General features: G+C 31.6%; 47 protein-coding genes, 1 tRNA gene and 1 pseudogene (1 of these 49 running past the window's edge). 26 read left to right on the top strand and 23 right to left on the bottom strand.

Features of this window, described 5'->3' with window-relative positions; translation table 11 throughout:
- A protein-coding gene (locus CQA53_RS03960; RefSeq protein ID WP_115542729.1) for a fibronectin type III domain-containing protein crosses the window boundary here: on the bottom strand, window positions 1-368 show its 5' portion. 979 nt of this gene lie to the left of the window's left edge; 368 of the gene's 1347 nt are visible here — the first part of the coding sequence; it begins with the start codon at window positions 366-368; its stop codon lies off the left edge, out of view.
- Between the two features lie 30 nt (window positions 369-398).
- Window positions 399-1373 carry an RluA family pseudouridine synthase gene (locus tag CQA53_RS03955; RefSeq protein ID WP_115542728.1) on the bottom strand — a complete coding sequence of 325 codons (975 nt, stop codon included), beginning with the start codon at window positions 1371-1373 and terminating at the stop codon, window positions 399-401.
- Between the two features lie 376 nt (window positions 1374-1749).
- Here CQA53_RS03955 and purD point away from each other — a divergent pair, with 376 nt between their 5' ends.
- The 4 genes from purD to CQA53_RS03935 all read left to right on the top strand — a co-directional run bounded on the left by purD (window position 1750) and on the right by CQA53_RS03935 (window position 6900).
- The gene (purD, locus tag CQA53_RS03950) at window positions 1750-3093 is read left to right on the top strand and encodes a phosphoribosylamine--glycine ligase (RefSeq protein ID WP_115542727.1); all 1344 of its coding nucleotides are present in this window, start codon (window positions 1750-1752) and stop codon (window positions 3091-3093) included.
- A gap of 30 nt (window positions 3094-3123) precedes the next feature.
- Window positions 3124-3678, top strand: coding sequence for an RDD family protein (locus CQA53_RS03945; RefSeq protein WP_115542726.1), 555 nt, complete (start codon window positions 3124-3126; stop codon window positions 3676-3678).
- 97 nt (window positions 3679-3775) lie between these two features.
- Window positions 3776-6178: an LPS-assembly protein LptD gene (locus CQA53_RS03940; protein ID WP_245945630.1), complete on the top strand. Its 2403-nt coding sequence runs from the start codon at window positions 3776-3778 to the stop codon at window positions 6176-6178.
- Window positions 6179-6189: 11 nt separating this feature from the next.
- A complete protein-coding gene (locus tag CQA53_RS03935) occupies window positions 6190-6900 on the top strand; it encodes a histidine phosphatase family protein (protein WP_115542725.1) in 711 nt (236 codons plus the stop codon).
- A gap of 33 nt (window positions 6901-6933) precedes the next feature.
- Here CQA53_RS03935 and CQA53_RS03930 read toward each other — a convergent pair whose 3' ends face one another.
- Window positions 6934-8214, bottom strand: a complete 1281-nt coding sequence (locus CQA53_RS03930; protein WP_115542724.1) for an ArsS family sensor histidine kinase — start codon at window positions 8212-8214, stop codon at window positions 6934-6936.
- A 484-nt stretch (window positions 8215-8698) separates the two neighbouring features.
- On the opposite strand from CQA53_RS03930, the gene hemC reads away from it, so the two are divergent.
- The 8 genes from hemC (at window position 8699) to CQA53_RS03890 (ending at window position 18100) form a co-directional block, all read left to right on the top strand.
- Window positions 8699-9682 carry a hydroxymethylbilane synthase gene (hemC, locus tag CQA53_RS03925; RefSeq protein WP_115542723.1) on the top strand — a complete coding sequence of 328 codons (984 nt, stop codon included), beginning with the start codon at window positions 8699-8701 and terminating at the stop codon, window positions 9680-9682.
- A 39-nt stretch (window positions 9683-9721) separates the two neighbouring features.
- The gene (locus CQA53_RS03920; protein WP_115542722.1) at window positions 9722-10321 is read left to right on the top strand and encodes a CvpA family protein; all 600 of its coding nucleotides are present in this window, start codon (window positions 9722-9724) and stop codon (window positions 10319-10321) included.
- 19 nt (window positions 10322-10340) lie between these two features.
- Window positions 10341-11855, top strand: coding sequence for a lysine--tRNA ligase (gene lysS / locus CQA53_RS03915; protein ID WP_115542721.1), 1515 nt, complete (start codon window positions 10341-10343; stop codon window positions 11853-11855).
- A gap of 3 nt (window positions 11856-11858) precedes the next feature.
- The gene (locus CQA53_RS03910) at window positions 11859-13109 is read left to right on the top strand and encodes a serine hydroxymethyltransferase (RefSeq protein WP_115542720.1); all 1251 of its coding nucleotides are present in this window, start codon (window positions 11859-11861) and stop codon (window positions 13107-13109) included.
- A gap of 132 nt (window positions 13110-13241) precedes the next feature.
- The gene (locus CQA53_RS03905; protein ID WP_115542755.1) at window positions 13242-13781 is read left to right on the top strand and encodes a DUF1882 domain-containing protein; all 540 of its coding nucleotides are present in this window, start codon (window positions 13242-13244) and stop codon (window positions 13779-13781) included.
- Between the two features lie 38 nt (window positions 13782-13819).
- A complete protein-coding gene (locus CQA53_RS03900; RefSeq protein ID WP_115542719.1) occupies window positions 13820-14854 on the top strand; it encodes an SPOR domain-containing protein in 1035 nt (344 codons plus the stop codon).
- Window positions 14855-14880: 26 nt separating this feature from the next.
- Window positions 14881-16770, top strand: a complete 1890-nt coding sequence (locus CQA53_RS03895) for a DEAD/DEAH box helicase (RefSeq protein ID WP_115542718.1) — start codon at window positions 14881-14883, stop codon at window positions 16768-16770.
- Window positions 16771-17020: 250 nt separating this feature from the next.
- Window positions 17021-18100 (top strand): cytochrome-c peroxidase, encoded by a 1080-nt coding sequence (locus CQA53_RS03890; protein WP_115542717.1) that lies wholly within the window; start codon window positions 17021-17023, stop codon window positions 18098-18100.
- 225 nt (window positions 18101-18325) lie between these two features.
- On the opposite strand, the gene CQA53_RS03885 is transcribed toward CQA53_RS03890, so the two are convergent.
- Window positions 18326-21559: a hypothetical protein gene (locus tag CQA53_RS03885; RefSeq protein WP_245945629.1), complete on the bottom strand. Its 3234-nt coding sequence runs from the start codon at window positions 21557-21559 to the stop codon at window positions 18326-18328.
- Window positions 21560-21735: 176 nt separating this feature from the next.
- Here CQA53_RS03885 and CQA53_RS03880 point away from each other — a divergent pair, with 176 nt between their 5' ends.
- Together CQA53_RS03880 and CQA53_RS03875 are read left to right on the top strand one after the other, a co-directional pair.
- On the top strand, window positions 21736-22572 hold the full coding sequence (locus tag CQA53_RS03880) for an acylneuraminate cytidylyltransferase family protein (RefSeq protein WP_220272069.1): 837 nt from the start codon (window positions 21736-21738) through the stop codon (window positions 22570-22572).
- Entirely contained in the window at window positions 22572-24293 is a 1722-nt protein-coding gene (locus CQA53_RS03875) for a GNAT family N-acetyltransferase (RefSeq protein ID WP_115542716.1), read from the top strand. Before CQA53_RS03880 ends, CQA53_RS03875 begins: the two co-directional genes overlap by 1 nt.
- A gap of 157 nt (window positions 24294-24450) precedes the next feature.
- On the opposite strand, the gene CQA53_RS03870 is transcribed toward CQA53_RS03875, so the two are convergent.
- The 3 genes from CQA53_RS03870 to CQA53_RS03860 all read right to left on the bottom strand — a co-directional run bounded on the left by CQA53_RS03870 (window position 24451) and on the right by CQA53_RS03860 (window position 26819).
- Entirely contained in the window at window positions 24451-25002 is a 552-nt protein-coding gene (locus CQA53_RS03870) for a toxin-antitoxin system YwqK family antitoxin (RefSeq protein ID WP_115542715.1), read from the bottom strand.
- Window positions 25003-25226: 224 nt separating this feature from the next.
- Window positions 25227-25766, bottom strand: coding sequence for a hypothetical protein (locus tag CQA53_RS03865; RefSeq protein ID WP_115542714.1), 540 nt, complete (start codon window positions 25764-25766; stop codon window positions 25227-25229).
- 9 nt (window positions 25767-25775) lie between these two features.
- Complete coding sequence (locus tag CQA53_RS03860) at window positions 25776-26819, bottom strand: hypothetical protein (RefSeq protein WP_245945628.1); 1044 nt, start codon at window positions 26817-26819, stop codon at window positions 25776-25778.
- Window positions 26820-26996: 177 nt separating this feature from the next.
- On the opposite strand from CQA53_RS03860, the gene CQA53_RS03855 reads away from it, so the two are divergent.
- Entirely contained in the window at window positions 26997-29177 is a 2181-nt protein-coding gene (locus tag CQA53_RS03855; protein ID WP_115542712.1) for an ATP-dependent helicase, read from the top strand.
- A 77-nt stretch (window positions 29178-29254) separates the two neighbouring features.
- Here the strand turns inward: CQA53_RS03855 and CQA53_RS03850 are convergent, their stop codons facing one another.
- Both CQA53_RS03850 and mnmA read right to left on the bottom strand, forming a co-directional pair.
- A complete protein-coding gene (locus CQA53_RS03850; RefSeq protein WP_115542711.1) occupies window positions 29255-29464 on the bottom strand; it encodes a hypothetical protein in 210 nt (69 codons plus the stop codon).
- Window positions 29465-29565: 101 nt separating this feature from the next.
- Window positions 29566-30612 carry a tRNA 2-thiouridine(34) synthase MnmA gene (mnmA, locus tag CQA53_RS03845; RefSeq protein ID WP_115542710.1) on the bottom strand — a complete coding sequence of 349 codons (1047 nt, stop codon included), beginning with the start codon at window positions 30610-30612 and terminating at the stop codon, window positions 29566-29568.
- A gap of 227 nt (window positions 30613-30839) precedes the next feature.
- On the opposite strand from mnmA, the gene CQA53_RS03840 reads away from it, so the two are divergent.
- The 3 genes from CQA53_RS03840 (at window position 30840) to CQA53_RS03830 (ending at window position 32068) form a co-directional block, all read left to right on the top strand.
- A tRNA-Met gene (locus CQA53_RS03840) sits at window positions 30840-30917 on the top strand.
- A gap of 174 nt (window positions 30918-31091) precedes the next feature.
- Window positions 31092-31514: a hypothetical protein gene (locus CQA53_RS03835; protein ID WP_115542709.1), complete on the top strand. Its 423-nt coding sequence runs from the start codon at window positions 31092-31094 to the stop codon at window positions 31512-31514.
- Window positions 31515-31528: 14 nt separating this feature from the next.
- A complete protein-coding gene (locus CQA53_RS03830; RefSeq protein ID WP_115542708.1) occupies window positions 31529-32068 on the top strand; it encodes a glycosyltransferase in 540 nt (179 codons plus the stop codon).
- A gap of 77 nt (window positions 32069-32145) precedes the next feature.
- On the opposite strand, the gene CQA53_RS03825 is transcribed toward CQA53_RS03830, so the two are convergent.
- The 6 genes from CQA53_RS03825 to CQA53_RS03800 all read right to left on the bottom strand — a co-directional run bounded on the left by CQA53_RS03825 (window position 32146) and on the right by CQA53_RS03800 (window position 38758).
- A complete protein-coding gene (locus CQA53_RS03825; RefSeq protein ID WP_115542707.1) occupies window positions 32146-33225 on the bottom strand; it encodes an outer membrane beta-barrel protein in 1080 nt (359 codons plus the stop codon).
- A gap of 9 nt (window positions 33226-33234) precedes the next feature.
- Window positions 33235-34137, bottom strand: a complete 903-nt coding sequence (locus tag CQA53_RS03820) for a hypothetical protein (RefSeq protein WP_115542706.1) — start codon at window positions 34135-34137, stop codon at window positions 33235-33237.
- The gene (locus tag CQA53_RS03815) at window positions 34127-35104 is read right to left on the bottom strand and encodes a hypothetical protein (protein WP_115542705.1); all 978 of its coding nucleotides are present in this window, start codon (window positions 35102-35104) and stop codon (window positions 34127-34129) included. Before CQA53_RS03815 ends, CQA53_RS03820 begins: the two co-directional genes overlap by 11 nt.
- Entirely contained in the window at window positions 35094-35822 is a 729-nt protein-coding gene (locus CQA53_RS03810) for a hypothetical protein (protein WP_115542704.1), read from the bottom strand. Before CQA53_RS03810 ends, CQA53_RS03815 begins: the two co-directional genes overlap by 11 nt.
- A gap of 236 nt (window positions 35823-36058) precedes the next feature.
- Window positions 36059-37834, bottom strand: coding sequence for a Na/Pi cotransporter family protein (locus CQA53_RS03805; protein ID WP_181882352.1), 1776 nt, complete (start codon window positions 37832-37834; stop codon window positions 36059-36061).
- A gap of 255 nt (window positions 37835-38089) precedes the next feature.
- Window positions 38090-38758: a tetratricopeptide repeat protein gene (locus tag CQA53_RS03800; RefSeq protein WP_181882351.1), complete on the bottom strand. Its 669-nt coding sequence runs from the start codon at window positions 38756-38758 to the stop codon at window positions 38090-38092.
- A 169-nt stretch (window positions 38759-38927) separates the two neighbouring features.
- On the opposite strand from CQA53_RS03800, the gene CQA53_RS03795 reads away from it, so the two are divergent.
- From CQA53_RS03795 to secA, 3 genes are read left to right on the top strand one after another with little or no spacing between them, the layout of a single operon-like run.
- Window positions 38928-39800 carry a DnaJ C-terminal domain-containing protein gene (locus CQA53_RS03795; protein WP_115542702.1) on the top strand — a complete coding sequence of 291 codons (873 nt, stop codon included), beginning with the start codon at window positions 38928-38930 and terminating at the stop codon, window positions 39798-39800.
- A gap of 23 nt (window positions 39801-39823) precedes the next feature.
- On the top strand, window positions 39824-40207 hold the full coding sequence (locus tag CQA53_RS03790) for a heat shock protein transcriptional repressor HspR (protein WP_115542701.1): 384 nt from the start codon (window positions 39824-39826) through the stop codon (window positions 40205-40207).
- Window positions 40208-40258: 51 nt separating this feature from the next.
- The gene (secA, locus tag CQA53_RS03785; RefSeq protein WP_181882350.1) at window positions 40259-42868 is read left to right on the top strand and encodes a preprotein translocase subunit SecA; all 2610 of its coding nucleotides are present in this window, start codon (window positions 40259-40261) and stop codon (window positions 42866-42868) included.
- 217 nt (window positions 42869-43085) lie between these two features.
- Here secA and CQA53_RS03780 read toward each other — a convergent pair.
- A pseudogene (locus CQA53_RS03780) lies at window positions 43086-44217 on the bottom strand (YbfB/YjiJ family MFS transporter).
- Window positions 44214-44408 (bottom strand): hypothetical protein, encoded by a 195-nt coding sequence (locus tag CQA53_RS03775; protein WP_115542700.1) that lies wholly within the window; start codon window positions 44406-44408, stop codon window positions 44214-44216. Before CQA53_RS03775 ends, CQA53_RS03780 begins: the two are co-directional and overlap by 4 nt.
- 88 nt (window positions 44409-44496) lie before the next feature.
- On the opposite strand from CQA53_RS03775, the gene CQA53_RS03770 reads away from it, so the two are divergent.
- From CQA53_RS03770 to CQA53_RS03750, 5 genes are all read left to right on the top strand, one after another.
- The gene (locus tag CQA53_RS03770) at window positions 44497-44739 is read left to right on the top strand and encodes a 2-hydroxymuconate tautomerase family protein (protein ID WP_115542699.1); all 243 of its coding nucleotides are present in this window, start codon (window positions 44497-44499) and stop codon (window positions 44737-44739) included.
- A 356-nt stretch (window positions 44740-45095) separates the two neighbouring features.
- Entirely contained in the window at window positions 45096-45410 is a 315-nt protein-coding gene (locus tag CQA53_RS03765; RefSeq protein ID WP_115542698.1) for a hypothetical protein, read from the top strand.
- Window positions 45370-47460 (top strand): TIGR00725 family protein, encoded by a 2091-nt coding sequence (locus CQA53_RS03760; protein WP_115542697.1) that lies wholly within the window; start codon window positions 45370-45372, stop codon window positions 47458-47460. Before CQA53_RS03765 ends, CQA53_RS03760 begins: the two co-directional genes overlap by 41 nt.
- 1 nt (window position 47461) lies before the next feature.
- Window positions 47462-49081 (top strand): polysaccharide deacetylase family protein, encoded by a 1620-nt coding sequence (locus tag CQA53_RS03755; RefSeq protein ID WP_115542696.1) that lies wholly within the window; start codon window positions 47462-47464, stop codon window positions 49079-49081.
- The gene (locus CQA53_RS03750) at window positions 49075-51294 is read left to right on the top strand and encodes a glycosyltransferase family A protein (protein ID WP_181882349.1); all 2220 of its coding nucleotides are present in this window, start codon (window positions 49075-49077) and stop codon (window positions 51292-51294) included. Before CQA53_RS03755 ends, CQA53_RS03750 begins: the two co-directional genes overlap by 7 nt.
- 290 nt (window positions 51295-51584) lie before the next feature.
- On the opposite strand, the gene CQA53_RS03745 is transcribed toward CQA53_RS03750, so the two are convergent.
- From CQA53_RS03745 to CQA53_RS03720, 6 genes are read right to left on the bottom strand one after another with little or no spacing between them, the layout of a single operon-like run.
- Entirely contained in the window at window positions 51585-52928 is a 1344-nt protein-coding gene (locus CQA53_RS03745; protein WP_115542694.1) for a TIGR00366 family protein, read from the bottom strand.
- A gap of 28 nt (window positions 52929-52956) precedes the next feature.
- Window positions 52957-54240 (bottom strand): GntP family permease, encoded by a 1284-nt coding sequence (locus CQA53_RS03740; protein WP_115542693.1) that lies wholly within the window; start codon window positions 54238-54240, stop codon window positions 52957-52959.
- An 8-nt stretch (window positions 54241-54248) separates the two neighbouring features.
- Window positions 54249-55013 carry a 3-hydroxybutyrate dehydrogenase gene (locus CQA53_RS03735; RefSeq protein WP_115542692.1) on the bottom strand — a complete coding sequence of 255 codons (765 nt, stop codon included), beginning with the start codon at window positions 55011-55013 and terminating at the stop codon, window positions 54249-54251.
- 10 nt (window positions 55014-55023) lie between these two features.
- Window positions 55024-55644 (bottom strand): 3-oxoacid CoA-transferase subunit B, encoded by a 621-nt coding sequence (locus tag CQA53_RS03730; RefSeq protein WP_281271162.1) that lies wholly within the window; start codon window positions 55642-55644, stop codon window positions 55024-55026.
- Window positions 55645-55661: 17 nt separating this feature from the next.
- Entirely contained in the window at window positions 55662-56315 is a 654-nt protein-coding gene (locus tag CQA53_RS03725) for a CoA transferase subunit A (protein WP_115542690.1), read from the bottom strand.
- 1 nt (window position 56316) lies between these two features.
- Entirely contained in the window at window positions 56317-57498 is a 1182-nt protein-coding gene (locus tag CQA53_RS03720) for an acetyl-CoA C-acetyltransferase (protein ID WP_115542689.1), read from the bottom strand.
- Between the last annotated feature and the right edge of the window lie 173 nt (window positions 57499-57671).

Below are 57671 nucleotides of genomic sequence, written 5' to 3'. Positions count from 1 at the left end.
GAATCTTTACCGACACTCGCAATAGCATATTCATATTCAGTTTGTGGTTGTAACTTGCCATCATAATAATGTGTAGAAAATGCATTTTTAATAAAAGCAACTCTTATAAAATTTCCCGATTTATTTTTACGATAAATAATATAACCATCGATCAAGTGTGGATTATCTGGAGTTTTCCATTCGAAACCTATGGAAGTTACATCTGGGAGTGCACGGAAAGTTTTTACAACAGGTAAATTTGTATCGATTTCATCTTTTCCTCCAATAGAACCAAATGTCGAGGAACAAGAACTAAGGAAATAACTCAAAAACACAGCATAGCATAAGAAAATAAATTTTATAAAAAAGTTGTTTGCCTTATATTTCATTCTGATATTTACTCCTTAATTTTAACTTAATCAATAAGAACGCAATTCATTTTGCCATTTTGTTAAGTGTGATTCCAGCACATTTTGATAATCTAAAAAGTTTTCTTCTAGGAATTTTACCAAATCTTTAGGTATTTTTGCAATAAAAACATTTTCTTCAAAATAAAGAAGTTGTGCATGAAGTAACATTTTTGTTTTATAATCTTTTGCTAATTTTTCTGGACTATAAAGCATATCCCCATAAATATACCGTTGCAACACATTCAAATGTGCGCGAATCTGGTGTGTCCTACCGCTATAAAGTCGCACTCCAATAAGCTCATATTGCCCATTTTTACTTTGCATAATCTTTCTAAACTCACTTTTAGAATCTCGTGCTTGTGGGAATTTTGTTTTATCAAGTTTTGTAATTTTTAAACGATCATTTGGATTGCGTCCCAAAAAACATTCTATAATTACATTCTCTTTTAATGGGGAATTAATGACGCAAATATAGATTCTTCCCATTGTGCGATTTTTTAACATATTTGAGAATTTTAAGTGAGATTCATTATTTTTTGCGACTAAAATAGCCCCGCTTGTATCCTTATCAAGCCTATGGACAATACCAAAACGATTTTCGCCACTTATTGTAGATAGTTCATAATTATGCACTTTGAGATAATCTGTAAGTGTAATACCCTTTACGCTTGGAGCATGATGGACAACTAAATCTCGTGGTTTATTTAGTATGATATAGTCATTTGTTTCATGGATAATCTCTATGGAAATTTCTTTCAGCAGTTCTAAGTTTTGACAATCTTTTCTCTGTTTAACGCCAGAAATAGTAATTACCTCTCCTTTTTTAAGCACTCTACTTTTTTTAGCAACTAATCCATTTACTGCCACAAGATTTTTTTCTATCCATTGACTTACTTGTGAACGAGATATATCTAAAATTTCGCTTAAAGCAAAATCTAAACGAGAAAAATCATGTAAAATACAAAAAGAGTAAAGTATTTGCATCTTTATCCTTATAATTAATCATCTCATTTTATCAAAAAATTTGCTATAATTCTACATATCTGAAAGTTTCGTGTTTCTCTTTTCAAAATTGGTAGTCTATTTAAAATTATTTTTTGGGTTGCATACGCTATGTGTGCCGACATCTCTGTTCTATGAATAATAGTGAAAAATGCTATGCATTTTAGGACCTGTCGCCTAATTAGCAAATAAAGCCCTATCTGTTGTAGCTTTTGTTGGGCTTACACAATATACAAGAGTAACGTTCTTTTGGGTATTTCAGATTTTAATATTTAATAAAGTTAAAAATTAATCTAAATTGCAATATCGAAAATTTTAGTTTTATTAAATCTTAAACTATGAATATAAAAGGAAAATTTTGCAACACACAAGAACTCTACCGCAATCAGTTTTAATTATTGGCAATGGTGGGAGAGAGTATGCAATTGCTCTTGCCCTACAACAGGATAAAGAAGTCGGTGATATTTTTTTTGCCCCGCAAAATCCCGCAGCGACACTTTATTTGAATGCAAAAAGCTTGACTTATAAAAATCATGATGAATTACTGCAAGTAATTCAAGAAAATTATATTGCTCTTGTTGTCATTGGTCCTGAAGCACCGCTTATGGATGGTATTAGCGATTTTTTACGATTGCATGGAATACCCGTTTTTGGTCCAAGTCTTGCAAATGCACAACTTGAAGGTTCAAAGGCATATATGAAAGAATTTATTTCAAATATTCATGTGCCTACTGCACGATATAGGGAGATTATGCTTGAAAATATAATAGAGGGTTTTGCATTTATAGAATCTCTCCCTCTCCCAATAGTTCTTAAGGCAAATGGATTATGTGGTGGAAAAGGTGTTCTGATTTTAGATTCTAAAACAGAGGCAAAAGAAAAACTACAAGAAATGTTGGAGGGCAAACTTTTTGGCGATTCTGGAAAAAAGGTTATCATTGAAGAGTTTCTTGATGGCTATGAGCTTTCTGTCTTTGCATTAAGCAATGGAGATGATTATGTGGTTTTACCTGCATGTCAAGACCATAAAAGATTGTTTGATGGTGATAAAGGACCAAATACAGGAGGTATGGGGGCTTATACAAAACTTCCTAAGAATCTTTATAATGATGATTTGGAAGAAAAAATTAAAAATAAAATTCTTACTCCAACATTTCAAACACTTAAAAATATGGGGCAACCCTATCAAGGTGTGCTTTTTGCTGGTATTATGATAGTAAAAAATGAGCCTTATTTACTGGAATATAATGTTCGTTTTGGTGATCCAGAATGTGAAGTTTTATTGCCAACATTAAAGACTCCTCTTTTTAAAATTCTCTCTTCTTTTGCAAAAGGCGAGAAAATTGATACCATTGAATTTTATGATATATATTGCGTATGTGTTGTTCTATCAAGTAGTGATTATGCACAGAATTTTAAGTCAGAGAATTATCCTGCAAAAATTACATTTCAAGATTCCTGTAAAGATGTAGATTCTACATTACAAAATAAAGATTCTGAAATTGGACATTTTATTTTTGCTAATACAACCCTCAAAGATAGAATCTTATATGCTAATAGCGGAAGGGCTGTTGTCGTGCTGGGAAAAGGAAAAAATATACAAGAAGCACGAGACAATGCTTATAAACTTGCCACATGTATTGATTTTGAAGGCAAACATTATCGCAAAGATATTGGCTATCAAGCATTAAAAAATATATAGTAAAATTCTAAAAATATTTAAGAAGGCACTATGGATACTCGACTAGAAAACGATCTCTATCGTGAAAATATTAGTATTGCACCCATTATCACACGAATTGGTGCATATTTAATTGATATGCTAATTATTTTTCTTTTACTCGCACTCTTAGTTTCAAATGAACAAAAAGACAAAATTGCTATGGCAAATGAAGTCTTGTTGCAATCATATAAATCTCAACATAGGGAAATCAATTTAAATACTACGCCTGATAATGGTGCTGTGCTTGAGGAGATTCGTAAAAATAGTAAGAATGCTTTAGACATATTACTTCTCTATATGGTAATATGTGCCGGGTTAGAGATTATTTATAACTTTTTATTTGTATATCGTTATGGGGCAACACTTGGACAAATTATTTTGAAAATCAAAGTTGTAAATGCACAAAATTTTGATAAACCTTCATTACATATTTGCATGAAGCGATCTATTTTGAAATATTTGTTTGGAACTGCTTTATTAATTGGCTTTATACCTGCATTTATAGATAAATTTGCTCGTACATTTTATGATAAGATGAGTAAAACCATTGTTGTCTCTAATTAGATTTTTTTTTACTTTTGTTATTATTGTATTTATTTCACAGCTTTTTATTTTTGCTCAAAGCATGGATTCTGCAAAAAAAATAGATAATAGAAATTCTATGAACAATTCACCACTTATTTCAGAATCTACTAATCCATATTTTTATGATCATAAAAATAAACAACTAATCACTACACCTTCAACAAATCAAGAATCTTTATTGGAAGATAATCAACCAAAAGAAAAACTTACGGAAAAAGAAAAAAATGACATGAGTAAAAATCTCAAAACAGGTGTAGAGAAAAGAGATACAGATCAAACAAAACTTTTTGAACTCTTGGGTGAAAATATTGAACACTATGATAACTATATGGTAATTCATGGAAATGCGATTTTAAAAAATAAAGATGCATATATTATTGCTGATAAAATTATTTATAATCCCACATTGAGACAGGCTAGATTGCAGGGACATGTGAGAATCTATAAGGGTGATACACTCTCAGTTTATACACAACAAGCTACAATTTATCTTAATATCAATTTTGGCATTATTCGTCCATTTTACATTCAAGATACAAAAACAGGTATCTGGACAAATGCGGAAAGTGCAAATCAGCAAAAAATGACCTATCGATTTGCTCATTCAATAGTATCTGGTTGTTCTTATACTAATCCTGCTTGGAGAATTAATGCATCACGCGGATATTATAGTCAAGAAAATAAAACTCTAGCTCTTTGGCATCCAAAAATTTATATTGGTGATATTCCTGTATTTTACTCACCTTATTTACGATTTTCTTTAGAAAATGAACGCACAAGCGGATTCCTCTACCCAACATTAGGTAGTTCTGGAACTGATGGTTTTGCATATATTCAACCATATTATATTGCAGTGCAAAACTTTTGGGATATGACTCTTAGCCCTCAAATAAGAACATCAAAAGGTGTAGGAATGAATTTTGAATTTAGGGCAGTTGATTCTAGTAATGATAAGTATTTACTAAATTTTAAATACTTTTACAATTTTAATAGCTATATGCAAAGATTTAATGCACTTAATCAGCATGTATATGGTTTTGATTTTAAACATAGCAAGCGAAATGTAATTCAAAAATACTTTGGAGCAAAAACAAAACTTGACAATGGTATGTTTTTTGATTTTGCATTCATGAATGATATTGATTATATGCGTCTGAATGATATTCGCTATTATCTTAACACGACACATTATACTTCAAAAATCAATCTTTTTGCACAAACAACACACCATTATTTCGGAGTGAATATGCGTTATTATCTGAATCTGTATTCTCCAGTTAATGCAACTACCATTCAAGATTTACCCCATATTCAATATCATAAATATATGGGAACATTGTTTATTAAAGAGTTGCTTTACTCATTTAACTATCAAATGAAATATGGTTCAAGGCAACAAGGTTTCTCATATTTATCAAGCGAAATTTCACTACCAGTGGGTATGCAATTCTCATTTTTAAATAAGTATTTCTCCATTGGTGCATGGTTGAATGCCTATGCAGGAAATATTTATGCAGTCAATACAGAGAATACAAAAGTTTATTCTGGAATAAATTCACAAACACCAACACAGCTTAATGGACAAGTTGGAAATTATGCATATCTCAATTATCGGATTTCTCTTAATAGTGATATAGGGAAAAAGTATAATAAATTCTTTCATTCTTTGCAAACTTCAATTATTTTTAATTCTCCTATTGAATCTGCATTTTTTTCAAATGGTATAATTAATAAGAGTATATTGCAAGGTTTTGCAAACCTTAGCACCTCACAATTAGAGAGGATACAAAATGGTGAAGATATATGGGACCCATCTATCTTTAGTGGTTTAAATCAAACACTAAAGCGACTTGATATAAATCTGGCAAACTATATTTATAATAACAAAGGTAATGAGATATTTTATTGGAAACTTACACAATCTTTTAATTTTAACGATCCAATTTCGTATTTAAAGATTCCAATGGAAAATAAAATAGGAACTTCACCAATTTCTGGACTTTATTTGAATGCAAGTGTTTTTTATTCATGGTTTTATAACAGCTTTACAGAAGTTGGTTTGAATGCAAGTTATATCAAAGATTCTTATGCAGCAAGTATTTCGTATTATCTTAAAAGAGATGATACAATGTGGAAAAATGACCCAACAACCTTAACTTTTCAATCTGTTGATGCAACAAATTATTTGAGTGCTTCATTTAGAGGGGATTTGGGATATTTTGGCTTTGTGGCAGATATTGCTTATGATTTTAAGTCCAAAAATATTATTAATATTGGATTTGGTGTGTATAAGGATATTAAGTGCTTTGGTGTTGGGATAAAAGCTGGTAGTAATAGAACCCCAATTCTTTCGCAAGGTAACTCTGTAAGTATCATTGATAATATATATGTGCGAGCAGAGTTTAAATTTGTTCCATTAACAAGCTTTAATTATACATATAGATTGCGACCAAAAGTTGAAGAGAGATCACAACAATAATAGGAGAAAAAATGATAAACACAATTTATGAGGGATTTGCAAAAAGTGCAGCGATATGTCCTCAAAATGCAAAAATGATTCTCAGGCATTCTTTGCGTGATAAAATACCGCCAAATGATATGGGTGAGAATGTATTGCTTACACGCGAAGGCGAGGTAATGGCAGAACACTTTGGAAAATATTGTAAGTTTGATATTAATTGCATTCATACAAGTATTATTGAGCGATGTGTGCAAACTGCAAAAGGTATTGCTTCCGGATATGAAAAAAGCACAAAGAAAAATCTTGCAATTCACTCTACTAATATTCTTACAGATTCTTACATTAGTGATATGTCTCTTGCAAGGGAATTATTTTTAAAATATTCACCTTATTGGATTATGGCTACATTTATAAGAGGTGAAAAACTACAAGGCATGAAGGATATTCATGAAACAATGAAAATACTTTTTTCATATATTTTTCGAGAGCAAAATTTTAAACAAGATAATCAAATATTTCAAGGCATTAACAATTTTACACACAACAATGGTATGGAAATATTTGTTACGCACGACACTTTTTTAATTGCTATTGTCTGTTTTTGCCATGGTATCGTGCCAAAAGATGAAAAAGATTTCTTCTGGCCATACATGTTGGAGGGTGCATTTTTATATCGTAAAGATTCTAAGATATATTGCATTTTTCGTGGAGAAGAAAAATCAATAGATTTTCCTTTTTGAATCTCTTGTATTAAAACTTTTTAAATATTACAATTAATTTTTATTCTTAATAGTGTGGGTATCATTCTTTTGTAGAATACAAAAATTCTCAATAATACAATTATGAATGATAAAAGTATTGTAACCATTTTCATATTTATAGGATAAGTCAAAATTCTGTGCTTCAAGTGTGCTTTTTATAATATACATTCCAAGTCCAAAACCTTGTGAAAGTGGATTTTTTATATCTTTGAAATAAGGTTTAAAATATTCATTAATATTTAGCTTTAGTGGTTCTCCTTTATTTTTAATTGAAATATCATTACGATTTGTTTCTATGATAACTTTTGAATCTTCGCTATATTTTATTGCATTATCTACAAGATTCTTTATACTTAAAGCAAAGAGATCAAAATCTGCTTTAATCAGATCATTGTGGTGATTAAGTGTGATAATATTTTGATTGTTTTGGTCAATTAAAAGCATATTCATCACTTCATTAATCATATCAGTTACTAAAATTTCAGTTTTTTGAACATTATAGTTTTTACTTGCTAATTGCTCTATTTTTGCAAATTCATTAATTAATGTATTTAGACGCTCAAAAACACTACATAATCGCTGTTTCTGTTTATCGTTAGTTACCATTTCAGCAACAATTCTTCCTTTCGTAATGGGAGTTTTAAGTTCATGCATAATAGATCGTAAAAAAAGCATACGCGATTCATCCACAGCATTGATTTTGGCAATAGAGCGATTAAATTCACGCACGACTTCACCAATTTCATCTTGGTTATTTTCACCATGAGTAATTTTACGAAATACATTATCCCTCGTCATATTAATAATCTCTGATTTGATATGATTAAGCGGAATCAGCCGCTTCATAAGCATAATATAAATTACCACAAGGATTGTTGCCCCTAAAATAGTGATTGCAGAATATTTAGACCAACTAAATATTATAGGATCTTGATATATGATAAAGTCTTTTTGTGTACGTAGTGCAATAAAAATATTATCATCTTCTTGAATCACGCTAATATTGAAGCCACCAATTTTTGGGATTTGTGTGTTAGAAATAAATCGTGCCTTTTCTTCTTCTGTTAAATCCAGTTCATGGAAGTTTTCTTCTTCCAAGAACCATCGTATGTCATTTAGACTTGCATTAAATTGTCGCATTTTGCTAATTGCACTAACGATTGTATTATATTGTCTGATGCTTTCCAAGCTTGGTTGAATTTTTCCGTAAAAGAATGCAACAGCCAAAAAGCTGATAAGTGCACATGCAAAAAGTAGGCTAATCTGAAAAAAAATCGAAGTACTTCTCCACATTCCTAATATTCCTTAATAAATCCATTCATTGAAGATTCTAAAGAATCCATAAAAAAAATAAAGTAAAAATTATACAAATTTACAAAATAAGAATAAATCTCTGGTGTTTAAGCCATTAAGAATATTTATAGATTCCATTTTTAATAATCTTAGATTTATTGATAAATATATTGCATAATTTCTACCTAGTTATCATATCTATGTATTTCATAGTCTTTATAAAAATCTTTACTATTTTGATAAAAGTATATTTTTTTATAAATAATAAATAGTTACAATTTTGAATCATAGAATTATAACTTAATATATAAAGAAATTTATATGAATGTTTGAATATACCTATTTAATAAAAATATTTTTAATCACAAAAATTCCGCATTGCAAGAGATATTCTGTATAAAAAAGAAAAACTAGAAAGTGATAATAAAATTTTAAAAATATTATGTTATGATAATTTTAATGAAATTTGAGATGAAGGAATATAATGAATATCGCACAACGATATAAAGATGAATTAGCTAAAACTCCTCTAATACTTGGAACACGAGGTTCAATGTTGGCTCTTTGGCAGGCAAATCATATTAAAGAACGGTTAGAATCTCAAGGTATCGGTGTAGAGTTAAAAAGTATTAAAACAAAAGGGGATAAAATTTTAGATGCGCCCTTAGCAAAAATTGGTGGAAAGGGACTTTTTACGAAAGAATTAGAGAATGAACTTCTTTGTGGAAATATTGATTTTGCTGTGCATTCACTCAAAGATATGCCTGTCATCATTGAACCACAACTTATGTTGGCAAGTATCACAAAAAGAGAAGATCCAAGAGATTGCTTTGTGAGTGAAAAGTATCCAAACATAGAATCTCTACCCAAAAATGCAAAAGTTGGGACAACTTCACTACGAAGAAGTATGCAGTTACACAAAATTCGTTCCGATATTGATACACAAAGTCTTAGAGGAAATGTGCAAACAAGATTGCAAAAACTCAAAAATGGGGAATTTGACGCAATTATCCTCGCTGCTGCGGGACTAAAACGATTGGGAATAGCACATGAAATACCTTTTGTTATTCATCTTGAAACAAACGAGATGATTCCAGCTATGGCACAAGGTTCGTTGGGGTTAGAATGTCGTGATCCAAAATACTCTCCAAATTTTCGCGATCAAGCAATCTACAAAGTATTGGAATCGTTGCATCATAAAGAGAGTGCACTATGTTGTAATATTGAACGAGCATTTATACAACTTTTGGGTGGAGGATGTCAATCACCAATCGGAATCCATGTTACAAATCTTAAAGAAAATCAGCTAAAGATCGAATGCATTGTAGGAAATCTTGAAGCCACAAAAGTGCTTACTCAAGAACAGATTTGTTTAAAGGGTGAAGTAGAATATGTTTTACAAAACATGATAAACTCCCTAAAGAATCGAGGTGTCGATGAAATTTTAAGCGAAATTAACAAAAAATAGGATAAAATAGTAATTTTATTTTAGATAGTTGGGATTTCAATGACTACAGCAAATTATATAGATATAGGCATTCTTATTATCATTTTATTGCTTGGGATACGCGGATTAAAGAATGGCTTAATACATGAAATTATGGGAGTAATTGGAATTGTTCTTGGAATCTTTATCGCTTCAAAATATTGTTTGCAGGTAGGACATTATCTGAAGTTAGCAGGGCTTGATTTTGAGAATGAAACAATTATTTGGACACTCGCTTTTATTCTTATACTTTCGTGTATTTGGATTGCATTTTTAGTGGTCGGGGCATTTATTAGTAGATTTGTGATTATTATGCCAGAGTTAGCAATTGTCAATTATTTTGGTGGGTATGTTTTTGCAGCTTTGAAATATTTTGTGCTTTTATGTATTTTTGTATATGCTCTTTCTCAAATTGGATTTTTAAAAACGCCTATTAATGATTATATGAAGGATACAAAAAGCTATCCAATTATCATGGAAATCTCACAAAAAATAATGAGTCTTGATGCAATAGAAGAATTAAAGAAAGATATTCAACAAAAAGAAAAAGAGGCACAAGAGGCAATTAATAAGAAGATTAAGCAAAAAGCAAGTGATATAAGCAAAGCATTAACAAAATAACTTAGGAGATAATGTCTAAATGTTTAGTAATACTTATATACAACAGCGGATACAAAAAGCAAATATACTTAAAGAAGCAGGATTAAATCCATATCGTAACGATTCTTTGGTTGATATGGACAATGCAACATTTTTAGAAAAATACGCATTTCTTAAGCAGTTAGAAACTGAAGAAAAGAAAGAAGAAGATTCTAAAGTATGGATAAAGGGAAGAGTAAAGTTCTTGCGTTTAATGGGAAAAGCAAGTTTTATTAAAATTGAAGACTCTAATGCCATTTTGCAAGTATATTTTTCGCAAAATGAATTGGGAGATCTTTTTCAAATTTTAAAGAAAAATCTAGAAGTTGGCGATATTGTTAATATATATGGATTCCCATTTGTTACAAAAACAGGAGAATTAAGCCTCCATGCTCTTGATTTTAAATTACTGACAAAATCTATTGTACCCCTACCAGAGAAATTTCATGGATTAAGCGATATTGAATTGCGTTATCGTCAACGTTACCTTGATTTGATAGTAAATCAAGAAGTGAAAGAGACTTTTAAACTTCGTTCAAAAATAATCTCACTCATGAGAAAATTCTTTGAACAAAGAGGTTTCTTGGAGGTAGAAACACCAATGTTGCATCCGATTCCTGGTGGTGCAAATGCACGTCCTTTTATTACGCACCATAATGCTCTTAATGTAGAAAGATATTTGCGAATTGCTCCAGAATTGTATCTTAAAAGACTTGTTGTTGGTGGTTTTGAGGCAGTGTTTGAAATCAATCGTAATTTTCGTAACGAAGGTATTGACCATAGTCATAATCCTGAATTTAGCATGATTGAATTTTATTGGGCGTATCATGATCATTATGATCTTATTGAACTTACGAAAGAACTGTTTTACTATTTGTTGGAATCTTTATCATTAACACAGGTTTTACCCTTTGGTGATATAAATATAGATTTTAGTTCCTTTCAAACGATGACCTATAAAGAATCTCTTAATATTATTGGTGGTATTAGTTCTGATATTGTGGCAGATAAAGAAAAACTCAAAGTATTTTTAAAACAACATAATATTAAGATAGATTCTGATTTAAGTTATGGTAAATTATTGAATGAAGCTTTTGATAATTTTGTAGAATCAAAGTTAATCAATCCTACATTTATTATAGAATACCCAATTGAGATTAGCCCACTTGCACGACGTAATGATAGAGATTCTAATCTTGCGGATAGATTTGAACTTTTTATTGGTGGACGTGAAATTGCAAATGGATTTTCAGAGTTAAATGATCCTCTCGATCAATTAGAAAGATTTAAAGCACAAGTTGCAGAAAAAGAGAGGGGCGATGAAGAAGCACAATATATGGATGAAGATTTTGTATGGGCATTAGGACATGGTATGCCACCAACAGCAGGACAGGGTATTGGAATTGATAGACTTGTTATGCTTTTAACAAATAATAAAAGTATAAAAGATGTGATTTTATTCCCAGCCATGAAACCAACCACAGAAAATTATATTCCAATTCAAGAGAAGGAGTAGCCAATGGCTTATTACATACAGAATGAAGATTTAGAGATTTATGACTTGATACAAAAAGAGTTGCAACGACAAAATACGCATCTAGAAATGATTGCAAGTGAGAATTACACTTTTCCAAGTGTCATGGAAGCAATGGGTAGTGTGCTTACAAATAAATATGCGGAGGGTTATCCAAATAAAAGATATTATAGTGGTTGTGAGTATGTAGATGGTATAGAATCTATTGCAATTGAGCGTGCTAAAAAGCTTTTTGGTTGTAAATTTGCTAATGTGCAACCCCATTCTGGTTCTCAGGCAAATGGTGCGGTATATGGTGCCTTATTAAAACCTTATGATAAGATTCTAGGCATGGATCTTAGTCATGGAGGACATTTGACACACGGTGCAAAAGTGAGTATCACAGGAAAAACTTATCAAAGCTTTTTTTATGGTGTAGAACTTGATGGGAGAATTGATTATGACAAAGTAGCAGACTATGCAAAAGTCATTAAACCAAATATTCTTGTTTGTGGGTTTTCTGCTTATACAAGAGAGCTTGATTTTGCAAAATTCAAAGAAATCGCAGAGAGTGTTGGTGCAGTTTTGATGGCAGACATTGCACATGTTGCGGGACTTGTTGTTGCCAATGAATATCCTAATCCATTTCCATACTGCGATGTTGTTACAACAACGACACATAAAACTTTACGAGGACCTCGTGGGGGTGTGATTCTTACAAATAATGAGGAGATTGCACAAAAAATTGATAAGATGGTTTTCCCTGGTATGCAAGGTGGACCGCTCATGCATGTTATTGCAGCAAAAGCTGTGGGTTTTAGAGAAAATTTAAAGCCTGAATGGAAGACTTATGCAAAACAAGTGAAAAGTAATATTAAAAAATTAGCTGAAGTTCTTGTAAAACAAGAATTTGATTTGGTAAGTGGAGGAACTGATAACCATTTGATTCTTATGAGTTTTCTAAAAAATGATTTTAGTGGAAAAGAGGCTGATATTGCATTAGCAAATGCTGGTATCACTGTAAATAAGAATACAGTGCCAGGAGATATTCGTTCACCATTTGTAACAAGTGGCATCCGAATAGGATCACCCGCACTTACAGCACGTGGTATGAAAGAAAAGGAATTTGAATGGATTGGTGAAAGAATTGCAGAGATTCTTAGCGATATTAAAAATGAATCCTTGCAATCTGATATTAAGAAACAAGTATTTGCTTTAGGGAATAATTTTATAATATATGATAAATCTATTTTTTAAATATTGAGTATATGAGTATATTGGTAATCTTTTAAATCATATTTTAAATAAAAACTACTAAAATTCTTAAAAAAAATGTTACAATATATAATATGTTTTTGAAGTTAATTTTATAATATAGAGACAATGCAGATGACTGAAATGGAATTGAAGTTAATCAAAATGGATACAAGCCATTTTTATAAGAAAATTAATGGTTTAGGGCAGAAGACCGTTCATAATGGTAGAATCTTTTATGATAAATTCGAACATGTTAGTTCACTGCTAACCTCACAGATTATCCAGAGTCATTTACGTCGAGAGATAGTTGTCGCACATTCTCTTATTCTGCGTGGGAATAAAGTTGAAAACATTGTTTTTGATTACAATGGTAGAGATGCACAAAGATTCTATCATCGTGCCCAGCTTATGTTACGTGATGAAGGATTTATTAACTTTACAGCCTATACTACCAAAACCCAGGGTCATTTGCATCTTTATATACATAAGGGGCATACCGATTTGGAAGAGGGCAAGAAACTTGCAAAGAGTCTTTCTATGAAACTTGCTGCAAAATGCCCAATGGAATGGAGAATGTTTCCCAGTAACGACTTTCCACCACAATTTAATATTTTAACTTTACCCTATGAAGTGTTTGCAAAAGAAAGAAGTGCATGGGCTAGGCACATGTGATCAAAGACTAAAGCAATAGATTATTTAGGAGAAAATGAATGAAAAATAATTCAAATGTAAATGATATTTTTCAAAATGATAATAATAGCAAAAATAAAACAAAAACCATTCTATTACTTACTATTGTAATGATTATTTTAATTGCAGTTTTTTTAATTATTGCATGGGTTATGACACGGGATAATCCGATACAAACAATAGCAATAGAGGATACTGGAAAGAATAATCTTATTTTAAATGAATCGCCAAACTCACAAAAACCTATTCCTTATGCACATAATACTGAAAATGCAACACCTAATCCAACACTTGCGGATTCTGCGAACAATCAGTTAGGCTTGGACTTGGATTCTCAAAATCCGCATATTTCTTTAACTCCCCCTGTTGGTGTAGATGCAGATTCTAAAAATGTCCAACCAAATTTTCCTCCGTTATCAATAAATACATCGTCACAAACGCCATTGCCTAATTATGAGGAAGATAAGCAGTATCAAAATACTATCAAAGATTTACAAAAAAAACATGAAGAAAAGGGTAATGGGCACAATCAAGTAGTGGCAAATAATCAGAAGCAACCACCACAAGATGAGATAAAAATACCACAAAAAGTGATTGTGTCGTCTGCACCACAAGTTGTCTCAACTCCAATATCAGATTTACCCAAACAAGTTAAAAAACCAGAGGAAGTAAATAAACCAATAAAAAAACAAGAACAGGTACAGTCTGCATCTGGTAAAAAACCAGAAACAAATGCTGGTAAACCACTTGCACAAACTTCAGCACAAGACAATGTTATACAACGACCAGCGAAGCCAACGGATAGTAAGCAAGGCACAACTGCAACAAAAGGACATTATATTCAAGTTGGTGCTTTTTCTTTAAAACCAGAAGCGATATTCCTTAATAAGATTTCTAAATATTCTTATCGTATAGAATCTTATACTGATAATGAAGGAAAAACAGTCACACGCTATCTGATTGGACCATATAAAGATAAACAGGATGCGACACGCAATCTTCAGAATATTCGGACAGAGATTCTGCCATCAGCGACACACAAAGAAATCAAATAGTTATAGGGTATTAAACCAAAAAATTAATGGATTCCATTCTTTTATATTGCTTAGAGAATCTCCCGAAGTCATACGAATCTACTTATTTATTGCAACAACTTAGTCATGGGGAAAGAGGTGGTATAGAAGTTACTATCTCTTCTATTAGGCATCATAATAACATTTTATTTATAGAATCTTATTCCAAGGCTTTTAATACTTCACTACAAATTATTGTCTTCAATGCTCGTCCATATCATAAACAAGTATTTGTGCCTCATAAAACTTTGTGTGTCTTAGGCACGATAGAGATTCGGTTGAATAGCACCTCAAATGCATGGATACCAGTACTTATTAATCCAAAAGTGATTTCCAAAAAAAATACTATTATAGCAAATTTTAAACAAAGAGGGATAAGACTGGAAAACTTACAAAAAGTAATCACTCTGCAATCTTTGCAAGATTCCCAAATCCCAGAAATTTATGCTCATGCTCTTTATGAGGTATTTTATCCAACACAAGATTTCTTTCATGAATATATGCAAACAAAAAGTTTCCCTAAAAGACATTTAAACGCTATTAAATTCTGTGAAATTTTAGTTTATATGCAAAAACTCCGTAAAAAAAGAAAGCATTTCAATGCTAAATTCTGTTGCAATGGTGATATTTCACCATTGCTTAGTAATCTCCCATTTCAACTTACACAAGGACAATATCGTGCGATTCAATCCATTGCAGCAGACTTAGATTCTAATACAGCATGTAAACGTATTATTATGGGTGATGTTGGTTGTGGTAAAACAATAGTAATTCTTGCAAGTGTTATGATCGCATATCCTTATAAATCTATACTTATGGTGCCTACGACGATACTAGCAAAACAACTTTATACAGAAGCAAAAAAATATTTGCCATCAAATATCCAAGTTTCTTGTATTATTTCAAGCACTTCTAAAAAAGATATTTCACATTTGCAAAGTGATTTTATTATTGGAACACAAGCATTATTGTATCGGGATTCTGATTTTAGTAAGTTTGCTTTAGTTATGACAGATGAACAACATAGATTTGGAACAAATACACGCACAAAACTTGAGAGATTGCTAGAAGAAAATACAGAAAATGATAGAAAAAAACCCCATAATTTGCAATTCTCTGCGACACCAATTCCACGTACAATGTCAATGATTCAAAGTAATCTCATTAATTTTTCATTTATCAAGGAGTTACCTTTTCGAAAAGATATTCAGACTCTTATAATTAATAAATCACAATTTGGGGCACTTTTTGTGCGTATCCAAACAGAATTGCAGAAAAGCAATCAAGTAGCAATTATTTATCCGCGTATTGAGGAAATATCTGAAGATTTTGATAGAATTGATTCCCCAGATGATTATCAGAGTATGATGGGTTTGGGGTATAATCAGTATAAGAAATCACACAAAATCCCATATATGTCACTCAAAGAAGCACAAAAATATTGGCAAAATAGATTTGAAAAAGTCTTTATCACTCATGGTAAAGATAGGGATAAAGAGACAATCTTAGAGGAGTTTGCAAAAACAGATGGTGCAATTTTACTTGCTACAACAATGGTAGAAGTGGGAATTTCATTGCCGCGTCTCAGTGTCATTGTGATTGTAGGGGCGGAAAGATTAGGGTTGGCTAGTTTGCACCAATTGCGTGGACGTGTTAGTAGAAATGGTTTAAAGGGATATTGCTATCTTTATACACACAATAAAGATAATCAAAGATTACAAGAGTTTTCACACACATTAAGTGGATTTGATATTGCTGAACTCGATTTAAAATATCGCAGTAGCGGTGATTTACTTGATGGAAAGTTTCAAAGCGGAAATAATTTTAATTTCTTCAATATGTTAGAAGATTCTTCTATTGCACAAGAAGCACAAGATTTCTTAGATCATCACAAATGAATTCGTGCAATATTGGATTTCGCAAGAGAGTTTAAAAAATGATGCAATTTTTTAAAATATTATATTTCATGTCATATTTTCTTTTCATTAAATATAATTTAAGCAAAATTATGCTATTTTATCTCATTTATATACAATAATAGAAAAATTAATGATATTTTTTATTGGAATATAATTTTTATTTAAGACTTTTTATTATAATTTATGTATCCTCTTGATGAGGGTATATAAATTATAATAAGGACGCATCATGATACATGTTACTCGTATAACAATAGGTATAGCAGTAGTCGGTGCATTTGCATTAGCGGTTGCCACCACAACCACATTACCAAGCCCCAATGATCTCATCACAAAAGCAAAAGATTCTGGATTGGAATCTATCCCTGCAGGTAAAGCACTCACACAATACCAACAACAAAAACTTAAAGAAACAGGGATTGCAAGTGGATATTCTCCCCTCTTGACAAAAGAACAAATTGAGCTTGGTAAGAAACTTTATTTTGACCCAAGACTTTCTAGTTCTAATCTCATTTCTTGCAATACTTGTCACAATTTAGGTTTGGCTGGAACAGATGTGGTTCCTGCAGCTATTGGACATAAATGGGCAGCAAATACACAGAATTTAAATAGTCCCACAGTATTAAATTCTGTGTTTAATGATGTTCAATTTTGGGATGGAAGAGCACATCATTTAGGCGATCAAGCACAAGGCCCAATTGAAAATCCTGTTGAAATGAGTGCTCCATCAAAGCTCGCAGTAGAAAAAATTGTCTCAATACCTGAATATACACAAGAGTTTAAAAAAGCTTATGGTGAAAAAGTAAAAATCGATTTTAAACTTATTGCCGATACAATTGCACTATATGAAATGACTTTGGTTACCCCAAGTCGTTATGATAAATTTTTAAATGGAGATACAAAAGCTCTTACAAAAGCTGAGCAAGATGGATTGGATACATTTATTGAAAAAGGTTGCACATCTTGTCATGCAGGAATTAACCTTGGTGGTTCTATGCAGGCATTTAGTGTTGTTGATACATATAAATTTGAAAAAATTGGTGGTTTTAAGGGAGACAAAGATGGTTTGGTAAAAACACCAACATTACGCAATATCATGCAAACTGCTCCATACTTCCATAATGGGCAATATTGGGAAATTACAGATGCAATCAAAGAAATGGGGAGAATTCAGCTTGGTATTACAATAACCGATAAAGAAGCTCAATCAATAGCAACATTTTTTAAATCCCTTGATGGGCAAATGCCAAGTGTTACCTACCCACTTCTTCCTCCCGTGAGTAGTAAAACACCAAAACCAACTTTTTAATCAGAATCATAAAGATTTGAGTGATAGAAGATTCTATTACTCAAGAGCTGTTTCCCATAATTTAAAAGAATTTTAAGTTACGAGGAACATTTATCTAATACCCCACCAACGATTAATAAATTTTTATTGGTTAAAGTGCTAATCTTATTGGTGGTGTCAGATTATAATTAAAGATAACGAATCATTAAATGATTCAAACAGAATTTGAAAAAATACAAATGAATACTATTCATTAATATAAGTTCGCAAAAAGAAATTTGGTTGAATGTGTATATATTGTGTTGCGAGATAACGTTCTAATTCTAAATTTTTATTAAGAATAGGAAGAGAGTATTCTGCAATAATGTTTAAGTCTTTCAATTTCATATAAGTTACATGATGGCTAAAATCGCTTTCATCTTGTAAAATTCTCACAAGAGTTTTGGGTGTAATACCCGCAATAAAATCAGTTTCATGTTCGAGAACTAGTGTAAATATATTAATATATTTTTCGCTTAATTCAGATTTTAATTTTGAGAAAATATTCTCTCTTGTTTTAAAATATTCCATTTCAAAGCTAATTTTTGTTGGAATCTCCAATAAAAAAGCAACCAACATCACTACACATACATGGAAAAAGTCATCATTATGATATACACGCAAACACATGTTATATGGTTTTTTAACTTCGTAGATATTATCAAAACTAGCCACCCTCTCAAGTTTTTTAAGGAACTGACTATAATTGTGATTAAGATTATAGAGAAATTCAGTTTCATCAACACTTAAAATCATACTAAAACAACCAATAATATCGGAATAAAGGCTATTGTTTCTAATTACACTATTGGGGCTTGTTTGTAAAAGTTTTGCAAGCAAAAGATTTGATCCAAAAGGTGGTAAAAGACCTGGCAAAAATGTATGTTGCGATCCAGAAACAAGTTTATATTTATAGGTTGTATTAATTGATATTGAGATATTGAGATGATTGATTGCATAGTTCATTTCGGTTTTATTGTAAGTAAAAAGACTAAAGTTTGACACTTCATTATCAAGGTTTGCTATCACATCACCAAGAGATGATTGCACGACTTGTATAGGAATAAATACTTGCTTTGCTTTGCTATAAATATATTCATCAGTATAAATTATTATAGAATCTGCTCCAAAAAATCGCATTTCTTGCACTTGTAAATATGCCTCATAAAAATTATAAAAAGAGCTAATAAATACCGCACTTTTTCCTCTATCCCAAACTAAAAGATTATCATCATGTAGGTATTTTGATATATCATCTTTAGGAATAATAATATATCCATGAGACGTTGTTCTAAAAGATTCTAAAAATTTAGAATCCGAATCAATAATTGTCATGAATGGACAAGCTTCAAAAATTGGATAAAAAATATAATACAAGAAACGGGCAGTTATTGTATCATTGAGGATTGATACATTACCAATCATGATGTTGCTCGCAAGTATTGAAACAATTTCACAAAAAGAAAGTTTTTTGGTATCAATAAAAATAGCTCCACTTGGCATCATGAGTACAGAATCTGTTTGATGGAGAAGCTGACGATATTCATAAGCATAGTATTTGAAAGTATCAAGACAGATATAAAATTGTTCTTCGAGAATATACGGAGGTGTATTTGGATAAATTGTGTGCAAAGTTATATGAATATCATGGGAAATTTCTTTTAATCGTGCGATTATAGAAGTAATAAGGTTTATGCGATTTAGTAGTATATCTTCTTGTTTTTTATATGCTAACTGCAACAATTCTTTTTCTTTTTCTGTGTTTAGGGAAAATACATTGGGTGTATTATTTATGCCTTGAGCACGGATTCTTTCCATGTCTTGTGTATTTAGATAAAGTATATCTTCAATCTTATTATAATTTAATGGATCAATAATAATAGAATCAAGTTCTTTTGCGAATGAATGCGATGATTGTTGGTTCATTTCTTTTGTAGGAGATTCTTCGGTAGTTAAAGAATCTTGAAAGATGTTTTGTTTGTGTTGTTGTTTGATTTCTTGTATTTTATCATTTCGTCTTGCATACAAAAGTGGTTTGCGTAACTCATAATCAAAAGTTTCAAAATTATAAGATTGTTCTTGTAAATAAAGTGCAGAATCTTGTAAGGTATCCTGTTTATGAGCTTTTATTGTATGCCAACTACGTTCAAAGGAACTATATTCTTTTTGTAATTCTTGTGTATTTTGGTGTAAGTGTATTGTTTTAAATAATCCTTGTTGTAAGAAAATAAAGTTTGATTTTAAGAAAAATGGTAGAACTTGAGTAAAATCCTTTGTGTAATATTGGATATGAATAAGTGATATATTATCTTTCTTAATAACTTGAAAAAGTGGATAGTTTAATTCCTTTTGCACTTCTAATGCAATATTGGAATGAAAAGTTTTTATGAAAGCTATCAGTAAAAAATTTTGACTTGCAACAATACAATCGACAATAGATGTATTTTCCTGATATTTTTGTAATAAATCAATAAAGTTACCCATTGCACTTGTAGGATTTGTAAAAATTGTATTTGGTTTATGGTTAAAATTTGATACAAAACTTTCATATTCATAATAAAAATCTAAGTCTTTAAGACGAATGATGAGTTTTGCTTTTTTCTTTTTGCAAAGATCTGTCCCCGCTTCAATAATTTTTTCAAACATATCCATGGAATCTAAATGATAAGTTGGGAGTGTAATTGCAATACTAATAGGATATGCAATATCTTGCACACAAAGCTTTACACTTTCTAAAATTTCATCAAAGAATTCATGGGTATTTTCAAGCACAACCATTTTTGCATTCGAATTATTCACAATTATTTTGAGATTCTCACTAATTTCACGAATAAGATTCTCTCTTCGTTGTAATTTTGGATTCAATGCAAGATTGAGTGGGTGAATCATTAAAATATCAAATTTCTCACGCATAAGAATATTTTGACATTCATGGATAAACAAATCAATCTCATTTTGCATATTTGGGAAAGGTTGGATAAAAGAGACTGCATTCCGCATATTTTTTTGTGGTTTCATCTTCATAATATCTTCATTAAGGATATGACGCAAATGAAATTTTACATCTTTGAGAAAGATTTTTTTGGTAAAGCTCAAGAAGCGATAACATAGAATTTTGAACATTTCCATACTTGTAAAAAAATGTTGTGTGAAAAATGTATTTAACATAAAATTATTTAATATAACATCAAAATTTTGTGCAATTTTAGAATCAAGGTAAATGTTTTTAAGATGAATTAATATAATTTGTTCTAAAAAATCTATATCATCCTTAGTAAGAAATTTACAACGAAAAAAAAATTTCATATCTTTTTTACGAATATATCGCCTTGATTTTTTAAAAAGCCATGTTGCCTGTTGTATAGTAGCTAAAATCTTGGGCGTATCAATATTATCTTCTTGTATTGTAGTGTTATTATGTTGTATTGCATCTTCTTTCATATTGCCTCAATGTTTTGTATTAGGAAATAACATAAATATTGTGCTAATTTTAACAAAAAATCAGTTATTTATGGGTTAAAACATGGGGCTTTAATAAAAAGTTTTTAAAAGAGATAGAATAAACTTCATATTTTTTTTCTATAATTACTAAGAATTTATGCAATAAAGTAGTAAATATGAAGAAAATTGATTGCGTTATTATTCCTGCACGAGGGGGGAGCAAAAGAATACCGCGTAAAAATCTTGCAAAGTTTTTAGGTATCAGTATGCTTGAGAGAAGCATTCACACAGCCAAACTTGTAAGTGATTGCGTAATTGTAAGCAGTGAAGATAATGAAATTTTAGAATCTGCAAGACAACTAGGAGTATATACACTAAAGAGGGAGAAAGAATTCGCAGATGATTTTACACCTACATTACCCGTTATTGCCAGTGTTGTGTATAAGATTCTAAGTGATGGGGCAAGAAAACAATTCCATGACTATATGCAACAAGATATTTATATGAACAATCTCGCACTGACCCAAAGTAATGTAGAAACTATCAAGCACACTTTGCAATATATACAATTTGCACCACAAACAAGCAATGAAGCACAGAATCTTGCAGTCTTTGACCTGCATTCTACTATATTATGTCTTTATGCAACTTCTATGTTTGCAACGCAGGATTCTCTTTTGCAAGCACTCCATTGCATTCATACCCAACAAAGTGCTTATGTTGTCTCAATTATACAAAATGCAAAGAATTTTAGAAGTTTTACACATAATGAAGAAGGATATTTTCAATTTATTTTCCCGCAATATATGCACACTCGATCGCAAGATTTACCCGAAGCTTTTAATGATGCTGGGCAATTTTACTTGGGATTTGCTAAAAGTTTTTTATTTCATATTCCAATTTTAGGGAAACAAAGCTTAGGGGTTGAACTTGAGTATGCGTGGGATATAGATAGCCCACAAGATTTAGCAATAGCAGAGACTCTCTTTTCTTTACAGCACAAAGGGAATTAATGAAAATTAGAATCTTAACAGAAAATATACAAGGTTTGGGATTAGGGCATATTGCACGAAGCTTTAATCTCGCATTGATATTTTTAGAAATGGGGTATGAAGTTGATTTCTTTGTGCGTGGAAGTATAAGTTTTCTGGATTTTTTAAAAAAACAAGAGATTGCTCCCAATCTTGTTGCTAATTTTTATCCTTTACATATTGAATGGTTAAAATTATGTCATACTGGTTTTCTTGAATGCAATATTTGTATTATTGATTCCTATCAAGTGGAAGATTTTTCATTATTTCTCAAGCATAGCAATGTCCTTTGTTTGCTTGATGACGATGGAAGACATTTCCAACTCCTTAAAAATAATAGAAAATCTTTTTTACAAGATTCTAGTAAATATGACACTCAACATAGTCAGATAAATCAAAAAACAACGCAAACATGTAATATGATGCGTAATAAACCTACAAAGCTTTTTGTATTGAATCCAAATGGATATTATAGAACATTGCATGTTGAACCAGATTTGTGTGATTATATTTTTTCGGGATTAGAGTATGCACCGATAAATCCATGTTTTCGCAATAAAAATCTTTTCCAAAAAGAAAAAACTTATGATTTTTTTGTATGTTTGGGCGGAGAAGATTTACAGGATAAAAGTTATGAAATTTTCATGCAACTTCAATCTTTTAGAAAAAGTGCTATTGTTGTTGTTGGAACAAATTATCGAGGGAAACTTTTAGATTCTGAATTCCTTTGCAAAGATACCGCAGAACATATAGAGCAGTATAGAATCTTTCATAATATTTCGCAACACGAAATAGCATATCTGATTGCTTCTGCAAAATCTTGTATTGTCTCTGGTGGTGGAATTATTTTCGAAGCCTTAAGTTTATGTGATAATATTTTTACCATTAATTTAGCAAGTAATCAAAACGAACAAATTGCTTTACTTTCAGAACAGGGTCTGGTTTGTGAAATTTCATTACCATTAACACAAGCAAGTCTTAATATGCAAAACAATAAACGACATATGCAAAACAAGGTTGGTGTAAGTTTATGGGATTTTGCCTCAAATTTAATTCTCCATGCAATTAATACAACACTGCAACGCACTCAAGAATCGGTAAAAAATTTTCATATAGATTCTTTGTATGCTGTTGATTTTTGTAATATTAGTGCGAATGAAGTCCTTAATGTTTTGGAATATCGCAACCATGAGTTTGTTCGTAAAAATATGTATGGGAGCTCAAAAATAAGTCTTGATGGGCATTTAAATTTTATTAAATCTTTGCAACAAGATAAACAAAATAAATACTTTCTTGTGCAAGAACATGGGCTAGATATTGGTGTAATCAGTCTTATTCGTATCAATCTTAAACATTCTCACGCCTATCTTGGAATTTATAAAAATCCTTTAATTCATACACAAAAAAATAGAGAAAATAACACTTTATTACCTTGTAACACAAGTGCAAAAACTTCACAAAGTTATGGGACAAAATTAATGAAAGTGATAAAACATATTGCATTTCAAGAATACAACCTTAATATGCTTTATCTTGAGGTTGTAGAAACAAATATGAGGGCTATCCAACTTTATAAACAAGAGGGATTTGAGTATTTGGGAACATTAAAAGAAGGTTTTAGGGTTTATGAAAAACAACATGAACATTTCTTGAATATTCTTCTCTATGGATTGAAAAACCCTACAAGAGAATGTAAAAAATAGAGAAAAAGAAATAGCGGATTGATATTTTTCTTTGGGAGTAATTAGAGACTTTACAAACAAAACCTAAAGTAGAATTAGTTTAATTTTGTGTATCTTATTATAATAAACTACAAATCAGACTTCTGTATAACAAGATATTATCAATCAAGGATAAGAGCTATCTGTTAGAATCACACGAAATCTCTTCACCTCTATTGATAGCATTAAGGTGAACTCGCGTAAGAGTTTTGCCATTATGACATTTTGCATTTGTTATCTTATTATCTTTGAATGTTGCTGTAAAAATAACCTTTTCATCGTAATCATATGATTTTAAAGCTCCATGTCTTTTACCATGTTTATATGAAATTTCACTTTTAAGTTTTCCATTGCCATAATAAATTTTTTCTATACCATCTTTCTTATCATCATGATATGAGGTTTCGCGTTCCAAAGTTCCATATCTCTTGTATTTTTGCACCCCATTTTTCTTACCATCTTTATATTTAGTTAATTCCACAGTGCCATAATATTTATTTTCATATCGCACCACACAACCTTTTGCTTTATCCTCTTCGGTTTTGCAATTTCGTGATTTTGAGTTTTGAGATGATGTTTTTGGACTTGGTGTTTCGGTTGTTTTAGTTGCTTTGGAATGAGATGTCTTAGAATCTGCATATACCATACTTAATGCACCAAATAATGTTGCTAATAAAATAATCTTTTTCATAGTGATACCTTTGTAAATGAAATATAAAGAAGTATTATATCAAAACCATTGCAAAATTGATACAAAAATATTCAAATTTATTCTTTTAAAATAAAAATAGATAGAATTTATAAATATTCTGATAATTTAAACATAAGATTTTTCTTATTTTAAATACCCTAATATTTCTTAACAAAATACATAAATTATATAAGCTAAATGTATGAATAGAATCTGAGATTACTTTAATATATTTCATCTACTCGATTTGTTAAGCCATCATCTTGACTTGTTTTGCTGATAGATTCAAAATTATACCAACCACTAGGAAGTTGATAAAAACTTGCGTTACTTGTAGAATAAATAGCTCGAAGTTGTGATTGTAATGAAGTTTCAAAAAGTTCTTTGCTTGTTGTTATGCCACGCATAAAAAGGGAATTATTCTCAAAGCGGATTTCATCAATTACAACATTTTCTGGAATCATAAAAAGAATATTTTCAATCTGTGTCCGCAATTTCTCATCACGATCTTTAATTTTTGCCGTAACTCCTAATTCATAATGTAATCTTTCACCTTCTTTAACAAGATTGTTGGTTGTAGTTACAATGCGTTCTTGTTCAATTTTCATTGCATCTTGTGTAGCCTTTGATTCTTCTATTTCTGTTAATAAATGAACCTTAAAGGCTATAAGAATACCAAATGCAAGAATGAAGTAAAAACCCCAAATTTTTGTTGCTGGTTTTAGAACATGCTTAGAAGTTGCTTTTGTAAAACTATAGGTCATGATATTCCTTTAGCTATCTAGCTCTATTTGAGCAAGGTTTGTAAGCTCTTTTGATAAATCAAGAGTAACAAGGGAAAGATCAATCATAAGATTCGATCGGACATTATCCACTGCCTGTGTGGACATACCATAGCAATCAAAAAATACAATTTCTTCAATAAAATCACCCTCATATAAAGAATTTTGATAAAAATCCTTTATGGAAGCCTGTAAAAGATTAATAATCCCTGTTGATCTCCCTAAATCATTAAGACTATCCATTGTGCTAGAATCTTCATCATCGCTACTTGTTCCACTAATATTTTCATCAGTTGTTTCCACACCAATATTATTAAAATCAAAGCTATCGAGATCGGCCAATTCTTCATCTACACCGCTTAGTTCAGTATTTAAGTCATCAATACCCTTTGCAGTTGAACTTGTAGCTATGAGTGTATCAGAAGTTGCTAGAGACGATGGAATATCTGTTTGACTGACATTTGTAACGGAACTCGTTGTACTCATTAGTAAAAAAGCCCCATAAAGAATCTCTTTTCTTGTAGCAACAAGAATAGCGAGTGTTTCTTTTTCTTGTAAAGCAAAAAGTTTTGGATGATCACCAATAAAACTCTTTGCTTTAAAAAACAATAAAACAAATGGGGAAAAGAGGAAATCTAAACCTTTCGCTTTCTTGAAAGCTTTTTGATAATCCAATACATCTTCTTTCAACATAAATGCAAATGCACTGGGTAATTTTACCATTTGATAGTCTTTTTCGCTCACACCAAAATTACCAAATGTATTTTTTTTGACACCCGGCACAAGAACCTGGTCTTGCGTTTTGCTAAGAATACAAAGATAACTATAAGCATATCTGGATTTAAGCCTTTTGATATATTTCATTACTTCAACAGATAATTCGCCATTAAGAATCTTAAATTCTTTATTGGTTTCTTCTACAATTCTTCCGCTACGCTTTTTTACAACTTTTACAATGCACATATTAGAATTGTAATTTACACCAATTAATACGGTTGCAAAAAGTGGCCGAAAAAGCATACCAAGAATGCCCACAATAAACCTCATTTCATGGAAATAAATTTTTAGCTATTATTATAGCATAGTTTTTAAGTTATATATTTTTTTCAGTATAATAGCACTCTAAAATCGTGCAGAAATCAATCTTAATTGAATAAAAACATTTAAACATATAACAATGAAACTTAATAACAAAACATAATAAGGAATAGAATGAATATTTTAGATTCTCTTAATGATGCACAAAGGGAAGCAGCAACCTACATTGATGGTGCATTATTGATACTTGCTGGAGCTGGAAGTGGAAAGACAAAAACACTTACAACGCGTCTTACATATCTGCTTTGTGAAGTTGGTGTGCCACCTCAAAATACACTTACACTTACTTTCACCAATAAGGCAGCAAAAGAAATGAGTGAGAGAGCATTACAACTCATTGCAGATTCTCATTTACAAATTGATACCTTGCCTCTTTTATGCACTTTCCATAAATTCGGACTTTTCTTTTTGCGACAACATATTCTTTTGTTGAATCGTTCGAATCTCTTTAGCGTTATTGACGAAGATGATAAAAAAAAGATTCTCAAAAAAATAAAAAAACAATTTCCAAATATTTTACAAAGCCCATCAAATCTTTCTCATGAAATCTCAAATTACAAGAATGATTATATTGCAACTTCAGATTTCATCAATTCTTTAGAATCTGACAATCCCGATTTTGTAGAAATTTATCAACAATATGAAGAGTATTTGTTGCAAAACAATCTTATTGACTTTGATGATTTATTGTTGCTTCCATACAGAATCTTGCAACAAAATCAGCAGTTACGAGAAAAGATAAGCCAAAAATATCAATATATTATGGTTGATGAATATCAAGATACAAACAATTTACAAGTAGGATTACTTAAAATGCTTTGTAGCACACATGAGAATCTTTGTGTTGTGGGTGATGATGACCAAAGTATTTATAGTTGGAGAGGGGCAAATATTAGAAATATTTTAGAATTTGATAAAGAATTTAGCCATGTAAAAATTATTAAACTTGAGCAAAACTATCGTAGCACAAAGCAGATTCTAAATGTTGCAAATAATCTTATTGCACACAATAAAGAGAGACATGATAAGATTCTAAAAGCCATTAGACTTGAAGGCAATGAAGTAATATACTTCGAGAATGAAAGTGATAAGGAGGAAATGGCAAAAATTATAGAATCTATTCAAAAGTTTATTGAAAATGGAAGCAAATATGAAGATATAGCTATATTGTTTCGTTTAAATGGGCTTTCACGCAATGTTGAGGAATGTTTAAATCGTGCCAAGATTCCATTTAAAATGATTGGTGTGATTCGATTTTATGAAAGGCAAGAGATAAAAGATTGCATTGCATATCTTCGACTTGCAACAAATCCAAATGATAATTTCTCATTTGAGCGCGTAATCAATCGTCCAAAACGAGGTATTGGTGATAAAACTTTGCAAAATATACTTACTCTTAGTAAAGATTATGATGGTGTATATACTGCTTATAGTGATGGTGCATTTAATAACCTTAAATGCAAGGCAAAACTTGATGAATTTTTTGATATTATAGAATCTTTACGCGATTGCATACTTACAGATCCAGCACATATTAAAAATATTTTTCAAAAACAAATCAAACTTTATCACGATAATGAGAAAGATATAAAAAATGAATCAAATGAAACAGAATCAAATGAAGAAAGACGCAAAAATATCGACGAATTTTTTACAAGCTTTGATGAATTTATCGAAGAAAGAGCATATCAAGATGAAAATATTTTGCAGGATTTTTTGAATGATATTACATTAAGCTCAAGTAATGATGATGTAGGTTATAATAGTGTAAAATGTATGAGTGTGCATAATAGTAAGGGACTAGAATTTAAGCATGTATTTGTGATTGGGCTTGAAGATGGGATGTTCCCATTGCGTAGTTACGAGGATATGTTTACTGATAGAAATAATTTTAATCTTGCAGAAGAGAGGCGATTGGCGTATGTAGCTTTTACTCGTGCAAAAGATACACTTACGTTAAGTTGGGCTAAAAGTAGACTCTATCGTAAGAGAAGCAAAAACCTTGAACAATCACAGTTTCTTCAAGAATCAGGAATTATTAAGGAATATAAATCTAGAAAGAGACAAGCACAGATTTCAAAAAATCGATATATTCCACAAGGAGATTCTAAAATCCTTTCTCAATCAATGAAAGGCGAACAAGAAAAGTTAAAAAAAGGGGACTGTGTGCAACATAAAATATTTGGCTTTGGGCGTATAGAATCTTTGCAGGGAGATGGGGAGAACATACGTGCAACAATAAACTTTGGTGGCACAAAACGTATTATTTTAACCTCATTTCTTATAAAGGTGTAATTATGCGATCACAATATAAGATGATTGTAGCTTATGGTAATATTGTGACACAAATCTTTAGAATCTTTCATAAATTTTCATTCTTTATTAAAATCTTTTATAAATAATCCTTTATTGTTATAATCTATCATATATTTATTACCTGTTTGCATATCGATAAGATAGCATTGCTCAAGTGTCTCAATCTCTGCTCTTTGTGGTGGCACTTGTTTTAAATGCAATAAAACATCATCATAATCCCTACATAAGTCAGGAAATCCAAATAACACTAATTTATATTGAAACATTTATATCCTTTTGTGTAAAATACAATCTTAGAGAATTTTTAATTATATAAATATTTTAACTCACTCATATACAAATATTGAATGTAAAAATATTCATTTCATTATTCTACAATTACCCCACCACCAAGCACAACATCATTGTGATATACCACCAAGGCTTGTCCTTTTGCTACACCATAAACAGGTTCATCAAGTGAGGCAACGATTTTATCATCAATAATATCAATTTGTGCATTGCTAGGTGTGCTACGGTAACGCACTTTTGCTTTGAATTTTCCACCATGAAAACTTTTTGGTAATGATTTATTAATGGCGGTTACGCTCAAAGTTTTTAAATCTTCTTTGTGTCCCACAATAATTTCATTCTGTGTTGGATTAATTTTTAATACAAAATGTGGCTTATGTGCACCCTTGACACTAAATCCGCGTCGTTTCCCAATTGTATATTGCATGTATCCTTTATGTTCCCCAACTATTTTGCCCGAAATATCACGCACAATACCTTTTTGATTTACTTGAGTATGTTTTTTTAAAATATCAATATAATCAGTCTCAACAAAACAAATTTCTTGAGATTCTTTATAAGATTCTAAATTACCAAGTATTGGTAGTGCTACAAATGCTTGTGGCTTTACTTCTTCTTTTAACATATTACCTAGCGGAAAAATGAGACGATTAATCGCATCTTGTGAAATTGCATAAAGGAAATAACTTTGATCTTTTGTTTTATCGCGTGCTTCTTGTATACGTTTAATACCATCTATTTCAATAATGCGTGCATAATGTCCCGTTGCGATGTATTGACAACCAAATCCTTTTGCTATGTTAAGTGCTAAGCCAAATTTCATAAGTGGATTGCAAATTGCACAAGGATTTGGTGTCTCTCCTCTTTTATAAGATTCTATAAATTCATTATAAACAGCCTCTTTAAACTCTTTTTGTGCATCAACAACTCGAAATTCTATACCTAAAAATCCACTGACCTTTTCACAATTTCTAATAAATACTTCATGTTTGCTTTCTTTATCATGTAGCTTGAGATAAATACCCAACACTTCATAACCTTGTTGTTGTAATAAATATGCAGAATATGAGCTATCGACACCACCACTCATTAATAATGCAACTTTTTTATTATTTTCTTTCATATTCTGTAATCCTATATAAATAATTACTATAATTTTTATATTATAACAAAAATATAATAATAGAAATTGAATATTAAGGTAAAATTTTATAAAAATATTTCTATAATTAGCAAACTAAATGAGTAAAGACACAGATATTTTTTGCATTCTATCAATTAAACAATAATATAGTATTTAAATAGTATTCTTGACTTCATACAATATTTTCGATATAATCTCTTTTTTAGGTCAGGGTAGCTCAGCTGGTTTAGAGCGCTGGTCTCATAAGCCGGAGGTCGGGGGTTCAAGTCCCCCCCTTGACACCATTCATAAATTTATAATATTTTAACTTTTAAGACTATATTAAGATTAATAATAAATCATAGAATCTTACTTACCATAATCTTAAATTACAAATAAAGTCATGAAGACCACTGCAATTGTTTAATTATCAATTCATAACATAATAAATCATGAAAAATATGGAGAAAGAGAAATAAATGAAAAAAGTTCTATTTATTAATGCTGCTTGGAATCTCTATAAAACGAAATCATCGCTGTTTTTAGTAGATTTTTTAAAAGAGAAAGGCTATGATGTAGAAATTACACCATTTTATAAATATAGAGGACTTGAAAAAATTAATATTTTTAAGAAATTAAAATTTATTACAAATAGTAAAAAGTATCATACAATTATTTTCTTTCAGACGATGTATAATGTAGCATTTATGTCAAAATTGCAATGTAAAAATGTTGTTTTTGTTCCAATGTATGATCATTATGTTATACCGCAACATAGACAATTTAATAAAATGTTAGATTCTAAGATTAAAATCCTTAATTTTTCTAAAACCCTACAAAATAGAATATCGAATTTCCTCGATATATCTAATTATGTGAAGGCGGGGGGGGGGGGAATGTAAGTAGGCTTCTCTATTTGCAATATTTTTTAAAACCAAGAGAATTTAAAGATTCTAACCTTAATAAAGTATTTTTTTGGCAAAGAAGAATTGAAATTAATTTTCTCTCTTTGAAAAAGATTTTTCAGTACTATCCAGTCAAAATTCACATCCATGTTGCATTAGATGGAGGTCATTCTATTGTACCAAAACCAAATAAAGAAGATGAAGAGAGGTTTGGTATTACTTATTCACACTGGTGTGAAGATAAGAATGAGATGGAAACGATTTTAGATGAATGTGGAATCTACATTGCTCCACGAACAAGTGAAGGAATTGGGTTAAGTTTTTTACATGCTTTATCTTTAGGGAAGGTAATTATTGCATATAATGCTCCCACAATGAATGAATACATCATACATAATGTGAATGGATATTTAATAGATTTTGAAAATCCTCAACCAATTGATTTCAGTAATATTAAAATCGTTCAAGAAAATGCTAGAAAACTCGCGAAAGAAGGTTATGAAAAATGGTTAAAAGATCGAGAAAAATTCATTGATTTTATGGAAAATTGATTTAACTTTCTAAACAAAGAAATTATTGCATGAATTATCAATACTATTCGTTGAATATATTTTGTAATATTTTTTGCTTAAAATACAATAACTTTATATCCAATATGGAATATACCACTTCGCCAGAATTGTGCTGGTGTTGTCTCTAGTGGATTAGCACTGACAGCAAAGCCAGGTAGGGCGAGAAACGCTAGAGGGACATTTAATCCGATCTCTAAACGATGGATATTAGATAGGGTAAGATTTACGCCAAGATTCAGTGAATAATCAACTTGTAGGTTATAGTCCCATATATAATTTGCAGGATAATAGTCTTTTTGTGTAGTGCGATGTATATATGGACGATAATACATCCCTCCGATATTAATCCCTACAAAACCACCAATATAATGTCGAAATTTTTTATCTAAAGGAAATTCAAAAAGTAAATCAACGCTCATAAATCCAAGTGCATAATAACTTACTAAATCTTGTCCATTTCCATCTTGTATATTTGTAGATTCTCCATTATTAATATTATATTGCTTCAGATTTGCAAGTGTAGTTGTATAAATTCCACCATAAATTCTTGTGCCAACATAGTGATTAAAGAATTTTTGATACCCACCACTTAGTCCTAAAACAATAGGAGTAATGCGTGTTACAATAAAATCAGTTCCCCGATACCCACTCGTATAAATATCAAGCACGCCTGTTTCAATGCCAACGAATAAGCCACTTTTTTGTTTTGCATCATTGTAGCTTTGTGCTAAAGCATTAAAGGTTTTTGCACTCAGTGTGCTATCAATATAATCTCCATAGGGAACATCATTTGTTGCCTCATCACCTAGTTGTTGTTTAAGGCTAAAAACTTCATAACGAAGTGATTGGAGGTAATAGAATTTTTTTTCATAAGATTGTTTATCTTGTGGTGTTTTCATTATTTTCTTTTCTTCTTTATTTTGTTTTGGTTCTTCTGGTTTTTTCTTTTCTATCTTAGATTTTCCTGGTATTTTTGGAGGTTGTTTAGTTATAGGACGTTGTTGTGTTCTAATTTTTGCAAAAGGATTTTCTTCATATTTATTTGCCAACACAATAGAATCTTCTAGAAAATTTTGCATATCTTGAGCAAAAACAAAACTTAGCAACAATAAAACAAAGGTAAAGATTCTAAGCATACTAAATCCTCAAAAAATCCATGAATAACTTATCAAATAATTTGTTGTATAGTTATAAGAATCAATGGGGGCAATCACAATGCGTTCTATTTCTATGCGATGATGTTTGGTGAAACTCCAACTTGCCCCTAAATGTAAATTAATTCCCATTTGAATCTTACCATCAAAACTATTGCTACCAAATCCAAATCCAGCAATGAATCCAACATAGTTTTTGGGATTAAAAATCATAATATCTTTAATAACAGAAAATCTTATTCCATAATATTGCATAATGTATCTTTGGTTATAGACATTTCCCACAATCCCAAATGTTTCTGCCTTTAGCCCAGCATTATTATTAAAATATCGTAAAAAACCAAGTTTAAATATCGCCGCAGTATTAACATAATCTACATTAATGCGAAGGTTTGCAGAACTTGTATTTACAAAATCAAGCAACAAGCCAATGCCTATATAATAACCACTACGATCAATATTAACATTCCAATCTTGTTTATTTTTTTCCTTAAAATAGAGCTGAGATTCTAGCATATACTTTTCTTTTGCTAATTCATGAATGCGAGAATCAATTTCCTCAATTTCTATTATTTCACCATTTTTATTATCTTTGTTAGGAGCAATCTCAATTGTTTTTAGTGGAGGTTTAATTGTTTGGAGTTTTTCATCAATTAACTTATCTTGTTCATGAGTTTTGCGTTTTACATGTGGTTTTGGTATTTCTTGTGTGCGATAGGTTCTTGGCATAGGCAAATCAGGATTCATAATTGTTGGTTCATCTTTCTCTTCCCACCCATATTGGTATGCACGGATTTCAGCAGTAACATCATGTGCTAAACATATCATTAGGAGAAAAATAATGGTCATATTTTTTACATATTTTTTTATGGAAACAAGATTTTTAAAAAACATAAGTCCATCCTATGTTTAAGCTCATTGGTCTTGCAAATTCTGCAGAAAGAATAGTATTTGGAGTTTCTACAACACTTAATTTACGCGTAATATAACTTCCATAATGGTAAAAGAAAGTTTTGAATCCAAGCTCAACTTTATGACGTTCTTTAATGGATAAATATGCTAGTAGTGAGACATTTGAGGCAAAACCATTTAATTCGTCCCAATAGTTATCATGATAAGTCATATATCCTATTCCAAATCCTATACCACCACCAATCCGTAAGAATTTAGCCACAGGTGCTTCAAAAATTGCCTCCGCATTAATATTTGTTGCACTAAAAGTCGTATCAACAAAATCTGCAAATGGATCATTTTTTAGTGAAGAAAGAATGTTTGAAGCAACAAATGTGTCTGCATAGATTTTCAATCCAATTTGTTTACTTGCTATCCCTAAGAAATTTTGGAATCCAAGTTTTAGATTAATGGTAGGTAGAGAATGTATATTATTTGCAACGGAAGTAAAAGTTACTCCAAGTTGTAATCCTAAAAAGAAATGTGACTTATACTCGCTTTGTAAAATTTTGTTTTTTGCTAATTCTTTTTGTGTTTCTGTTTGTGCATTATTAATGCCTTCTTGCAAAGATTCTATTGAGAGTTTCTCTGGCTTGATTGTATGTTTTTGTTCCCGTTCATATACATAATTCATATCTTTTGTAATATTTTCTCTACGTTGTAATTGCGTATTGAATGATTTTTGATAAGTCTCTTGTAATTTTTCTTGCAATAATTTCTCTTGTTTGATTTTTTCTTTCTCTTCTTCTTTGCTTTTCGAATCTTGTTGTATTTTATTTGTAGGTTTTTGGTTTGCTACTTGAGATTCTTTAGGAGTTTGCATACTTGTCTGTTCTTTTGCGAAACATAACATTGAAAAAATTAGAACTACGACTAATTGGAGTGGTGTGAATATTGTTTTAGAAAACATAATCATATCCAATCATAAAAGTTATTCCTATAAAACCTCTTTGTAAGCCTTGTATAGCATTTGTTATATATATGATTCTATGGTGTTGTAAAAAGCGAACACCAATACCAAGATTTATTTTGTAAGCAATTTCAAAACTATTATCATATAGGGTTTGCAACCCTGTGATGTTCGCACCACCAAATCCAACACCAAGATTTAGTGTAAAGAATGTATCATCTATATTGAGGAAGTCATAGAGGAAGTCTGCATTCAGTCCGCTAAAAAAAAGAGCATTTGATCCAAAACTTGACATAATATCAAGATAAATTTGATAACCAAAAGTATTGATTGGAAACACTTGACTCGTGTAATTTTGATAGCCAGCACGCAAATTAAGCATGGTATAGTTTGATACAATTTTTGTGGTATCTGCTCCAAATATTGGACCACTCATAAACGAAAGTCCAAAATTCATATTTATACCAGTAGAAATCCCCACAAAAAAAGTATTTTTCTTCTCACCCTCATCAACTTTGTGAATTATTGTTTGTATATCCTCATCGTAAAATTTTCCATTTTTTTTAATAAATTTATAATATTTTTTATCTAAATGGAGGTAATCAATGCTAAAATTATTTTGTTTTTGTTCGTGGGCATGGGCTTTAAAGAGTGATAAAAAAATAAAGGAGATGAGAATAAGGTAGCAGTATTTTTTATGATTTCCTCTACAAAACATTATTAACAACCCCACAATTGTTTTAAATAAAGAATTAACTAAGCCATTATATCAGAAAAAAATATATTTTATATAAATTTATCATACATTCAGATACACTTAATTTTTATATAGCATTAAATTGAGTATTTTGTTTCTTTGTTCTGCCGAATCTGAATCTTCTGATTTATATAATTCAATAATTTTAAGACATCATAAATGGTAATTATTCATTGTTTTTTATTATGCAATTTCTCTTATGGTGTTTTACCAATTGTTTTAATATTTACCAAACCATAAATATGATTAGCTGCGACAATAAGTTCCTTTGCAACACTATGAACAAAAGAGAGATCATTGAGCAATGAAGTTCCACTTTGTGCATCAATAGAATTTTCATGAATAAGTTTCTCAACAACATTAAATGCTTCTTTGTCTTGTTGTTTAAAAAATTTCTTTTGCTTTTTAAAATTTTCTTTTAAATCACTCAAACTTTCTTTTGGTGCATGTTTAAGAGCTTCTATCATGCGCAAAAGATTTCCTAAATCCACACGCATATCATCGTATTCTTTTTTTAATGCGACATTATTTCCAAGTGCAAATTTTTTCATGTTATTTTGTAACAAACCGATATTTTTTGTTGCCTCAGCAATCTTTCTGGAGGCAATTTGTAAAGATACAATATGTTCTGTATATTTTGTTTCAGCAACAAAAGTCTGTAATTTTGTTGAGAAATCCATAATAGCATTGAAAAGCACTTTAATTTGTGAATTATAAAGTTCTGTAACATGAAAATCTTGCTTAAACCACTCCCGATTATTGATTAGTTCTTCAATTTTTTTATCTGAGCGAATATCTGTACGCGAAAAACCTGTCGTATGTGCAATGATTGCAAAAGCATTATCATATAAATGTTTTACTTCGTTATCAAGAGCATCAATGGCAGTATCTTTATAGGGGAGGAGTGTATCATTAATAAACAAAGGTGTGGTTTCTTTAACATTTGCTCCTTTTAGTTTTTCATTAAGAATCTTTGCTATTTGAGGAATAAATGGAGTTAAAAGTATGACACCAAAAAGATTAAAAAGTGTATGAAAGATTGCTAAACGCAAGATAGATTTCTCTTCAAATCCTAGTAAGTCTGCAATTATATTATTTAATATCACAAAATAATCAAAAAAGATAGTAACAATAAATACGGTAATAAAATTAAAAATACAATTTGCAACCGCAAGTCTTCGCCCTTCAACATTTGTGCTTAAAGAGGCAACAAGAGCAGTTACAACTCCACCGACACTTGTTCCTAGAACTGCTGCAAGTGCCTCTTCATATCCGATTTGATGTCCTAAAAATGCACTAATAATAATAGCAAGTGAGGCATGCGAACTTTGAATGATTGAGGTCATGAGTGCACCAATAAATAAGAAGCCAATAATAGCTTTATAACCTTCAAGTTTATATTGGGATAAATCCATAATATCTTGGAATCCTTCAAAACCAGCTTTGATGTAAAAAACTCCCAAAAAGAAAAAACCAAGTCCAGCTAAGATTTTCCCAATTCCTTTGTAAAGTTGATTACTTTGAAAGTTGAATATTAACCCCCCAACAATTAAGGGAAGTGCAAGTGATGATATATTAATCGAAGAAGCACCTGCAATGAGCCATGAACCAGTGGTATTACCAAGATTCGCTCCAAACATGACGCCAATTCCCTGTATCAATGTGATAAGGGAGGCACTCACGAATGAGATAGATAATACAGATACAAGGCTTGAAGATTGCATGAGTGTAGTAACAACTACCCCAAAAATTACACTGCGTACAGATGTTTTTGTGGAATTTGTCAATGTTTTTTCTAAAAATCCACCAGAAAATGCTTTAAATCCATCACCAAGAAAAAGCATACCAAAAAGTAAAATGGCAACCCCAGCACATAATTTCCCTAATTGTTCATTTATTGAGAGACCATAGATTATAAGAATAATAACAATAGAAAGAGAATATTGTCGTATAAGCCCTTGAATTTTCTGCATAAATACTCCTGAAATTAAGATTTAAATTTAATTTTAAAATTATTTAAATATTTCATGAGATACTAAATATTAGTTAGAATTAAAAATTATATCTAAAAATATTCTATTTATGACTTAATTATGTCTGAAGTTATAAATAATTTAATTCATCTTGAATATTTTTTAAAATTTTATTATTGTCCTTTATATTGGGGTAGTTCATATAAAAATTTTTTTATTTCTATATTACAAGCCAAATATTTATACTTTGAAAGTTTATTTATTTAAATGGTCTGGTATTGTGAGATTAAAATTTGCGGAATCTAATAGTTTGAATGCTTTGCAACCATCATTCATACCAAGATCGCACGATTTTTTAAAAAGTTCTTTCGCTTTTAATCTATTTGGTTTTACTCCAGATCCATCACGATATGAGATTCCAAGATTATAACATGATTGAAATTCATCATTTGCACAAGCTTCCATAAAAAGTCTATTAGCTTTTTTAATGTCCTGTGGCACTCCCACACCATTAACAAACATCATTGCAAGATTGTAACAACTTGGCATAAAATCTAAACGGCATGATCTTTCATATTCATATTGAGAATCTTCATATTGCCCAAGTTTTTCGTAACTCAATGCTAATTCAAAACAAGCTTGTGGGATTCGTGCATTACATGATTTTTGATAGTATGCTAGTGCATGCTTATAATCTTTCGCGATAGTATAAACATGTCCTATTGCGATGCAACTTGTTTTAGGATTGCATTCATCTTCGCTTGGTAGTCCATCGGTAATCAATACTTTGCAAGATTCTTGGTCTTCTTCTAAACATGCATAAAATAGTTCTTTGCGTTCCATATTATTATCATATTCTATCATCTCTGCAAACATATATTGATAAAAAAGTGCTATTGTTAATACATGGATTAAAAGACGCATTATAATCTCCATAGCCTTAATATTGAGATTCTATAAAATATTGATTGTTATGTCAATAAAAAGTTCATACTTTTAAAGTAAATATTTTATCGCTAAATAAACTTTATAAAAAGAAACTCATATTTTATGCTATAATAACACTAAAAGTTTAAAATTTAAGGTAAAAGATATGGCAAAAAGTTTATATAAAATACTTAATGTAAATGAAAATGCAAGTGCTGATGAAATTAAAAAAGCATATCGTAAGCTCGCACGGCAATATCACCCAGATGTTAATAAATCTCCAGAAGCAGAGGAAAAATTTAAAGAAATCAATGGAGCTTATGAAATATTGAGCGATTCGCAAAAAAAAGCAGAATATGATCAATATGGTGATGCAATGTTTAATGGACAAAACTTTAGTGATTTTAGTCGGTCATATGGACAAGCTGATCTCAATGATATTTTGAATAGTATTTTTGGTGAGCGAGGCGGTTTTAATCGCTCCAGAGGTGGGGGATTTAGTTTTTTCAGTAATTTTGGGCAAAATATGAATAATGATATTGATCTCGATATTGAAGCAAATATAGATATTCCATTGAAAACTGCACTTTTAGGAGGCACAATACGAGTGCATTTAAATCATACAAGTTTCGACCTTAAGATTCCAGCTGGAATTATGAATGGTGCAAAAATGCGTGCAAAAGGAAAAGGAAGAAAACTAAGCAGTATGGTAGGCGACGCATTTATTACTATCAAAATCAAACCACAAGAAGGATTCCATATCGATGGTTGCAATATCATTCAAGAAGTGCAAGTTCCCTTGAGATATATGCTTTTTGGTGGAAAGTTTGAGGTTACTGCAATTCAAAAACAAATTGCAGTCAAGATTCCAGAGAATATGCAAAATGGGCAGAAATTGCGTGTTAAAGATATGGGGTTTAAAGATATAAAAAATAAGAAAAATGGCGATTTAATTTTACACATTACTGCGAAGTTACCAGATGTAAAAAAAATTAGCCCACAATTACAAGAGCTTTTACAAAAGGAACTAGAGGTATAAACTCACATGCAAGGAGATTAGATATGGAAGCAAGTTATGATGAACCCGTGTTTTTGATTAGCGTTGTAGCAAAAATTCTTGATATTCATCCCCAAACATTACGGCAATATGAAAAAGAAGGGCTTATCGAACCTTCACGCACAGATGGTAAAATGCGATTATATTCACAGCGCGATATGGATAAAATAAAAACAATTTTAAAACTAACTCGTGATCTGGGTGTGAATCTCGCGGGGGTTGATATTATTTTGCGTCTTAAAGAACGTATGGATGAACTTGATACGATGAATGATGATTTACGCAATAATCTCCATAAACAACAAAATAATACAAAAAATGTCGTAGGTGATTTGACAATTGTAAAAAGTTCTTATGAAATTGTTTTACATTCTAAAAACAAATCGTAACCTTGATTTTTTGCATTATTCTATAATTTTTATTTTTTGAGGAGAGAGTTTATGATTCAAAATGTAATAGGTAAAATTTTTGGAACAAGAAATGATAAATTACTGAAACAATATCGTGCTAGAGTAAAAAAAATCAATAACTTAGAATCTAAATATCAAAGTTTTGATGATAAAGTATTACAACAAGAGTTTCAAACAATTCGTGATGAGGTGCTACGGAAAATAGAAAGTCTTGATGATTATGACACTTCTGTGACTTTTATTAATTCACTTTTAGATTCCAAACTAGAAGAAGTTTTTGCTATGACTCGTGAAGCAAGTAAACGTATTTTGGGCATGAGACATTTTGATGTGCAACTTATTGGTGGTATGGCGTTGCATGATGGTAGGATTGCCGAAATGAAAACAGGAGAGGGGAAAACTCTTGTGGCGACTCTCCCTGTAATCTTGAATGCTTTGGCTGGGAAGAGTGTGCATGTTGTAACCGTAAATGATTACCTTGCAAGAAGAGACGCTGAAACGATGATGCCACTTTATAAGTTTTTTGGTTTGAGCGTTGGTGTTATTACAAGTGCTATACAGGGAGATTCTGAGCGGTTAAGTATTTATGATAATGACATTGTATATGGCACAAATAATGAATATGGATTTGACTATTTGCGGGATAATATGAAATATAACTTAGAGCAAAAAGTACAAAAATATCACTTTTTTGGAATTATTGATGAAGTAGATTCTATTTTGATTGATGAGGCACGTACGCCTTTGATTATCTCTGGTCCAATTAATCGTAAAATGGAAAATTATCAGAGTGCAGATTCTGTTGCAAAGGCGATGAAAAGTCCCCAAGATTTTACAATTGATGAAAAAAATCGTGTTATCCTTACTACCGAAGATGGTATTAAAAAGGCAGAATCTCTTTTTAAAGTTGAAAATCTCTATGCGATTGAAAATGCTTCGCTTTCGCACCATCTCGACCAAGCTTTAAAAGCAAATTATCTTTTTGTGCGTGATAAAGATTATGTAGTGCAAAATGAAGAAGTTGTGATTGTTGATGAATTTACAGGAAGATTAAGCGAGGGGCGACGATTTAGCGAAGGATTACACCAAGCTTTAGAAGCAAAAGAAGGAGTAGCGATTAAAGAAGAAAGCCAAACTCTTGCAGATATTACTTTTCAAAATTATTTTCGTCTTTATGATAAACTTTGCGGTATGACAGGAACAGCACAAACCGAAGCAACAGAATTTCTTGAAATTTATAAACTCGAAGTTGTTTCTATCCCTACAAATGTCCCAATCGCAAGGCAAGACTTAAACGATCTTGTATATAAAAGTGAGCAAGAAAAGTTTAATGCTGTGATTGAAAAAGTTGTAGAATTGCACAAAAATGGGCAACCTGTGCTTGTTGGAACTGCGAGTATAGAAAAAAGTGAGGCACTACATACACTTTTGAAAAAATCTCGAATCCCTCATACAGTTCTCAATGCAAAACAACATGACAAAGAGGCAGAAATTATTCAGAATGCTGGATTAAAGGGGGCTGTAACTATTGCTACAAATATGGCAGGAAGGGGTGTAGATATTAAGATTGATGATGAAGTTAAAGCTTTGGGTGGACTTTATATCATAGGTACAGAACGACACGAAAGTAGGAGGATTGATAATCAATTACGAGGACGTGCAGGGAGGCAAGGAGATCCTGGTGTAAGCCAATTTTATTTGAGTCTTGAAGATCCTCTTTTACGAATCTTTGGTAGTGATCGTCTTAAGGGAATTATGGGTAAGCTTGGTATGAAAGATGGTGAAAGCATAGAATCTGGTATGATTACCAAATCTGTTGAGAAAGCACAAAGAAAAGTAGAATCTATGCATTTTGAATCTCGCAAACATTTATTAGAGTATGATGATGTTAGTAATGAACAACGAAAAGTCATATATAGATTCCGTGATGAATTGTTAGAATCAGGTTTTGAAATGAAAGATCGCATTGAGGAAAATCGCAATATTAGTGTGCAAACATTAATGGCGAAATGCGATATACTCCCACATGATCTCCCTGAAAATTACGATACAGAAGGTTTACTTGCAATACTGAAAGAAGAATATATCCTCGAAATCACACAAGATTTAAAAGATAAGACTTATGATGAAATCAGTGAAATTCTCATTAATGCACTCAAGGAAAAATATGAAGAAAAATTTGCCAATACAACAAAAGAAATGCGTAATGAGTTAGAACGAATCATTTATTTACAAGTTGTGGATAATGCTTGGCGTGAACATCTTTATTCAATCGATCACTTGAAAACCGGGATTAGTTTGCGTGGTTATAATCAAAAAGATCCGCTTGTAGAGTATAAAAAAGAGAGTTATAATTTATTTTTAGAACTAGTCGAAAATATTAAAATTGAAGCATACCGCACATTACAGGTAATTCAGTTTGCGACACAAGATATGGAAAAAGAAGAGGAAAAAATCCTCTCTGACTTATCACAAGAGAATGAGAATCTTGTCTTAAACTATAATGGTTTAGATGAAGAGATTAAAGATAAAAAACCTGCAAGAAATGATATATGTCCGTGTGGTAGTGGGAAAAAATATAAGCATTGTCATGGAAAAAGCGGGCCAAAGCGAGGTATCTTGGCAAATAAACAAAATTAAAACAGACATTATGGAAAAGGAACGGTAATATGGGATTAAAATTTAATATACAATCAAAACCTTATAATATATTTGAATCATAGATATTAGTTACAAATGAGGTTATTTAGTATGAACATACCAAATAAAAAAGAAAATATATCACAAGAATATTTTAAAAATAACAGATTCTAAAGATTGGCTTTATAGTTATAATTTTTCAAAAAATCATATAAACTCAATCCTTATCTCGTATCGGCACAAGAACCAATGCACTTATGATAAGGCAAGATCCACACAATACAAACAACCAAAAATACCCAAGAGTAGGCACAATATAAGCAAAAAGTAATGAAAAAATCCCTTGAAACATACCAAAACCAAAAGTTAGCATACTCGAGCTGGTGCTAAAATGTTCTTTGCCGACAATATATAATGCTAAGCTATTGGTGAGTGCGACATTTCCCGTCGTTGTAAAACCCATGATGAAAACCGAGATATTCAGCCAAAATATATCCAAAAGAAAAACTGCCATAAAACATGAGAAAGCTTTTAACATAAGAATAATAATATGTGCGTTTTTAAGTCCGATTCTATGTGCAAGTATCCCACTGCCTAGACTTCCTATTGCTGAACCTATGCCAAAGAATACCCACGAATGTGCCACAACGATACTTGAAAAATCAAGGCTTCGGACGAGATAATCCGTCCAAAAGAGCGTATGTGGAAGATATCCAATGGCGTTAAGAATATATGATATAAATACGAGCCATAAAAAGAAAGGCATTTTAAAGCATTCATGTTTGGGTAATTTTTTTGTGGGTGGATTGAGGGATTGAAGTGTAAAAAGTGCAAAAACAAAGCATACAAAGCTTATGGTAAAGAGAAATATCCATACAAGAGTGAGGCTTTTTTCTGCGATGAGGGGTAAAATAAATCCGCTAAGCACCGCCCCAAAGCCAATTCCACTGAAGACAAAGCCGCTCACACTTGTCCTTATCCTCTCCTTGACATAAGGCAATGATAGAGGTGCAGCTAAAATCATCAACGAAGCACTTGCGACTCCTGCTAAAAAGCGAAAAAACCACGCCAATATAAAGGGTAAATCAAGTGCACATGCAAGGAAGCTTATAGCGATAAGCAAAAGGCTAAGCTTAGCGATGTTCTCCAAGCTTAGATATTGTTTGAAAAAATTAATAACGACGCTTCCAAAAATATAGTCAAGTAAAATGGCAATTCCCAGCTGGAAGCTCTGTGTCTCTGTGTGTGTGAGAGAGTATCATAATAGGGATAAGCACGACATAACCAAACCGTGCAACACCATTTGCAATAAAAGTAGCCAAAAAGCAAGTAACGACGCGTAATATCATTGGTTTGTCTCACGAAAATAAGGCTTTTTGTGTAATAGCATAAAGCAGGATTCTATACATTGTGTGGATTTTATAATGTGATTCTGGTCATAGAAAAAAGTGGAATATGTATTGAATCTAAAAGAAATATAAGCATGAAATTGAATCAACTCTATTGTGTTAATGAGATAGAGAATTGCTTTATATAACATAATTTTTCCTTTTTTTGTAAAATTATACCTTAATAACAAAAAATCAGCTAAAATTGAACCTGAATATTTCAAGCCAAAAAGGAACAATATGCCATTTGTCAATATCAGAATCACAAAAGAAAATGGAGAGCCTACAAAGGAGCAAAAAGAGGAGCTTATCGAGGGCGTTACCGAGCTTTTAGCCAAAGTGCTGAAAAAGAACAAAGCTTCAAGCATTGTCATCATCGATGAAATCGACACAGATAATTATGGGCTTGGCGGCAAGAGTATCACGGAAGTGAGAAAAGAGGTGGAGAAGCAGAATCGCGGAACTAAGTCAGTCAAATTATAGAATCGGTCTTAAAACATGGGGCTTCTATCTTAATTTTCTAAAGCTAGGAAGCTAAATAATAGCACTTGTGAGAAAGATTAGGATTTCTTATTGTTTCTGCGTTAATATTTTTTAATGTTTATTTCGGTGAGCAATCGTATGACCTTCTTAGAGAAAGATTCTAGGTGGTTTTGCTCTTTTTATTGTTGTATAGAATCTTACTTTTTACACCCTTGCAATACAATCCGCCATACAAAAACAACTAAAATACTATGCACAAATATTAAGTAAAAAGTAATGGGGGAACTCCAGATCATCATGCTTTTGTGTTATAATTCTTATCTTGAAACTTTTTGGATAATTTTGGGGATTAAACAATGGATAACAATAAAAAACTCTTAGGAAAATACGAACTTTGTAGCGAGTGGAGTGATGGGAAAGATGAAAAATATGAGATATGCGAAGCAAAGGCATTAAACAAAGCCTATGAGATTCTAAGAAAGAGGAAGGATACTAACCCCGCTACAAATATTTTGCAATCAAATAATCATATTGCAAACATTCATGAATCAAACAATACTCCAAACACTAAGCACACACAAAAAACAACACTATCACAACAAAATATTGCCTTAACTCTCACCGATAGCTATGGGGGGGGGGGGGGAGCAGGATTGGCGTCCCAAAGATGAAGATTTATCACGCAACTCATCACACACAACACGCAAATCAAGCAAAAATAAACCTGCATTTGAGGGTGGTGCAGAAAAAGACAATTTGCAAGATACCATATATTCACACTTAACCTCAAATCTAAGTAGTATCTCACACTCGAATATTAGCAACACCCATGAAGACGACATAAAGATTCTCTTGCATAAGAAAATTGCAGTGATTGGTTATGCAAATCTTGATTCTTTAGAGAATAACATTTCTCAATTAGCTCAAAATTTAACCTACAATTTAGGTAGAGAGCTGATGAATGAAGGTTGTATTATAATTAATGGTGGGCTTGGCGGTGTGATGGAAGTAGTCTCAAAAGGTGCGAGAGAGGCTAAATCTTATACGGCACAAAGTATCATTGGTGTCTTGCCCAACTATGATAGCAATATCGCAAATCCATATATTGATACTACCTTGCCTACAGGTTTTGATGTTGGGCGAAATATTGTCTTAGTAAGTATGGCAGATGCCGTTGTTGTGATTGGAGGTGGTGCAGGGACATTGAATGAAATATCACTTGCTTGGCAGCTTAATAAGCCTATTATCACATTAGGCGATTTTGGCTGGGGTGGAAAATTAGCAAATACAGCATTAGATAATCGGCGAAATGATATAATATACAAGGCACAAACACCTATTGAAGTAATAGAGATTCTTAAAAAAGAGTTATTAAAAACAAGAAAAATATTTAATGGTATTGATAGTATAATATCATATAGTGAAGCAAAGAATAAGATTTCTAAATATTACAATATTTCTCTAAATGATATAGAAATACTTGGTGAAGGCACAGAAGGTATTATCCTTAGAGATAAAAATTATACTTACAAGCTGTTTAAAGAAAAATCATCTCTTTGGAAAAAGACATTATATTTTCAACTTAGCACAATAGCTTATAAGCTTAAAAATCATCATAATATATTGTATCCAAACTTTGAAATAAACTATAAAGATAATGATTTAATTATATCTTATCCATATAAAGAGAGTTATACTTTTAGCGAATATCCTTGTATTTCAAAGGAAATATTGCAAGAATTTTTATCACAATGTTACTATGTTGGCATTACCCATCTTGATATTCAACCCAAAAATCTTAGAATCTGCAAAGAGACACATACATTATTTATCTGTGATATTGGATATGATTTACATCATTTTACAGATAATTTCTTTGAAAGTATGTGTAGAAGATTCTTTGCTCTCTATCTTTTAAAAGATTATCTTAATGAAATTTCAAATATTAAATATTTTCTTACTCCACTAAATACTAATCAAGATTTTAAAAGAATTGAAGATTTTTATAATAGTAAAAATTTAAATTATCAAGATTTAGATATGGAATATAAGAATTTTAGAAATAATATTGGTGAATTTATTTTATATCGAAACCTTATTATTGATCTTTATTCTACACAAGAATCTATAAAGACTATTTTTGATTATGGATCTGGGCATGGCAATATAGCTAGTATGCTTAGCAATAAGCTACATAAAGAAGTTTCAACTTATGAAATAGATAAAGAATTACTCTACAAATATAAAAAGTATTATCAACAGCTTAAGGCTCATTATTGGGAAGATTGTGAGATAGAAAGGTTGATTAGAGAAAATCAAAAATTTGATTCTGTTCTATGTTCTTTAGTTTTGTGTCATGCTTTGGCTGATAATGAAAAAGATAGATTGAAAATTATCAATCAAATTATGTGCAATATTTGTGCTTTAAGTAAAAAGCATATATTCATTGTAATTTGTAATCCAATATATAATCAATCCATATCAAATATACAAAAGAGAGAGGAGATTAAGATTTACTCTCAAGCTACTGAATTTACAAAACAAATGTTGCCTAGTGGTAATGCTCGAGCTGATATTCATAGACCTATTTCATATTATGAGAATTTATTTAAGCAGTATAAACTGACTATTAGACAGGTAATACAAAGTGGAGATTTTAGATCAAATCATTTTAGAATTATTAATTCAGATTTTATTTTATTTGATTTAGTAAAGGAATAATATGAAAATTGCAATTATTGGTTTTGGTTATGTGGGTAGGGCGTTTTATAGTTTTTTTAAAACTTATGGATATTACGAAGTTTCTGTATTTGATAATGACGAAAAAGTATTGAAAGAATTTGATTATGTATCTAGTAAATTAGAAGATGTAAATTTAAGTGATTTGATTGTAATTTGTGTCCCTACCCCAGCAAATAGTGATGGTTCAGTAAATACTAATATTGTTGATGAGGTTTTAAGTGTTATAGGTAGTGAAAAGTTAGTATTAATAAAATCTACAATCCCACCTAACATTACTGATAAGTTTTCCAAAAAATATCCTTATTTGCATATTGTTTTTAGCCCAGAATATATTGGAGAATCTAAGTATTTTCTACCCTTACCTTATGATTTTAATAAAGAAGTCATCAAAACACCATATTTTATTTTTGGTGGGGATTGTAGGGATACCGATAAAATAGTTAAAATATTTAGTAAAATAGCAGGACCCACAAAGGAGTATATACAAACAAGCTCATTAAATGCTGAATTATGTAAATATATGGAAAATTCATTTTTTGCTACAAAAATTATATTTTGTAATGAATTTTATAAAATTTGTGAATCTTTTGGAGCAAATTATTCTCAAGTAAGGGAATTATGGCTTAAAGATGTAAGAATTAATAAAATGCACACAATGATTTATGATAATGAAGATACTCTATGTTTTTCTGGCAAATGCTTGCCTAAAGATTTATCAGGTATCATTCAGCACACTATCAAACAAGGTTATCAACCTGAATTCTTACAAAAAGTTCAAGAATGTAATAATGAAATACATAAATTAAATATTTTGATGATACATAGAGTGCATATTCATGCTAATCAGCTAATAAATCCATTATATTTTGAGAGAGGTTTGGTTGTAAGTATCTTCAAAATAGAACAAATTATTAATTCTTTTTTAGAGAGAGGAATGAGCTTTGGAAGTTTAGAACAATGTCTAAGTAATCCAAATAAATATTTTTGTCTTACATTTGATGATGGTTTCAAAGAACATATAGAAGTTGCTAAAAGAATCTCTAAAAAATATAATGCTACGCAAGAATCGTTAATATTTTGTATCAATGTAGGGAATCTTGCCTATAATATCTGTAATGCTATGGATATAGTTTATTATATGGCATATCATTCTCAAATTGAACTATTATTTGAATATATGAATATTAAAAACCTAAATAATGATATGATAAATAATATTTTATTAATCAAGCAATATCTACTCAAACAAAGTCCAGAGTTTTTTAAATCATTAACACAAGCATTTTCTTGTGATGAAATCCAAAATAACTATTTAAATATTCGAGATATACAAGAAATATCACAAATTGCAACAATCGCTTCACATGGAATTACACATAGAGATTTGAGGTTTCATCAGGATTTAAGTACAGAAGAAATATTAGAATCAAAAGATATTTTAGAGGAAATGTTAAATAAAGAAATTACAATATTTTGTTATCCAGAGGGTAAAAATGATGCTTTTTTACAAGAATCTTGCAAAGAATTAGGCTTTCAATATGCACTATCAATACAGCATTCTAAAAAAAATAATTATTCTGTTGGGAGACGATATTGTTAGAGAATAGAAAGATAAGCTATAAAATTGTCGTTATCATTGCAACAAGTGGTGCAAGAAATAATCTCTTGGTAGAGAGAGCATTGCATAGTGTATATCAGCAAACATTTAACCATAATGTTGATGTGATTATTGTGGATGATAACCAACCCAGCAAGGTAGATGAGATTGAGGAGCTTATAGATTCTAAACGAAAAACATTAAAATTGGATAAATTATTTCCGACAAAGGTGATTAAAAATGTTAGAACACCCAATCATTCTGGCACAGGAGCATGGAATAGTGGTGCATATATATGCGTTGATTGGAAGAAATTAGACAATATAGAGAATACTTATTTAGCATTTTTGGACGATGATGATAGCTGGGAGAGGGATTATTTGTTAGAATGTAACAAAAAAATAATAGAACACACAAATGTAATCAATAAAGTTGGTGTGGTAGCTAGTGGAATTAATTTTATAGAGGCAAATTCTACAAAGATGATATTTCCAAGTAAAGATTTATTGACACAAGAAAGTATTTTCATTCAAAATCCAAATATACAAGGTAGCAATTTATTTATTAATCTATCTGTATTTTTATCTATAGGAGGGTTTGATGAAAGTTTAAAAAGCACTACAGATAGGGATTTGATGATGAGGTATGTAGAATTTAGCCATTGTAATCCAAATATGCAAACAATATTTATTGATAAGCCTTTGGTGAATTATTATAATATTGACAATATCAAACGAGTAACTACAGATTTCAACAATAAGCATATGGGTTTAGATACATTTTACTATAAATATAAGGGTAGGTTTGCTGAAAAATATTATCAAGCATCATTAAAGAGAGCAAGAGAAAAATTCCAATATATACTGAATAATAATTTATATGAGAGCTGTATTGGAGGAAATGCAAAAATATCAAATATACAACCAATAAATTTGCTTATTTTAGGCTTTATCTGTTTAGATTCTAGAAATCTAATAAGTTTGCTAGATTCTTTGTCGCGATTAAAGCCACTAAATTCACAATATCTAAAAGATTTTAGAATCTGTATAGTTAGCACTATTGAAAATAAAGAGTATTTTCCAAAAATTACTGGCAAGTATCCATATAAATTTAAAATTAAATATCTCAAGAGACAATATCCAATCGCTAGAAATAGAACTATATTGCAGAAGTTTATCTATAAAGTTGGGAATGCTTGTATACTGGATTTTGTAAGTTGGATAATAGATGATGATAGTTTATTTTATGCCTTATATAATAATAAAAAATATTTTATTGATTATTTTTATTATATTGCTTTGTATAATTATAAAAAAATTGATGTGCTTATTGGTGGTCATTGTGGAGAACCTCCTTTACCATTCTTTTCCACATTGAGAACACAATTATTAGATTTATATTATCATACAAGAGTATTGTATGGAGATATATTACAAGTATCAACTGACATAGGCTATAAAGAAGAATTTTATTATGATTTATCTTCAAAGAATTTTAATTATTTGGAATATCCATTCAAATATCAAGGAAATATACAATCTTTTATTGATAAATTAAATAATGCTAATCTTGCAACAAGATATATTGAGATAAGTTCATGCAAGATAGGCAAGGTAGTTAGTGATAGCATATATCGTGGAGGTAATACAATAATCTATAATAAAAATCTTTTAAAAATTCCAAATTTTACTCCATATAAACAATATAATCGTAGAAGTGATTTTAATTGGGCAATAGTAGGCAAGTATATTTTTCATTATAATATTAAAGAAATTATACTTCCTCTTACGCATAAGCGACAATATAGAAATATTAATATAAATTGTGAGCTTCAAAAACTAGAAGCTGATTTAATTGGAATGATATTTTATCGTATATTTCTATCACTATGTAAAGAATCTAATATTAAAATATTATCATATAGTGAGATATGCGAACTTTTTAATAATGAAATTAATAAACTAAAAAATAAAGTCACTATTAATCAATATAGAATATTGGCATTAAAGAAACAAATTAAGCAATATTTAAAAAATAGATATGAATATGATAAATTCATTAAACTAGAAGAAAATATTGATAAGTTTATAAAGCATTTATTATATTTTGTTAATAAAGATATACGATTTAGTAAGCAAGCTTATAATAATAGTTTAAATTTTATTAATAACATGAGAGCAATTCAAACAATGCAAGAAAAATTTGAAAAAAGCTAAGTGATAATGGCATAGAATCTTGCTATACATATTGCTTGTATAGGCAAAATCACTTGATTTTGAACTCACCTTAAGATTCTTACTTTAGAAATCTTATTAATTATATTTTGTTTTGAATCTAATAATAGATTCTATAAATTTTAAGGGTTCTCGCAAAGACAAAATGTTCCACAAATCTTTGTTTTAATAATCCAATATTCATTAATCTTTATGAAAAAATCAATAAAGATTTTATGCTACCACATAGAGAATCTTTGTCATTGAAATTTATACTATCAATAGCATAGACTTTAGAAAAAATACAATGCAACGATAAAAATCGGCACAGAAAAAATCAACGCCGTGATACAATACCCCATGATGTCTCGCACACCAAGCCCAGCAATAGCAAGTGCTGGTAATGCCCAAAATGGTTGAGCCATATTCGCCCATTGTTCACCATAGGCGATAGCCATTGTGGCTTTACCCAAATCCGCTCCTAGCTCTTTTGCCGCTTCAAGCACAAAAGGTCCTTGTATTACCCAATGCCCTCCGCCACTAGGCACAGCGAAATTTATTGCAGCAGAGCTGAAAAATGCCCATACAGCATAATTATCTTTGTTTGCTATATTGATAAAAAAATCTGTGATGATTCCACCTAATCCGGAATCTTCCATCATTAATGCGATGGCTGCGTAGAATGGGAATTGCACGAGAATCCCAGCGGTGCTACTCGCAGCAGTTTTTACCGCACGCATATATGCCATTGGTGTTTTATGTAGGAGCATTCCGCTTAGTAAAAAGATAAGATTCACACTATTGATATTTAATCCCGCAAAGCCCTTTTGTGAAAAATAATTAAAGAGATACACAATACCAAGTGCGACAATGATGAGAGTTAAGAATCTACTTTCTTCGATTTTGAGTGCGGGTGGAGCGTCTTTTGGCACTTCTCTTTGATAGTTTGGTTCTTCAGCTAAAAGTTGTGGGTCGATTGGTTTTGGTTCTTTTGGCACCATATACATTACTAAAATTGGCATACAAATAAGCAAAGCAAGAATTACAAAGCCATTATACCAAGTGAAAATCGTCTCTGTAACCGGGATAGGATTCCCATCAAGATAGCCCTTCACGATGATATTTGAGGCATCAGAGGCAGAGAGAGGCATTGAGCCACTAAGCCCACCACCCCAAGTCATAAAGCCAATATACGCACAAGCAATGAGTAAGCCATAATCTACGGCTTTAAGATTGCGTGCGATTTGCTTAGCAAATAATGCTCCAATGACTAGTCCAAACCCCCAGTTTATTGCAGAGGCAAGCCCACCAAAGAAACATACTAATGCTACGCCTTGTTTAGGAGTCTTGGCAAATGAGGCGATATATTTTAGCCCTCGCTTTACTGGTTCACTACTTGCTAATGCGAATCCTGTAACGACAATCATCGCCATTTGCGTGGTAAAAGCAAGGAGATTCCAAAAGCCATCGCCCCAGAATCCCGCCATTGCAAGAAAGGCATTTTGCCCCTCTTTTGGTGGTAAGATAAAATACCCCCATACAAAAACAATGATACTTAAGAGTATCGCAAAAACGAGTGGGTCTGGCAGGTATCGATTAACAACCCGCACCATAAATAAACTTAATTTCCCAATCATAATTTTTCCTTTATCAAAAATACGAATCTTAGTAGATTCCAAAATACGCTACAATTAAACCAACTATTAATGCAATGATAGGTATAATCACAGCTACTACGCAGATATCCAAATAGCTTTTTTTATGACTCATACCTGTGATAACAAGCAGTGTCAAAACCGCACCATTATGTGGGAGTGCATCAAGCCCACCTGAAGAGATGGAGGCTACTCTATGCAAGAGTTCCAAAGATATATTTTGATGCAGTGCGATTTCTTTATATTGTGTGCCTAAAGCTTCAAGTGCGATACCCATACCACCAGAAGCTGAACCGGTTGCTCCTGCAAGGAGATTGACAGCTATGGCTTCAGAAATGAGTGGATTACCTTTCACGCCTAAGAGTAAATCTGTTAGTGTGTGAAAGCCAGGAACTGCTTTAACAACAGAACCAAAGCCTACCGCAGCCGAAGTATTAATAATTGCTATAATAGAGCCTTGTGCTCCAGCATTAATGGCTTTGATAAAATCTTTAAAACGATGAATATTTAATATAAGAATTGTAAGAATCCCACATAGCAAAGCATTAATGATTTCAATGGAAAAAACATTAAGCAAGACAACCACGCAAAGAAGAGGGAGTAAAGAAAGTATAAAATTTGGCACTTTTTCATCAATATTGCCTTTATGTTCCCCATCTGGTTCATCATAGAATTCTCCTAATTTCTTAAAATATTCTTCTCGATATTTGAGATAGAAGTAGCCACCAACCAACATAATTAAACTCGCAATGATTCCCATAATAGGTGCTGCCATTGGCGTAGTGTCAAAATATTTCATTGGAATGAGATTTTGAATCTGTGGGCTTCCAGGCAGAGCAGACATAGTGAATGTAAAAGCCCCAAGTGCTATGGTAGGAGGGATTAACCTTCTTGCAATATTTGCTCTTTTAAATAAGGATAAAGCTAAAGGATACACAGCAAACACTACAACAAAAAGGCTTACACCTCCATAAGTCAAAATAGCAGCCGCGAGGATAATGCCTAGAATAGCTCTTTTTTCCCCAAGTATTTTGCCTATCATCATTGAGACAGAACTCGCCATAGAAGTAACTTCCATAAGTTTACCAAAAATTGCTCCTAGCATAAAAACAGGAAACCATTGTTTAGCAAAAGCAACAAAACCACTCATATATACATTTGTATAACTATCAAACAAATCAAGCCCACCGCCAAGAGCTACTATTCCCGCAGCTATTGGGGCAACCCATACTATCGACCAACCAAAATAAGCCAATATCATAAGCACAATTAAACCAAGAATTATACCTGTCATATTGCTCCTTATTGTGCTGTATAGCCTGCATCAATCACCATATTTTGTCCAGTGATATGCTTTGCACTTTGGGAGGCTAAGAATAGAGCCATTGAGGCAATATCATTAATATCAATCAGTTGTTTTTGAGGAATAAGGGGAAAAAGAACTTCATCTAAAACTTGCTCCAAGCTTACCCCTCTAGTATGAGCTAAGTCTTGCATTTGCCCCCTTACTAATGGTGTGTCTATATAGCCCGGACAAATTGTGTTTGCAGTGATACCAAAAGTAGCACACTCAAGAGCAGTAACTTTCGTTAGTCCTATCAAGCCATGTTTTGCACTATTATAGGCAGCCTTACCAGCAAAGCCTATTAAACCATTTATGGAAGCCATGTTGATAATGCGTCCAAATTCTTGTTTTTTCATTATTGGCAAGACATATTTTGTCGTAAAAAAAGCCCCAACTAACATAATTTGAATCATTTGTTGAAATTTTATTGTAGGAAAATCCTCGATTTTGGCGACATATTGTAATCCAGCATTATTAATCAACACATCGATTCGCCCAAAATGCTCCATACTTTGCTTGATGAGATTTTCGACTTCATTTTCTTTGCTGACATCACATTGTATGCCTAATACTTCATCTTGTGGGTAGCTTTGTGTTATTTTATTGAGTGTTTCTTCGTTTATATCCGAAATAACTACTCTGTAATCATTTCTGTGAAAATGTTGTGCGATATTTAATCCAATACCACTAGCACTTCCTGTAACAATGGCAACTTTTTTCATTACCCCCTCCTTATAGTGCTATTTCAAAATTTGCTTCAGTGTTTGCTTTGATTTCTTCCAAGCTTGCTCCTTCTTGCACTTCAATAAGCTTCAACTTACCATTTTCGAAACTGAAAACTCCAAGTTCAGTAATAACCATATCTACGCAAGATTTTCCTGTAAGTGGAAGTGTGCATTGCTTTTTAAGTTTGCTATTACCATTTTTATCAGTATGCTCCATTGTGATAATGACTTTTTTCACACCATTGACTAAGTCCATAGCACCACCCATTCCAGGCACTAATTTACCCGGGATAATCCAATTTGCAAGATTCCCACTCTCATCGACTTCTAACGCACCTAGCACTGTAATATCCACATGTCCACCACGAATAAGACTAAAACTAAATGCAGAGTCAAAGAACATTCCACCTTCCATTATGCTTGAAGCCTGTCCTCCCGCATTCGTAATACGAGGATTTTTCTCCGCAGGGGTCGCTCCCATGCCTAGCATTCCATTTTCTGATTGTAAGATGATATTCACACCTTTTGGGACATAGTTACTTGCTTGCAATGGCATACCAATGCCAAGATTGATTAAATCTCCATCTTTGAATTCCTTTGCTACGCGTTTGACGATAGTTTCTATTATTTGCTCTTTTGTTCTCATTATTGTTCCTTTCTGCTATCTACGATATAATCCACGACGACACCCGGCACAACCACATTATTAGGATTGATAGGGGTTTCCAAGATTTCTTCAACCTCAACGATGACTAAATCCGCACTCATTGCCATAAGTGTATTAAAATTCCGTGTGGTCCCATCATAGGCTAGATTCCCATATCTATCTGCATAAGTTGCATAGACAATCGCGACATCTGCCCTCAAAGGTTTCTCAAGTAAATATTCTTTGCCATCAACTTTGATGATTTCCTTTCCCTCTGCGACAAGTGTGCCAAGCCCTGTGCTAATCAGTATTCCACCAAGCCCAGAGCGAGAGGCACGAATCCGTTCTGCCAAAGTCCCTTGAGGCACGAGTGTAACCTCCAAACTTCCATCACTCATTTGTCTGCCTGTCTCTTTATTTGTCCCTACATGTGTGGCGATAAGTTTCGAGATTTGTTTGTTTGTAATAAGTTTCCCGTAGGAATAATCTGCCATTGCAGTATCATTACTGATTTGAGTGAGATTCTTTGTGCCAAGATTAACAAGTTCTTCTATCGTTTTATGTGCCGTGCCACAGCCTATAAATCCACCGATAAATACAGAATCTCCCTCTTTTACCAACTTTGCTGCTTCTTTTGCCGAAATAATCTTCATTTTAGCTCCTTTCAAATATCGCTGCTATACCTTGTCCGCCACCTATGCAAAGTGTCGCTAAGCCAAATTGCTTATTTTGCTTTTTCATTGCATTAAGAAGTGTAGCGACAATCCTTGCTCCACTCGCACCGACTGGGTGTCCTAGTGCTATCGCTCCGCCATTAATATTAAGCTTGTCAAGATTGGGTTTAAGCTCCTTGATACAAGCGAGGCTTTGTGCCGCAAAGGCTTCGTTTGCCTCTATCAAATCCATATCATCGATAGCCATTTTTGCTTTTTGAAGCACTTTTTTCGTTGCCATTGCCGCCCCGATACCCATTATGCGAGGAGGGACGCCTACACTTGCGATAGCTTTTATCGTAGCAAGTATGGGTAAGCCCAAATTCTGTGCTTTGTCCTTGCTCATCACGATTACCATTGCCGCACCATCATTAATCCCGGAGGCATTCCCAGCAGTTACGCTACCATCTTTGTCAAATGCAGGTCGGAGTTTTGCAAGAGATTCTTTGCTGATGTCGCCACGCACAAATTCATCTTGAGTGAATACATTCTCACCTTTTTTACTTTTCAACACAACAGGCGTAATCTCGCCACTAAAGGCGTTTGAATCTAATGCCTTTTTGGCTTTAAGCTGTGAATGCAGTGCAAATTCGTCTTGTTCTTCGCGTGATATATTATATTCTTTTGCGAGATTTTCCGCTGTAATCCCCATGTGATAGCCCTCCATTGCACAAGTAAGGGCGTCTTTTATCATGCTATCGATAACTTGTTTATCTCCCATTTTGTAGCCCTCGCGGACAGATTCTAAGAGATAGGGCGAAGCGGACATATTTTCGCTCCCACCGGCAAGTATAATGTCATTTTCGCCCAGCAAAATACTTTGATACGCTAAATCGATAGCCTTTAGCCCCGAGCCACAGAGTTTATTGATACAATAAGCTCCTTTGCTCTCATCTATACCACTATTGATAAGCACTTGTCTTGCGGGATTCTGTCCTAGTCCAGCTTGTAATATTTGTCCTAAAATTACCTCGTCGATGAGATTTGGCTCTAGATTTAGCTCGCTAAGTAAATCTTTTGATACGATTGAGGCAAGCTCTACCGCACTTACACCTTTGAGGCTACCTAAAAACGAACCGATAGCGGTTCGCTTCGCCCCTACAATCACGACTTCCCTTTGCATTTTTATTCCTTTAACAATAAATTTTGCAGAATATTATAAATCCTACTTTTTTATTATATCAAAAAAATAGTATTGATTTCTTTTTTTTTTTTTTTGATAAAAATAAAAATATTTTCTATTTTTATCAAATATTATAATTTTATTATTTTGCTTTAATATACATAAAATAGTAG

The organism is Helicobacter didelphidarum (genome assembly GCF_003364195.1).
GTDB lineage: Bacteria > Campylobacterota > Campylobacteria > Campylobacterales > Helicobacteraceae > Helicobacter_A > Helicobacter_A didelphidarum.
This window is presented reverse-complemented; position numbering and strand designations above follow the sequence as displayed.

Excerpts from the sequence above, each read along its gene's own strand:
- mnmA (WP_115542710.1), bottom strand. The coding sequence starts at position 30,612 with ATGAAAGAAAATAATAAAAAAGTTGCATTATTAATGAGTGGTGGTGTC.
- CQA53_RS03910 (WP_115542720.1), top strand. The coding sequence starts at position 11,859 with ATGGCTTATTACATACAGAATGAAGATTTAGAGATTTATGACTTGATA.
- CQA53_RS03800 (WP_181882351.1), bottom strand. The coding sequence starts at position 38,758 with ATGCGTCTTTTAATCCATGTATTAACAATAGCACTTTTTTATCAATAT.
- CQA53_RS03760 (WP_115542697.1), top strand. The coding sequence starts at position 45,370 with ATGGGGGGGGGGGGGGAGCAGGATTGGCGTCCCAAAGATGAAGATTTA.
- CQA53_RS03820 (WP_115542706.1), bottom strand. The coding sequence starts at position 34,137 with ATGTTTTTTAAAAATCTTGTTTCCATAAAAAAATATGTAAAAAATATG.
- lysS (WP_115542721.1), top strand. The coding sequence starts at position 10,341 with ATGTTTAGTAATACTTATATACAACAGCGGATACAAAAAGCAAATATA.
- CQA53_RS03735 (WP_115542692.1), bottom strand. The coding sequence starts at position 55,013 with ATGAAAAAAGTTGCCATTGTTACAGGAAGTGCTAGTGGTATTGGATTA.
- CQA53_RS03940 (WP_245945630.1), top strand. The coding sequence starts at position 3,776 with ATGAACAATTCACCACTTATTTCAGAATCTACTAATCCATATTTTTAT.
- CQA53_RS03775 (WP_115542700.1), bottom strand. The coding sequence starts at position 44,408 with ATGTTATATAAAGCAATTCTCTATCTCATTAACACAATAGAGTTGATT.
- CQA53_RS03770 (WP_115542699.1), top strand. The coding sequence starts at position 44,497 with ATGCCATTTGTCAATATCAGAATCACAAAAGAAAATGGAGAGCCTACA.
- CQA53_RS03725 (WP_115542690.1), bottom strand. The coding sequence starts at position 56,315 with ATGAAGATTATTTCGGCAAAAGAAGCAGCAAAGTTGGTAAAAGAGGGA.
- CQA53_RS03895 (WP_115542718.1), top strand. The coding sequence starts at position 14,881 with ATGGATTCCATTCTTTTATATTGCTTAGAGAATCTCCCGAAGTCATAC.
- secA (WP_181882350.1), top strand. The coding sequence starts at position 40,259 with ATGATTCAAAATGTAATAGGTAAAATTTTTGGAACAAGAAATGATAAA.
- CQA53_RS03755 (WP_115542696.1), top strand. The coding sequence starts at position 47,462 with ATGAAAATTGCAATTATTGGTTTTGGTTATGTGGGTAGGGCGTTTTAT.
- CQA53_RS03955 (WP_115542728.1), bottom strand. The coding sequence starts at position 1,373 with ATGCAAATACTTTACTCTTTTTGTATTTTACATGATTTTTCTCGTTTA.
- CQA53_RS03900 (WP_115542719.1), top strand. The coding sequence starts at position 13,820 with ATGAAAAATAATTCAAATGTAAATGATATTTTTCAAAATGATAATAAT.
- hemC (WP_115542723.1), top strand. The coding sequence starts at position 8,699 with ATGAATATCGCACAACGATATAAAGATGAATTAGCTAAAACTCCTCTA.
- CQA53_RS03815 (WP_115542705.1), bottom strand. The coding sequence starts at position 35,104 with ATGTTTTCTAAAACAATATTCACACCACTCCAATTAGTCGTAGTTCTA.
- CQA53_RS03720 (WP_115542689.1), bottom strand. The coding sequence starts at position 57,498 with ATGCAAAGGGAAGTCGTGATTGTAGGGGCGAAGCGAACCGCTATCGGT.
- CQA53_RS03805 (WP_181882352.1), bottom strand. The coding sequence starts at position 37,834 with ATGCAGAAAATTCAAGGGCTTATACGACAATATTCTCTTTCTATTGTT.
- CQA53_RS03945 (WP_115542726.1), top strand. The coding sequence starts at position 3,124 with ATGGATACTCGACTAGAAAACGATCTCTATCGTGAAAATATTAGTATT.
- CQA53_RS03865 (WP_115542714.1), bottom strand. The coding sequence starts at position 25,766 with ATGACCTATAGTTTTACAAAAGCAACTTCTAAGCATGTTCTAAAACCA.
- CQA53_RS03930 (WP_115542724.1), bottom strand. The coding sequence starts at position 8,214 with ATGTGGAGAAGTACTTCGATTTTTTTTCAGATTAGCCTACTTTTTGCA.
- CQA53_RS03825 (WP_115542707.1), bottom strand. The coding sequence starts at position 33,225 with ATGCTTAGAATCTTTACCTTTGTTTTATTGTTGCTAAGTTTTGTTTTT.
- CQA53_RS03890 (WP_115542717.1), top strand. The coding sequence starts at position 17,021 with ATGATACATGTTACTCGTATAACAATAGGTATAGCAGTAGTCGGTGCA.
- CQA53_RS03850 (WP_115542711.1), bottom strand. The coding sequence starts at position 29,464 with ATGTTTCAATATAAATTAGTGTTATTTGGATTTCCTGACTTATGTAGG.
- CQA53_RS03810 (WP_115542704.1), bottom strand. The coding sequence starts at position 35,822 with ATGTTTTGTAGAGGAAATCATAAAAAATACTGCTACCTTATTCTCATC.
- CQA53_RS03920 (WP_115542722.1), top strand. The coding sequence starts at position 9,722 with ATGACTACAGCAAATTATATAGATATAGGCATTCTTATTATCATTTTA.
- CQA53_RS03790 (WP_115542701.1), top strand. The coding sequence starts at position 39,824 with ATGGAAGCAAGTTATGATGAACCCGTGTTTTTGATTAGCGTTGTAGCA.
- CQA53_RS03740 (WP_115542693.1), bottom strand. The coding sequence starts at position 54,240 with ATGACAGGTATAATTCTTGGTTTAATTGTGCTTATGATATTGGCTTAT.
- CQA53_RS03935 (WP_115542725.1), top strand. The coding sequence starts at position 6,190 with ATGATAAACACAATTTATGAGGGATTTGCAAAAAGTGCAGCGATATGT.
- CQA53_RS03885 (WP_245945629.1), bottom strand. The coding sequence starts at position 21,559 with ATGAAAGAAGATGCAATACAACATAATAACACTACAATACAAGAAGAT.
- CQA53_RS03875 (WP_115542716.1), top strand. The coding sequence starts at position 22,572 with ATGAAAATTAGAATCTTAACAGAAAATATACAAGGTTTGGGATTAGGG.
- CQA53_RS03880 (WP_220272069.1), top strand. The coding sequence starts at position 21,736 with ATGAAGAAAATTGATTGCGTTATTATTCCTGCACGAGGGGGGAGCAAA.
- CQA53_RS03835 (WP_115542709.1), top strand. The coding sequence starts at position 31,092 with ATGAAAAAAGTTCTATTTATTAATGCTGCTTGGAATCTCTATAAAACG.
- CQA53_RS03905 (WP_115542755.1), top strand. The coding sequence starts at position 13,242 with ATGACTGAAATGGAATTGAAGTTAATCAAAATGGATACAAGCCATTTT.
- CQA53_RS03745 (WP_115542694.1), bottom strand. The coding sequence starts at position 52,928 with ATGATTGGGAAATTAAGTTTATTTATGGTGCGGGTTGTTAATCGATAC.
- CQA53_RS03795 (WP_115542702.1), top strand. The coding sequence starts at position 38,928 with ATGGCAAAAAGTTTATATAAAATACTTAATGTAAATGAAAATGCAAGT.
- CQA53_RS03870 (WP_115542715.1), bottom strand. The coding sequence starts at position 25,002 with ATGAAAAAGATTATTTTATTAGCAACATTATTTGGTGCATTAAGTATG.
- CQA53_RS03765 (WP_115542698.1), top strand. The coding sequence starts at position 45,096 with ATGGATAACAATAAAAAACTCTTAGGAAAATACGAACTTTGTAGCGAG.
- CQA53_RS03855 (WP_115542712.1), top strand. The coding sequence starts at position 26,997 with ATGAATATTTTAGATTCTCTTAATGATGCACAAAGGGAAGCAGCAACC.